Genomic DNA, 57,671 nt, shown 5'->3' on the forward strand with positions numbered 1-57,671 from the left:
CAGTATAGGCAGATTACAAAATTTCGCAAGTTTTTTTAAAGAAAATTTAATAAAAATAATGAAAAGTTCAAATAACAATCTAAAAGTATAGTTATCCGTCAAATTTAACTATTAACATATTGAACTGAGCTAGCATCCATCATAATTCATTTATTTTTACTTTATAGGTATAATACGAATAAATAATTACTCAATTTAAATGAACTAAATATTCCAATAACATCGTTGCTTTCAATCCTAATCGCCTGCTATTACTCAATCAAACGTCTTGTTCTTGAAAATTAATCCTTATTAAAATTTGATCACTAACTTACTCGTATTGGTATAACTACCAGCTCGCCACACGTTAACTCGTATTTAGATTAAGACAATGAGTTTTAGATACAAAAAAGCCAAAAGTTAAACTTCTGGCTTTTCGTTTAAATATACGTCTCGATTAAGCTGTTATGACTTCTAACCCTGGTGCTGGCATAGTAACTGTATCTTCGAAGCTTGCCCATTCCCAAGCGGATTCAGTCGTCATTAGTTTACGAAGTAATTTATTATTAAGATCATGACCTGATTTAAATGCAGTTACTTTACCTAACAGATTATGGCCAGTCATAAATAAATCACCAACACAATCTAAAATTTTATGCTTAACAAATTCATCTTGGTAGCGCAAACCATTTGGATTAAGTACTTTGAATTCATCTAGAACAACCGCATTATCCATACTGCCACCTAAAGCTAAATTATTAGCGTGTAGATATTCAATATCTTTCATAAAACCAAAAGTTCTTGCTCGACTGATTTGCTCAGTAAAGCTTTTCGCCGTGATATCTAAACCAATACGTTGTTCACTATCATTAATAGCCGGATGATCAAAATCAATTTGGAAATCAATATGAAAACCATCATACGGTTCAATTTCCGCCCACTTATCACCATCTTCAATGCGTACTTTTTCAGTAATGCGAATAAAACGTTTTGCAGCTGATAACTCTTCAATCCCGCCTTTTTGTAAAAGGTATATAAATGGTAGCGCACTGCCATCCATAATAGGGACTTCAGGACTATCTAATTCAACAACTAGGTTATCAATACCTAATGATGAAATTGCAGCAACTAAATGCTCAGTTGTTGACAAACGAACTCCGTCTTTATTAATCAAACATGTACATAGCTGAGTATCCCCCACGGCTTCAGGTGCGATTGAAAAATCAACCACAGGCTCAAGGTCTACACGGCGAAATACGATCCCAGTATTTGCACCGGCAGGTCGAAGAGTAATAGAAACCTTTTCGCCCTTATGAAGTCCAACTCCAATGGCGTTAACTACTTGACTAATCGTACGTTGTTTGATCATAGGCAGTTCACTCATCAATGAATTAATAATAATTTGGCTGCAGATTCTATCATAAACAAGCCAAACTTACAACAAACTTGTTGTATTAGCAACCAACTTATATTTTATATTTGACGATTTTGATTAGTCAGCTTGCTTGCGTAAAAAAGCTGGAATATCAAAATAATCACCCTGCTCTGCTTTTACAGCTTCAGGTGTTTCTTTTGCTGAATCGACTTCTACTGGCGCACTCACTGATGATGAAACTTCCTCAGAAGTTTGATTTGCAAAGTTTGGTACAAATACTCCAGGGTTGGTCGCTGAAGTATTAGTTTGAGTAGCTGCGACATCAGAACCTGATGCTTTTTTAAAGCCATTATCGACAATACCAAATTGTGCTTTTCTTTCTCCACCTAAACCAGTAGCAACAACAGTTACTCGTAATTCATCACTCATTTCAGGATCAATTACAGCACCGACTACAACAGTTGCATTTTCTGATGCTAACGCTTTAACATGGTTACCGACGGTTTCAAATTCTTCAATCGCGATATCCATACCAGCAGTGATATTAACTAAAATGCCTTTAGCACCTGTTAGATCAACATCTTCTAATAAAGGACTAGAAATTGCGGCTTCAGCAGCTTCTTGAGCACGATCCGGACCACTTGCAGATGCAGTCCCCATCATTGCTGTTCCCATTGCAGACATTACAGTTCTAACATCCGCGAAATCCACATTGATTAAGCCAGAACGGGTTATTAATTCAGCAATACCTTGTACTGCACCATAAAGTACATCATTTGCTTTTGCGAATGCATCTAGAAGTGTAGTCCCTTTTCCTAAAACTTTAAGTAATTTATTGTTAGGAATTGTAATAAGTGAATCGACTGTCTCGGCTAATTCATTAATACCATGATCTGCTGCAGATGCACGTTTTTTACCTTCAAAATCAAATGGACGAGTGACAACTGCAACCGTTAATATACCCATTTCTTTTGCCATTTTAGCAACAACAGGTGCTGCACCAGTACCTGTACCACCGCCCATACCAGCTGCGATAAATACCATATCAGCACCTTCAAGACCTGCTTTTATTGCATCAATATCTTCTTCCGCAGATTGACGTCCAACTTCTGGATTTGCCCCAGCGCCTAAACCAGAAGTGATCTGTGTGCCCAACTGAATTGTAGTATCAGCTGAAGAACGACGCAGCGCTTGTGCATCTGTATTAGCAGCAATGAAACGTACACCTTCAATTTGCTTTTTAACCATGTGCTCAACAGCATTACCGCCGCCGCCGCCAACACCAATAACTTTTATGACAGCTTCTTCGCTGTGTTGTTCCATATAATCAAACATTGTTACTCTCCGACTTGAGTAAAAAATTTATTAAAATTCGCCCTGAAACCATTTTTTCATTCTCCCCAACCAACTTACATCATTTTTTTCTGATGTTTTTTGGGCATTTGCAGTTTGCATTGTTTGGCTATATTGTAATAAGCCTACAGCTGTTGCAAATGAAGGGTCATCTACATAATCCGTCAATCCAATCATCCCGATAGGACTGCCTATTCTAACTGGCATTTGGAATATATCTTCCGATACTTCCAATGCACCTGTCATTTTTGCGCTACCGCCTGTTAAGACAATACCCGCAGCAATTTGGTCTTCATAACCCGAACGGCGAATTTCCATCAATGCCAGTTCAAATAATTCTTTAAATCTCGGTTCTACAACTTCAGATAAAGTATGGCGAGACATCGTTCTAGATGGACGCCCACCCACACTCGGTACTTCTATTGTATCTTCAGTACTGGCCATCGCACTACTTGCACATGCATATTGTACTTTTAGAGATTCAGCATGTGAAATGGGTGTACGAAAAATCTTAGCGATATCTCCGGTCACTTGATTACCCGCAACAGGTATCACAGCAGAATGACGTAAAGCGCCATTGGTATAGATGGTTAAATCCATAGTACCACCACCAATATCGATAACAGAAATACCTAACTCTCTTTCATCTTCAGTTAAGACTGCATGACTTGATGCTAAAGCGGTGTAAGTTAATTGGTCAACAGTTAAACCACAACGCTCAACACATTTTTCAATATTTTTTGCCATGTCATTTGAACATGTAATAATATGCGCTTGTGTTTCCATACGAACACCACTCATACCAAGAGGGTTTTTAATACCTTCTTGCATATCAACACTGTATTCTTGCGCTATCGCATGCAACATTTTACGTTCAGCGGAAATAGGCACAGATCTGGCCGTATGCATTACATTATCAATATCATCTAAGCTAACTTCGGTATTATTAATAGCAACAACACCATTTTCATTTTGGCATTGAATATGTTTTCCAGATATCCCCAAGTATACTGAACTAATGCGACAATCAGCCATTAATTCGGCTTCATCTATGGCTCTTTGAATTGATTCTGAGACTAGATTGAGGTCGTTTACTCCACCTTTATCCATACCTTGAGATATTTGGCTGCCAACACCAACTATGCTTAATTTGTTATCTGCAGTGATTTCTCCTACAGTCGCAACCACCTTAGATGTACCTACATCTAAGCCGATAACTAGATTTCGTTCTGCTGACTTAGTCATGCCTTACTCTTTTGTTTATAGTTTTTTTGTTGTAAATTTTGTAAGTCTGCAGCCTTCCAACTAACCGCAAGCCCTGTATCATACCTTAAATCAACTGAATCTACCTCAGCATCTTTACGTTTGAGCATATATGGGTACATATAAATAAATTTTTGGACCCGCTTTAGCTTATCTTTTCTACCTAAATTTAGGTTTATGCCATTTGCTAACCAAAACTGCCAAGCGAATCTTTCAGAAAGTGCTAAACTTATTAATTCAAAATTATTAATATAAAGCAACTCTGAAAATTCTAGGAAAGTATTCAAAGCCTCGACCTCACTCCCTTCAGGACCAAATAAACTAGGTAATTTTTTTGTTATAGTGGATTTAGGCACCTGGAATACAATACCATCAGAATTTAGCAGTAAATCATCATTCCATATCGCAACTGGATTATGTTCAACAACAAAGACTTTTAAGGTATTTGGCCATTGTTTACGAACAGACGCAGTTTCTACCCAAGGTAGTGCAATCACAAGATCTTGAACTTGATTAACATCTAAATCAAAAAAGCGAGATAAATCAGCTTTCTTTATCGCTTTTATGATTTGCTGCTCTGATGTATGCACTGGCTCCCCTAATACAGCTACATGCTTTATTTGTGTTTGGTGTTCATTTTGCAAATAGTGACTAATTGAAAAAAATATTTGGCACAAAGTAATAAGCACAACTAAAAAGAACCCCATGCCAAAGAATCGTGACCAATGCACGTTTTTTTGCCATTCTAAAAAAGATTCTATTTTTTGATTCATTTAAATTTATTTACCTAAAGTTTGTTCTAATATATTCACAACCAATCCCTCAAACGACAAACCACTTGCTTTAGCAGACATAGGAACAAGTGACTTCTCAGTCATGCCTGGCACCGTATTAACTTCTAATATATAAAACTGATTATCTGAATTTTGCATTATATCTACACGACCCCAGCCTTTAGCTCCCACTAAATCAAATGCTTGTTTTGATATTTTCTGTAAAAAATCGGTATCTTTTTTGGATAAATTAGCTGGGCAAAAATATTCAGTACTATTTACTTGATATTTAGCTTCATAATCATAAAAACTTCTAGGGGTTACCATTTCAATAACAGGTAGTGCTTCATTTACTAAGATAGTTACTGTAAATTCTCTTCCTGAAATCCATTGCTCTAATAAAACAATGTCATCATATTTAAAGGCATTTTCAAGTGCAGTTGTCAGTTCATCAGATGTGCTTGCTTTTGCCATACCGATACTTGATCCTTCATGAGAAGGTTTGACCATAACGGCACCAAATTCATGAATTATTTGTCCAACATCAAATGAACTCTCTTTTTCTAATGCTATAAAGTTAGCTGTCGGTAAATTACGTGCCCTAAATAACTCTTTACTGCGTACTTTATCCATTGCTAATGCAGAACCCAAAACACCACTACCTGTGTAAGGTAATTCTAAAAACTCAAGTGCGCCTTGAACTGTGCCATCTTCGCCACCGCGTCCATGCAGTGCAATGAACACACGATCAGTATTGCAATATTTTAATTCGAATAGGTTTCGCTCTGCAGGATCAAAAGCATATGCATTTACACCCGCACTTTGTAAAGCGGACAATACCGCTTTTCCAGAATTCAATGAAACGGCTCTTTCCGCAGAGCTTCCTCCCATTAAGACGGCAACTTTACCAAACTGTTGCCCATTCATGAATTCACCTGCTTTAATTGCTCTATATTTAACTTCATTAGAGCTAAAGATTTCACCAATTGACCTATATTTCCCGCGCCTTGAGTTAAAACAATATCGCCATCTTGTAATACACCACTTAAAACAAACGGTAACTCACAAGGCTCATCAATATAAACAGGTTCTTTGCCTCTTTGGCGTAGACTTCTGCATAAACTTTTACTATCTGCTCCCGCTATCGGCGATTCCCCCGCAGAGTAAACTTCAAGTAATAATAAAAGATCAACATTTGTCAGTACCTTAACTGTTTCTTCATATAGATCTCTTGTTCTTGAATATCTATGAGGTTGGTAAGCCATTACCAAACGCCTATCAGGCCATCCGTCTTTAACAGCCTTAATCGTGGCTGAAACTTCTGTTGGATGATGACCATAATCATCAATCAACATCACTTTACCATTACCCGTTTCAAATTCACCATATTGCTGAAAACGTCGACCTATTCCTTCAAATTTGTCTAACGCTCGGATAATAGCTTCATCACTAATTCCTTCATCTTTTGCAACGGCTATCGCAGCTGTCGCATTTAATGCATTGTGTTTACCAGGCATGTTTAGCTTCACAACTAACTCAGCACCTGAATTGTTAATAACCTTAAACTGGCTAGTATTCACTGTTTGAGTAAATTCAGTTAATCTGTAATCCGCTTGTTCTGATTGACCATAAGTAATAAATTTACGACCAAATCTAGGTAGTAAATCAGTAACAACAGGGCAATCTATACAAGCAACTACAACACCGTAAAAAGGCAAGTTATGGATAAACTCAATATAGGTATCTTTCATATTTTCAAAGTTACCTTGGTAAGTATCCATATGATCCGCTTCAATATTTGTAATTACTGAAACCATAGGTTGTAAATGTAAAAATGATGCATCGCTCTCATCAGCTTCAGCAATCAAAAACTGGCTTTTTCCTAAACGCGCATTTGTACCTACACTATTTAATAAACCACCAATAACAAATGTTGGATCTAAATCGGCTTGAGCAAAAATGCTCGCAATCAAACTTGTTGTTGTTGTTTTTCCATGGGTACCTGCTATTGCAATACCGTGTCGAAAACGCATAAGTTCAGATAACATTTCTGCACGACGAACAATCGGAATACGATTTTCTTTTGCTTCAATTATTTCAGGGTTTGTCTCATCAATTGCAGTAGAAACAACTACAACGCTGGCTTTTTTGACATTGTCACTTTTATGACCAATAAAAATAGTCGCTCCGGCAGATTTTAACCTGTCTGTCATCGGGCTTTGAGTTATATCTGAGCCAGTAATACAATATCCTTCGTTCACTAAAACTTCGGCAATACCTCCCATACCTGCACCGCCAATACCAATAAAGTGGATACTGTTTACTTTTCTCATTGCTGTTACTTCACTTACTCTGCTCACTAAAATCTCTTTTTAATTTCTACAGGCATAGTTACTATTACTATGCTGTTTTATATAATTAGCCACTTGTTCTGTTGCATCGGTTTGTGCATATAATTTAGCTTTATCTGCCATATCTTTGATTAATTGCGGTTGTTCTATAAAAGGTTGTAATAACTTTACTAAGCTTTGTAGATTTAAATCTCTTTGTTGTAATAGTAATGCGGCTTTATTTGAAACTAAAAATTCCGCATTTGCAGTTTGATGATCATCAACCGCATGTGGAAATGGTACAAATAAAGCCATCTTTCCTGCCGCTGTAATTTCACTTACCGTTAAAGCGCCTGAACGACATACAACTATGTCAGCCCATGCATAAGCAGCTTCAATATCATTTATAAAATGCTCTACCTTAGTATTTAGTGCTAAGTCTTGATAAGATTCTTTGACAGCACCTAAACTACCTTTACCTGTTTGATGCCAAACCTCTATTGGTTTAATTGTATTTAATTGAGAGAATACAGCCGGTAATTCATCATTTAATACTTTTGCACCTAACGAACCACCTACAACTAAGATACGGCAAGACTCAGGTAAAAATTCATGTTTAATATTCGCGACACTTTCTCTTACTGGGTTACCAACGACTTGATAGTCCATCTTAGGAAATGCCCCAGGAAAAGCAGCTAAGACTTGATTCGAGAACTTTGCTAATAGCTTATTGCTCATACCTGCAATTGCATTTTGTTCATGCACAATTAAAGGAATACCTAATGTTTTTGCAGCAAGACCTGCCGGCCCTGTAACATAACCGCCCATGCCTAATAATACATCTGGGTTTTCTTGTTTCATTATTTTACGAGCTTGTAAAATCGCCTTTAACACCATAAAAGGTGCTTTAATAAGTTTTTTTAGACCCTTACCACGAACACCTTGAACATCAATAAACCTTATATTTAAACCATATTTTGGTACTACTTCCGCTTCCATTCTGTCTGATGTGCCTAACCAAACAACTTGCCAGCCTTGGTTTATCAAATACTCTGCAACTGCAATACCAGGAAAAATATGTCCACCCGTACCACCGGCGACTATCATTAATTTTTGTTGTTTTTTATTCATTGTTTTTTTCGTCCTCCGGATGTTGCCTGTCTGGTTGCCATTTTCACTTCAAAATCTATTCTTAACAAAATCCCTATGGCAATTGTCATCATCAACATACTGGAACCACCATAAGAAATAAAAGGTAAAGTAAGGCCCTTTGTTGGCAATATACCAGCACTAGCGCCAATATTTACCATAGTTTGAAATGCAAACCAGATCCCAATAGCAAGTGCAAAGTAACCTTCATATTCTTTGCCACATTGAAGTGCTTTTTTACCTATAATTAAAGCGCGAAAAACTAAAACACATAAAACAATTAATATACTTAAAACACCAACAAAACCATTTTCTTCAGCTATTACTGAAAAAATAAAATCGGTATGCGCTTCTGGTAAGTACTCTTGTTTTTGAATACTATTACCTAAACCTTGGCCCCACCAACTACCTCTACCATATGCCATTAATGACTGTACTAGTTGGTAACCTTTACCAAAAGGGTCATCCCAAGGATCCCAAAAAGATGTGACCCTTGCCCAACGATAGGGAGAAAAGACAATTAACACACCAATCAACCCCCCACCAGCCATTAACAACATAAAAAACTGCCATAACTGAGCACCAGCTAAAAATAGTAAGCCGACTGTTGTAACAAACATTACGACGACAGTACCTAAATCTGGTTGCATTAAAATAAGACCTGCATAAACTACAAATACAGCTATTGGTTTAATGAAGCCTTTAAAGTTTTCTTTTACTTCAGTGCGTTTACGTACTAAATAACCAGCTAAATAACTAAAGAAATATAATTTAGCTATCTCTGCAACTTGCATATTAAAACGGCCAATGCCAATCCAACGTGTTGAGCCATTAACTTCTCTCCCTATAATGAGAACCAGAACTAATAAAGCGATCCCCACTAACAATAAATAAGGATTGGCTTTTTTCCACCAAGACATAGGCAAACTTACGCTCACGGCCAAGTAAAGAAAGCTCAAACCTAAAAATATGCCATGGCGCACGGTAAAATGAAATGGATTATTATATAAACGTTCTGCAACAGGCATAGATGCACTTGTTACCATCACAAAGCCAACACCTATCAATAAAATAATACAATAAATAATGACAGGATCATAAATTGATGAAGCTCCATTATCATTATTTAAAAGCAATTTGCTTTTTAGGTTAACAAACGAAGTCATGGGTTAACCTTTTTTTGTAATACTAATTGTGAAAAATCATCTCCACGAGCCATAAAGTTGGCATACATATCTAAGCTCGAACAAGCGGGTGCTAATAAAACGATATCACCTGATATGGCTTGATCAAAAGCTAAGTTTACAGCCTCTGCCATCGTTTTAACTTTTAATGCCCCATGACTTAAAGTCGATATTCGTTCAGCATCTTTACCTAAGCAAACTAACTTTTTCACATATTTGTTAAAGTAGGGCTTTAAAGTTGAAAAGTCGGCCCCTTTTCCATCACCACCTGCGATTAAAATGATATTTTGATCACCACTAGTTGTTGCCAAACTTTCTATAGATGCAATACATGCACCCACATTGGTTGCCTTAGAATCATTAAAGTATTTCACATTATTAAATGAAGAAACTAGCTGACATCTATGATCTAATCCTGAAAATTCACTAAAAGTTTCTTTGAAAATAACAGACTCTAAATTCCAAGGAGATAATAATGCCATTACGGCTAATGCATTTAGTTGATTATGCTTTCCTTCAACTTTTAAGCTTTCAGTTTCAAATAGGACGACTCCTGAAGCACTAAAGTAATTTTTACCATGTTGTTCAAGCAAACAAAAGTCAGCACTTTCAGCAGAGAAACTCAGTTTGTTTTTCACATTAGTAGGATAAGTTTTTTTATCGTCCAAACTATAAATCGCATATTCACAGTTTTCATAGATCTTATGTTTAGTCTGGGTATATTCAGTCATATCCGCATATCTATCTAGATGGTCTTCTGAAATATTCAGCACTGTTGCACTAACAGCTTTTAGACTTGATGTTGTTTCTAATTGAAAGCTTGATAACTCCAAAACAAAAACATCAATATTTTGTGTCAACAAATCTAAGATTGGTGTACCTATATTTCCACCTAGTCCTACTTTAAAACCTGCTTTTTCTAATACTTTGGCAGTTAAAGTTACTACGCTTGACTTACCATTAGAGCCAGTCACTGCAATAACGGGTTTTGAGTTAATACGAGCGAATAACTCAATATCACCAATCACTTCAACACCTAATGAAACAGCGAAAAAAACATCTTTTTGTGCCAATGCGATACCTGGACTAATAATGATTAAATCAGCCTGTGACAAGTTAGCTTCCGTTAATTCACCTAAATTTACTTCTACCTCAGGTGCCTTTTCTTGTAACCAATCTAAACCGGGTGCATTTAAACGACTATCAACCACTTTTGGGGTAATGTTATGTTGCAGTAAAAAGCGTACCGTGCTGAGCCCTGAAATTCCCAGACCAAGCACAATAATATTAATTTCTTTTAACTGCTTCAAATATGTCATTTATCTAATCTTCAACGTTGCTAAACCGGCTAAAACTAAAACGACTGAAATAATCCAGAAACGTACAATTACTCTTGGCTCTGGCCAACCTTTTAATTCATAATGATGATGTATTGGTGCCATTCTAAAGATCCTTTGACCTCTTAATTTATATGAACCAACCTGTAAAATGACGGATAAGGCTTCCATAACAAATACCCCTCCCATAATAACTAATATTAATTCTTGTCGAACTAAAATAGCGATAATGCCCAATGCACCACCTAAAGCTAAAGAGCCAACATCTCCCATAAATATCTGAGCCGGATAGGTATTAAACCATAAAAAACCAAGCCCAGCTCCAACTATGGCTGTACAAACAATAACAAGTTCACTAGTCAAAGGTATGTAGGGAATATTAAGATAATTTGAAAAGTTTACATGACCAGTAACATAGGCAATGAAAGCAAATGCAGCGGCAACTAAAATAGTCGGTACTATTGCTAAACCATCTAAACCATCGGTTAAGTTAACTGCGTTAGAGGTACCAACTATCACAAAGTAACTCATAACAATAAAGAAAATACCAAGCTGGGGCATAACCTCTTTAAAAAATGGTATTAAAAGTGCAGTTTCGGCATCTAACTGTTGTGTGAAAAATAAAAAACTAGCTGTTATTAAAGCAATTACTGATTGCCAAAAATACTTCCAACGGGCAATTAAACCATTGCTATCTTTACGAATTACTTTTCGATAGTCATCCACAAAACCAACTGCCCCCAAAGAACCAATAACAAATAACGTTACCCAAACATATTTATTACTTAAGTCAGCCCACAATAAAGTACTGGTAAAGATAGAAGCTAAAATTAATAATCCGCCCATAGTTGGCGTGCCAGATTTAGCAAGGTGAGACTCAGGTCCATCATCACGTACTGTTTGTCCTATCTGCATACGTTGTAATGCTTTAATTAATTTGGGACCAAAAGACAAAGAGATTAATAAAGCAGTAAAAATACCTAAAATAGCTCTAAATGTCAGATAAGAAAATACATTAAAACCAGAATGATATTGCGTTAAATACTCAGCTAACCACATTAACATGAGAAATCTCCTGAGATTTTACTTTGAAGATCACATGATTTTTTCTTATTTATAATATCTTGCACTAATAATTCCATAGCCGCACTGCGCGACCCCTTAATTAATATTGTTATTTTTTCAGTTTTATTATGTTGAGAAAAATCCATTAAAAGCTGATTTAAAAGTGCAGTTCTATCCATAAAATGCTGTGTTTTTTTATATGAAAGATTATGTTCATAAAATGCTTCATGAGCGCCTAGGCTTAAAGTACCCAAAGTATAAAGCTGATCTATTCCTTCTGATTTAGCATAAGCGCCTACTTCTTGATGATAAATTAATGCATTTTCACCTAACTCTCCCATATCACCTAAAGCTAAAATTGTATGACCTTGTATCTGTTTAAGTAGATCTATAGCTGCTTTTACAGATTGCACATTTGCATTATAACTATCATCTATAATGGTTATGTCATTATTGAGTTCAATTAAATTTACTCGACCTTTAACTTGCTTTATTTGAGATAAACCTTGAGAAATTTGTTTGAGAGGAATACCTAGCGATAAGGTGAGTGCTGCAGACGTTAAAGCATTTTTTATATTATGCTCACCAGGTAGTTGAAGCTGAACAAAAGCGGTTTCATTTTCAATGCTCAAATTAAAACTAGCACGCCCTAATTGATCAAACTTGATACTGTCTGCCCAAACATCTTTTTGCTCAGAGCTTGAAAATTGCATTATTTTTTTAGATGTTAAGCTATCAAACCAAAAATCATGATAAGTACTATCGAAATTTAATACAGCTGTACCAGCATCACTTAAACCATTAAAAATTTCACTTTTTGCTTTCGCTACACCATCAATACTGCCAAAACCTTCTAAATGCGCTTCAGCTACATTACAGATGGTTGCAACATCAGGCTTAACTAAATTACTGGTATAGTTAATTTCACCTACATGATTTGCACCTAGTTCTATAACAGCATATTTATCATCTGGCTTTAAGCGTAATAAAGTGAGTGGTACACCGATGTCATTATTGAAATTACCTCTTGTTGCCAATACTTTAGCGTTTAAACTTAGAATTTTAGCTGTCATTTCTTTAACAGTGGTTTTACCAACACTGCCTGTGATTGCAATTGTTTTTGGTGCAACATCGGCTTTAACTGCACTGCCAAGTAAGCCCAGCGCAAGTCGTGTATCTTCGACAATAAATTGCACAATATCTTTTGTATTAAGTTCACTTAATATATCTTTTTCGACAATAACGGCACTTGCACCTTGGTTTATCGCTTGCTGAACAAATTTATGACCATCAAAATTAGCGCCTTTAAGCGCTAAAAACACTTCATTTGAAGTGATTGTGCGTGTATCTGTATTTATATTACTTACAGATTTATTATTCTCATTAATATACTTTAGGTTTTCAGTCACCCTTAAAACTTTTGCTATCCATTTAAAATCCATTGGGATCATTAGTAATCACCTATTAACAGCTGTTCAACCCAAGCTCTATCGCAAAAGTCTATTATTTTATTGCCTATGATTTGATAGGCTTCATGGCCTTTGCCTGCAATCAAAATAACTTCGTTTTCTGATGCTTGTGACACTGCCAAAGTAATTGCTTTACCTCTATCAGTTTCCACATGCACGTTATTCATATTTGAAAATCCAATTAAAACATCATTGATAATATCATCTGGATTTTCAGTTCTTGGATTATCACTGGTAACCACTATTTTATTTGAATATTTTTGTGCCGCCTGAGCCATTAAGGCTCGTTTTCCTTTGTCTCTATCACCACCACAACCAAATATACAAGTAACGCCGCCAGGTACATGGTGCTGTAATGCTTTTAATGCTAATGCTAAAGCTTCAGGTGTATGAGCATAATCAACGATACAAGTTGGTTTATTTAAACCATAAAAAGGCTGCATTCTTCCTGCAATGGTTTTTAAATTATTTGCAGCTCCAAATACTTTTTTTATTGGGTAACCTAAACCTAAAACCACTGCAAATGCAGCAGCTAAGTTATAAAGGTTAAACTCACCAAATAAAGGACACGTTATTTCATTATTAACGTCAGGATCATCCCAACTAGTAATAAATTGGGCTTCTATGCCATTAGATGTGTATTTCACTTCATTAAATAAAACATATAAATGGTCTGACAAAGGTTCTTCACCTTTACCAAATAACACTGTATTTTTAAATTTATACGATTTAAGCCAATCAGTTGTTACTGCGTCGTCTAAATTAAATGCATTTAAATTTGCCTCATATCGAGTAAACAACTGTAATTTAGCTTCTGCATAACTTGCCATATCACCATGATAATCCAAGTGATCTCGAGATAAGTTACTGAAAACACTAGCACTAAATTGACACTCATCAACACGCCCTTGATTCAAACCATGAGATGAAACCTCCATAGCAACTAAATCTATATTTTTTTGTTTTAAAGTTGATAACATGTGCTGTAGTGCAATAGAAGAAGGTGTCGTATTATTCAAGGGTGCTAAGTCGTCTAAGCTACCCCAACCTAAAGTACCTATTACAGCTGACTTTTTCTCGCATGCTGCAACCAAATTAGCAATCATACTACTAATAGTTGATTTACCATTGGTACCAGTCACGCCTATTAGTTGTAACTTATGACTCGGGTTTTTATAAAAATGTGCACTTAACTTTGCTAACTTTCTATTTAACTGGCTGACTTTAATTACTTTAGATAATTCAATTGCGCTATCAATCTGACACTTACTATCAGCGATTACTAATTTTGCACCTTTATTAAATGCAGATGATATAAATTTAGCACCATCTAATTCATAGCCTTTAATAGCAATAAAAGCATCACCCGGTTTTACTTCTCGACTATCTAATACAAGGTTACTAATTAAGGTTGAAGGTGAATTCACACCTATTAGAGCTAAACTTTCTTTAATATCAATCACGATTAGCTCCTACTTTAGTTGCTGCAATAGTATTGAGATCAGGTGCAACATTTAATATGCGTAAAGCGCCAGACATAATTTCAGTAAACGCTGGGCCTGTTGTAGTGGCTCCATAATATTCATCACCACCTGGTTCATTAACCATTACCACAACCGATAACCTAGGATCTGACACTGGACCAACACCGGCAAAATAATTCACATATTCATCACCGTAACCGCCTGCTACCGCTTTTTTAGAAGTACCCGTTTTTGCAGCAACACGGTAACCATCAAGTTTAACATTCGGTGCTGTGCCACCTCTTTCAAAAACACTTTCCATCATTTTAAGTACAGCATTGATATTTTTCTGTTCTAATATTCGCTCACCATACATAGGCGTATCTTGCTTTAAAATTGTCAGAGGACGGGAAATACCACCTGAGCCTAAGGTGGCATAAAAACGAGATAATTGTGCAGTACTAATAGCCAATGTATAACCAAAAGATAAAGAAGCAATTTCATGATCAGACCAACGGCGTCTGGGTGTAAACAAACCGCTACTTTCACCTATCATGTTTGTGCCTGTATCTTCATTAAAACCTACTTTTTCATATAGACCTACTACAAAATTTTTTGGCAGCTCTTTTGTTACTTTAGCAACACCCATATTGCTAGATTTTTTAATAATTTGCCTTAAAGTCATCTTGCCATAATTACGAGTATCTTTAACAATACTACCACCGACTCTCATATAACCCGGATAAGTATTAATTATCGTATCTTCTGCAATGGTGCCATATTCAAGACCTGCTAAAATAGCCAAAGGCTTTACAGTTGAACCTGGCTCAAATAAATCAGTAATAGCACGGTTTCTTCGTTTATGAGGTAATGCATTTTTTAGATTGTTAGGGTTATAAGAAGGGCTGTTGACCATAGCCAATATTTCTCCAGTTTTTACATCTACAACCATTGCTGAACCTGACGTTGCCTTAAAAGATAATACTGCGGACTTTAGTGCTTTATATGCAATAGCTTGAATACGTTGGTCAATACTCAAATGAATAGATTCAGGCTCCACCCGCTCTCTTTCATCTAAAATTTCAATTTCACGACCTTGAGCATCTTTACGATAAGTTCTTCGCCCATCAGTACCCGTTAAAGCATTATCATAAAGCTTTTCCATACCTTCAATGCCTTTACCATCAATATTGGTAAAACCAAGCACATGAGCTGTTACTTCTCCTGCCGGATAGTATCTTTTAGATTCATCAATTAAATGAATGCCAGGTAATTTTAATCGTTTGATATACTCAGCGACAGCTGGTGTAATTTGACGTTGTAAATAAATGAAGCGTTTTGTTGGATCGCCCACCAAACGATAATCAATTTTATTTTGTTTTACTCTTAAAACATCAGCAAGCTCTTTCCAGCGAATATCTTGCTTATAATGCTCTTTTACACGTTTTGATAATAAAGCATCATTTTCAGCTAATAATTTAATATTCTCACCTTGTTTTTTAGCTTGTTTTAATACTTTTTTTACCAACCCTTCATTTAATCTTTTAGGGTCAACATAAACACTGACAACAGGAACACTTACAGCGAGTTCTTTGCCCATTCGGTCAAATATCATGCCTCTTTGAACATGCAGTTTTTTAACACGTAAAGTTCTTTTATTACTTTCATTTACAGCCATATCTGGTTTAATAATTTGAATATAAGCAGCACGAGCGGCCAAACCAACAAAAACAATAGATATACAAAAGCAGACGATGATAAATCGACCATGATGAAAGTTTGATTTTACTTTTTTTCTTTGCACATTTCTCATGGCAAGATCACTACCTGTTCATCTTTACTTTGTGGTCTTTTCATACCTAATTTAGATTTTGCAATTTCCTCAATACGCACATGCTGAGCATAAAACTCTTGTTCAACTAGTAAGTAACGCCATTGCAAATCTAAATCATCCCGTTGTTGCAATAATTTATCTTGTGAAATCAATTCTTGCCTAGAGGCATAAGTTACCTGCACGACCGATAGTGCAGAAATAAAAATGAGAAAAAGTAATAAACATACTATTTTCTCTTTAAAAAAACCTTTCAATATTTCACTGAAGAGGTTAGGCTGCCTAGTGCTATTTTTTATAGCACTACTTTTTGTATTCATTCCAATCTCTGAGCCACTCTCAGTACTGAACTCCTAGCCCTATAATTAAATTCAAGCTCTTCTTTACTTGGCTTAATCGCTTTTCCAATTGATTTTAACGTCAAATCTAGCTTTAATTGCTTATCTGTTAAAGGCAAACCTCTTGGTACTGGTTTACCTTTACTTTGACGCTTAATAAATTGCTTAACAATGCGGTCTTCTAACGAGTGAAATGAAATAACCACTAAACGACCACCCGGTTTTAATACATCTAACGACCCATTAAGAGCTGTTTCGATCTCTTCTAACTCACTATTAATGTAGATTCGAATAGCTTGAAAGGTACGGGTCGCAGGGTGCTTATGTTTATCTTTTACAGGCACAGCTTCGTCAATTAATTTAGCTAATTGCGCAGTACTTGTTATAGGCGTTTCATCTCGCGTTTCTAAAATCTTATGAGCTATACGGCGACCAAACTTCTCTTCACCATATTTTTTAATCACAAAAACAATATCTTCTAACTCAGCTTCAGCCAACCATTGTGCTGCACTTCGACCTTTAGTTGGATCCATCCGCATATCTAATGGACCGTCTTTCATAAAACTAAAACCACGTTCAGCATCATCTAACTGGGGTGAAGACACGCCTATATCTAATAAAATTCCGTCAACTTTACCTAAAATCCCCGCATTTTCCGCAACCAATTTAATTTCAGAAAAAATATTGTGCGCAATTGAAAAGCGTGCATCATCTTTATACTGCAAAGCAGATACAATTGCTTGAGGATCTCTATCAATGGCTTGTAATGTGCCATTTTCACTTAGCTTTTTAAGTATTTGGCCTGAGTGACCACCACGTCCAAAAGTACCATCAATATAAATACCATTGGGTTTAATCGCCAGCGCTTCAATTGTTTCTTCAAGTAATACCGATATATGCTCTTGTGTTGCTGTCGATTTTTCCACTTTTGTTCGTATTCCTATATACAGATACAATAAATTTATTTTTTAGCTAAAAAGAAAAGTCTTTCAAACCGTCTGAGAGTTCAAATTCACCCGCTTGTTCTTGTTTTATATCTAATTTCATTTGTTCATGCCATATATGCTCGTCCCACAACTCAAATTTATTGAGTTGTCCCACAAGCATAATTTTTTTACTTAAGCCTGCATGCTCTCTTAAAGGTGATGAAAGCAAAATACGTCCATTTTTATCTATCTGACAATCCATTGCATTACCAAGTAAAACTCTTTGAACTCTGCGCTCACTAGGGTTCATATTAGATAACTTGAGTAATCGTGCTTCTATCACTTGCCATTCAGGCAAAGAATAAAGTAATAAGCATCTTTGCTGTAAGTCAACTGTACACACCATGTGGCCATCATTATCAGCATGCAGCATTTCGCGATACTTGGTTGGAATTGCCAAGCGTCCCTTGCTATCTAAGCTGACTGAATGTGCTCCACGGAACATAAAATAAACCTTTTTATTGTTTTTTAGCCTTTAAAAACCACTTTTACCCACCATTTACCACGAATATCAATTTTAGGACTTGACAAGCATATTTGTCAAGCAAACTTAGAAGTTAAATCTTAGCGTTAGACCATAAAAAATAAGGGTTAAAACAAAGCGATTGAATTTAATGGTGAAATAATTAAAAAATTAAAAAACGACCTGATAAATAATAAAAATACCTTCCAATGCTCATATTATATACTTTTAACTATCAATTTAATTTATATAGAGTATTTTCACTAAGCTAAAATCAACTATACTAAAAAACAGAATTTATTAATCACTAACTATAGGTATGTCATGCTTAAACATTCTCTTTCAGGATTAGCGCTTTGCTTATTCAGTACAGCTACTTTTGCTCATTGGAATTTAGATAACGAACTATCACGCGTTAACTTTGTTTCTGTCAAAAACAACACCATAGGTGAAAGTCATTATTTTAAAAAATTAAGCGCTTCTATCAATGATGGCGGTCTGTTTAAATTAGAGATTAACTTGGTAAGTGTTGAAACTTTAATTCCCATTCGTAATGAAAGAATGCAAAAATTTTTATTTAATACAGAAGTATTTCCTAAACTGAATTTAACATCGGATCTGTCAAGTCAACTTAAGAACCTTAAAAAAGGACAAAGTAGTATTTTAAAAACAAAAGCGGATTTAGCATTAAATGGCATCAACAAACTAATCACTATTGAAGTATTAGCAACGCAACTCGCTAATGGCGATATTGTTGTTACATCATTTATGCCTGTGATCATAAACCCATCAGACTATAATTTAACTTCTGGTATCGATAAGTTACAGGAACTTGCAAAACTACCTGCTATTACTCATTCCATACCAGTATCTTTTGTATTAACACTCAAAAAAGCTAATTAATGAACTTAAGTGAATTATTAGAGGTAGGTACACCACCTCTAGACACTTGGGATCCTGATTATTGTGGTGAAATGCCAATTGAAATAAAAAAAAATGGGTCGTGGCATTATATGAATAGTCCTATAGATAGAAAATCTATGGTAAAATTATTTTCCACTGTATTAATACAAGAGTCTAATGAATATTTTCTCAAAACTCCTGTTGAAAAAATAAAAATTCAAGTTGAAGATGCCCCTTTTTTAATTACCGACTGGAATTGGCAAAAAAGCGAACAAGGTGATGTTTTATGCTGTATAGATAATTTAGGGCGAAAATATCTTTTATGTAAAAATCACCCCTTAACTTTAAAAGAGAATAATTCAGAAGGTAAAAAAGGTACGCTATTGCCTTATTTAATCTTAAATCATGGCTTAACTGCTAAAGTCAGCAGAAACGTATATTATCAATGGGCCCAATTAGCAAAAAAAATTAATAATAAATTTTATATAAAATCTGCTAATGAGCTGTTTTTATTAGGTTAAATGATAGGTTTATATATAATTTATTCAAAAAGGCTATAGCTTACTCATTTAGTCTTTTTTATCTTGACCTAGCTTCATAAAAATGAAATTATACTGAACAAATATTAACCACAACAATTATAACAATGGTTCGGGTCAGTGGAAGATTCAACAATCGCGTTAAATAAGGTTATTAAATATAACCAACGCCTTAAAAAATTACTTAAAAAATATAAGCATTTTCATAATATGCAAGATGCACTTATTCAGCTTTCCGAACAAGCAAGCACAGTGTCTGAACTGACACTTTTATACCCAGCTATACATCAAATTTTAGCCTCATATTTACCCAGCAAAAATTTCTATGTTGTGTTAATAAATGAAGAAACTCAAAAATTAGAGTTAAATTACTTTATAGATGAAAAAGATAGTATCAAAGTTCTGTTAACTGAAGATAACCATTTTGCTCATAGTTTAACTGGTTACGTATATAAAACTGGAAAAACCCAATATTACACCAAAAATTCAATTCTCAAAAACACTGAACTTAATAAATTTAAGCTACAAGACTCACCTTGTGAACACTGGTTGGGCGTTCCTATATACAAAGATGAGATTATCCTTGGTGTTATGGTGACTCAATCTTATTATCCAGAACAGTCATACTCTAACTCTCAGATAGAATTAGTTGAAATTATCTCTCTTTACCTTTCAACAGCTATCGAGCGTGTAAAACAAAGAGAATCTTTAAAAAGCGAAGTAAAATACAGAACATCTGAACTAACAAATACAAACAATGCACTTCAAATAGAAATCGAACATAGAAAAAAAACATTAAAACAGCAACAAATTTTATTTAAAATTTCAGAACTAGCGACACAAAGTAAAGACTTAGACGATTTTTATTTTCAAATACATCAGATTATGAAATCAATAACTTATGCTGAAAATCTTTACATATGTTTATATGATAAAAAAGATAATAAACTCACATTTCCTTACTGGGTTGATAGCATAACGGGCAACTATCATGAAAGAGTTTTTTCCCAAGGATACTCAGAGTATGTGATCAACCAAGGAAGTACACAGCTTTTGAACCGTGCTAAAGCAAATAAATTAATTGATCTCGGCACAATCAAACGCACCTCAAAAAATACGCAAGCAACTTCATGGTTAGGTGCCCCGCTCATTTCAGAAAATGGTGTTATTGGTATTATAGCTTGTCAATCTTATGCTAATACATATTCCTATACAGGCGGAGATGTAGATTTAATTAACTTCGTTTCACAACAAATTGCAAATGTACTACAAAAGCATTTAACCATGGCTGAATTAGAACAAAGCCATGATCAACTTGAACTTCGCGTAACTAAAAAAACACAGGAGTTACAACGCAGTAATCACTTCTTGCAACTGCAAATAGAAGAACGAAAAAAAATAGAGTTACAGTTATATCATGATGCGCATCATGACCCTTTAACTGGATTAGCTAATCGCAGTTTATTTATGTCAAGACTTGAACAAACGCTCAATCAACATTTAAGACACCCACAGCCTGGTTTTGCCGTTTTATTTATAGACTTAGATAATTTCAAAGAAATAAACGATAAGTTAGGACATCAGGTAGGTGATTCATTTTTAATCCACATAGCAAATACTTTAGGTCTATGCATTAGAGAGCATGATTTATTAGCTCGCTTAGGCGGTGATGAATTTGTAATTTTGCTCACTCATATATATCACCGCCATGAAGCCCTCGAAGTCGCGGAACGTATCATTGATTCATTATCTCGCCCGTTCCAACAAAATAATAATGTAATAAATTCAGGCGCGAGTATTGGAATAACCAGCAGTGATTATGGCTATAAACATACAGATCAGATAATGAAACATGCTGATTCTGCGATGTATCAGTCAAAAAATAGTGGCCGTGGCCAATATGCACTTTATCAAAACGACAACTGTAAAAATAACTTTCAAGAACTCGCTCTGCTAAACTCGTTTGACGTTAATGAAGTTTATTTTAAAGCGAACGCTATTATAGATCTTAACACTGAAAACCATATAGCTTGCATGATAGATAGATTTTGGTTTCATCCAACACTTGGCAAAATAAAGTTTAATCAAATCAAGCAATACATTCCTGAAGAGATTGACTTTCATAAGACTGAAATATCATTATTACCAAAGATAGGGGATTTTATTCGATGCAAACATGCAATTTTAGTCAGTTGTAGTATTGAACTTTTAAAAAACAAACTGTTCCATGAATTATTTACTCAACTTAAAAATTTAAACATTTTGAGTAGATTATGCTTACTATTTAATGAAAATGATTTACGTCATATCAGTAATGACCAGAAAAGTAATATTACTCAATTAAAAAATCTTGGAATCAAAATTGGCTTAGATGACTATGGACATACACGTTGTGATTTAAGTATTTTAACGCAATACCAGTTTGATTTTATTTTACTTAGTTCATTAATGTGTAAAAGAATAATAAAAAACAAAGCGCATCAGCTTCAATTGCAAGGTGTTTTAGCTGTTGTAAATCTAACTCAAGCCTCTGTTATTGCCAAAGGCCCAAGTATTTTAAATTATCAAAAATCATTAAAAAAATATGGTATTACTCTATACTCAAGCCAATATGAATATATTCACCATAAAGCTAATGACAAAGAAAACCTATATTCATAAGTTATTTTTTAAGCATAGCTCTCAGTCCTGCAACCTTAGATTGACCTTTTTCCATTCTTTCAGCCTGGCTAGTCGGTTGTTGTCTCGATTCATATGCTAAATCAGCTTGCGGTAACTCTTGTACAAATCGACTCAGTTCAGTCGTTGAGGTTTCGCCATATTGACGACGTATTTTAGCATAAGTAAAGATCAATTCTCGTTGCGCTCTCGTGATCCCCACATAGGCTAAACGCCTTTCTTCTTCAATATTGTCTTCATCTATACTCACTTGGTGAGGCAACAAACCTTCTTCCATGCCAACCATAAATACATATGGATATTCCAAGCCTTTTGAAGCATGTAAAGTTAGCAATTGCACTGCATCGCTTTCTTCTTCATCTTCATTTCGTTCCATCATATCCCTTAAGGTTAACTTAGTAACCACTTCAGCTAAGGTCATAGGTAGATTTTCATCGTTACCCACTAACATATCTGTGATCCACTTATATAACTCAGAAACGTTTTTCATTCTCATTTCAGCGGCTTTACCACTCGGTGATGATTCATATAAATAATCTTCATAATCAATTTGATGGATCATGGTTTTTACCGCTTCTAAGGTATCTCCTCTTACTGCATTATCAGATAGCTCTACTACCCAACGACCAAAACCTTGCAGGGCATTAAAACCACGCCCCGATAAACGATTTGTTAATTCGTTATCAAAACATGCTTCAAATAAACTGATATGTTTTTCATTTGCTAATGTACCTAGCTTCTCAAGAGTCACAGTACCTATTTCACGCCTTGGTGTATTAACAATACGTAAAAATGCATTATCATCATCTTGATTAACCAATAATCTTAAATAAGCCATAATGTCTTTAATTTCTGTTCTAGCAAAAAATGACATCCCACCACTAATTTTATATGGTATGCGGTTAGCCATCAGAGCTTTTTCAAAAATTCGTGCTTGGTGGTTACCGCGATATAAAATGGCGTAATCTTTATAGTTGGTACGCTGCATAAATTTATGTGAGATTATTTCAGCTACAACACGTTCTGCTTCATGCTCTTCATCGCGTGTGCCTATAACTTTAATTTGCTCACCATAAGGTAATTCACTAAATAGCTTTTTATCAAAAACATGCGGGTTATTATCAATTAGAATATTGGCAGACTTTAATATGCGTTGAAAACTACGATAATTCTGTTCAAGTTTGATTAATCTTAGTGATGGAAAGTCTTTACTCAATAATACTAAATTTTGTGGTTTAGCACCACGCCAAGAATAAATAGATTGATCGTCATCTCCTACCACTGTAAAACGCGAACGCTCACCTACTAAATATTTTACTAACTGGTATTGACTGGTATTAGTATCTTGATATTCATCCACTAATAAATAACGAAATCTATTTTGCCAACGTAAAGTCACTTCTGGAAACTTAGCAAGTAATAAAGTTGGGATCATAATCAAATCGTCGAAATCCAGCGCATTATAGGCACGTAATTGAATTTGATAGCGCTCATAAAGTTGTGCAAATAATACCTTTTGCGGCTCTCTCGATTCTGCAATTGCTTGCTTTGGAATTATAAGTTCATTCTTCCAATTGGATATTTGCATTTTTAAAGAGTTTAGTAGGTCCCTATCTTTTTTAAGCTCTTTTTCTGTTAAATCGTTTAACAATTGTGTGGTATCTTGATCATCTAATAAGGAAAATCCCGGTTTATATCCCAAAGTTTTTATTTCTTTTTTTATGATCTCCAAACCTAATGTATGAAAGGTTGAAATCCAAATTCCTTTTGATTCTTGTTTTCCCAAAGCTTGCTTTAATCTTTCTTTCATTTCTTTAGCGGCTTTATTAGTAAAAGTCACCGCCGCAATATTACGTGCTTTGTAGTCACATTTTTGAATCAAATATGCAATTTTATTAATAATTACACGAGTTTTACCTGAGCCAGCGCCGGCTAAAACTAAGCATGGTCCACTAATATATTTTACAGCTTCATCTTGCTTTGGGTTCATTTGCATCGTGAACAAAATTCCTGAACTATTATCTAAAAAGAAATGAAAAAATAAGAAGCGAGATTTTATCAAATTAACTATTAAAATACTGCTCTCATGGGTACCATATAACAAAATATACCCATGATACCTAAAAATTCGCGATTTCAGCGAAAATTAAACAGGATTTAAGTAAGGCACTAATTGAAGATAATGGTTGTTCCCTTATCAAAATTAATAACGCAACATAAACCCTGTTTAAACTCGCCGAGACGGAGCTTATGAGCAAACCCACTTCATCGTTGCGTTGGTTCCAAAGGTGCCTAAATTCCTGCATCAACACGCCTTGAATTGGGCTCACTCAGATAGCTCTGTAACCTGCATGTTGAAGTAACATGGGTATTCGCTAACTAAAATAATTGAAGGTTAAAACAAATGATAAACCCTAAAAAAATAGAAGAAATTGCTAAACAAATTACTGAAAATATGCCTCAAGGCGTTAAAAAAATTGCTGAAACAGTAGAAAGTAAAACAAAGCAAGTTTTACAAAATAAGTTATCACAAATGGACTTTGTTTCTCGCGAAGAGTTTGAAGTGCAAACACAAGTTTTGATCCGAACACGTGAAAAGTTATCTAGGCTAGAAGAGAAAGTGGCGCAACTTGAAGTTTTATTAGCTGAAAAAGAATAAGTTTTAACTATCTTCTGTTAAGAGTGCAGTTGGAAACTTTTTATTAAAAGGGTTAGTTTATTTTAGGGCTAAATAAAATGATTTAGCCCTAAAATAAAAATTAACGTTCAAATACTTCTTTAGTTGCTTGCTGGTAGATACCTAACAGCTCTTTGCTATTAGTTGTGCAAGAATTAAGATCTCTTAAATGACCATCTTTTAGGCCATAAACCCAACCGTGAACTGTTAGTTCTTGCCCTCTATCCCAAGCATCTTGAACAATTGATGTTTGGCTAACATTCTTTACTTGTTCAATTACGTTTAATTCACATAAAGTATCTACTCGTTTTTCATAATCTTCAATTAAGTTTAATTTATCTATATGCTTTTCTTTAACATCAACAACATGCCTTAACCAATTATCAATTAAGCCAAGTTTTTCACCATCTAAAGCAGCCTTCACACCACCACAGGCATAATGGCCAACTACCATAATATGTTTAACTTTTAAAACTTCAACAGCATACTGCATTACTGACAAACAGTTATGATCTGTATGAACGACAACATTAGCTACATTTCTATGTACAAATAACTCACCAGGTAATAAACCTACGATTTCGTTTGCTGGTACACGAGAGTCTGAACAACCAATCCATAAATAATCTGGATTTTGTTGCATTGAAAGTACTTTAAAAAACTCAGGATTATCTTGAGTCGTTTGACATGCCCAGTGTCGGTTATTATCAAATAAATTTTTTAAATGTTTCATTTTATCCCCTGTAATACAAAAATAGTTAAATTTTATACGCTTGAATTAATATATTTCTTGGTGTCACTTGCTTATCACAAAATTGATTTACATAAACATGGTAACCATGGTTTTGTAAATACAAAGCGCGATCTAAAATTAGCCAAATTTCAATTGGTCTTCGAAACAAATGACGTACTAATTCGATTTTTTCAGTTATTTTCTTTCTTGCTTTCCCTTTTTGATAATAACTTTCAAAATCAATATTATTAGGTAAGTCTAAAGATTTTTTGTCTGCCGCCCACATACAAAATGCTTCAAAGTTAGTTGAAAACATACTTTTGCTAACCGATGGCACACTAATATATGTATCTGTACCCGTGACATCTCGCATTAACTGATCAAAACCTAAACGCCACTCTACCTCAATAGTGCGCTTTTGCGTGATCCGATCAGCTGCCGTAACCGTTTCTTGCAATGCTAATTTCAAGTCATAATTTGATAAGTTTAATTCACTCTGTAAGCCTTCATAACTCATCGCTTGATAATGTTCTGAGTCTTGCATTAAATGATAACAACAGGGTGAAAAAGAGAGTTTTTTTGTTTTAGATAAAACTGCTTGCCTCATTAAAGTTTGATGTAATTGGCCACAAGCATGTAATGCCACTGCATGCTGGTTTTGTTTAATTTGTTGTGATAAATCATCTTGTAAAACATCGGCCTGAGTATAGTCGATATTCATATGAAAATTTTTTGCCAAGGCAGTACCTTGATCACATAAGTGAGGCTGTATTTCAACACTATGTACTTTTTTAGTGCCTTTAAAGGCGAGCATGCGACCTAAATGACCTTTGCCTGCACACCATTCAAGTACCGGTAATTCTGTTTCATCAACAGCTGCAACAAATGATTTTAACTGAGCAAGTTTGCGACCTTTAATACCTGCCTCTAACCAAAATGGAAATTCCACTTCTTTTTTTACCATAGAAAAGATGTCAGTGAGTTTTTTAAGTTCAGGTAATAGCGGGATCACATCAGAAAAGTATACATAAGATAAATCTGGATTTTTTTCTAATTCTAGTAACTTTTCTGAGCTTAAATCATTAAGCTTATCGAATAACTGAGGCCATGGCAGTGTATTTTGAGAAAAAGCCAGTAACTGCCAATATTGACGAGTCGCAATTAAAATTTGATCTAACTGTTGAAAATGAGCGAGGTAATTCATAAAACGACATAACAAAAAACGATGGCTAATTATAGCAGCGATAGCAAGCATATGATCATTTATCTAGTGGAAAAAGTGACTTGATGGTAATTTATGAGTATTCGAGTAAAATTTAACTGTAAGTATGTATTGATCCTTTATAGACATTTTTGATTTATTTTTTAGGTTTGCCATTATTGGGCAATTTTTTTAGTGTCTGTGATTTATTTAACCAAAAACATCACCTTTAAATCACAATTAGTGATCACTTTAATTATTTGCGCTAGTGCATATTTATTATTAACACCGCAAATACCTAATCATCATTACGGTTACTTTAGAGGTGTATTGTTATTTTTTACTGATTTTATGCCTTATGTTTTATGGTTTTATGCTTGTTCCTTATTAAATGATGATTTCCACCCTAGAAATTGGTCTTTAGCTATTCTAACCTGCTTAATCGGTGCGCTTTTATGGATGCTATACTTTTTCATTTTCTTACAAGGGAATGGCGCATTTCACCAAATAAACCATGCCATTGAAGCTGTTGTTTTAGTCCACATTCTTTATCTTGTATTAAAAGACATTAACGATGATCTCATAGATAACGCCGGAAGATTCGCATGTTTATTGTGTTATTGACTACTTTTTATGGCTCAATTTTAGTGCTGTTTGAGCTAACAAAAAGTACTTTTGTACACACCTCTATTTTTAGTTTAGCTAATTCTGCTTTAATATTTATTGCTACCAATATTTTTTATTTAGTTTTATTAAAACAATATAAATCACAGCAAGAAATACATAAAACGAATGAAGTACAACCAAAAGAAATTAAAAATACTCAGCTAAAGACAATCAACCTTTTTCAAGCTGAGTTAGATAAACTAAATTTATTTATTGAAGAAAAAAAATTTACTGAAACAAATTTAACAATCAAAAAATTAGCCATTAATTTATCAATTCCGGAACATCAGTTAAGGGAGTTAATAAATCAACAATTAGGGTTTAAAAATTTTTCATCTTTTTTAAATAGCCATAGAGTTCCTGCAGCTTGCTCACAGTTTCAGGATATCAACAATATTAGAAAGCCTATTTTAAGTATTGCCTTAGATCTTGGTTATGGCTCTATTGGCCCATTTAACCGTGCTTTTAAAGATATTGCCGGTAAAACACCAACGGAGTATAGAAAGCAATACATAAAGCCTTAATATATCTAGAGCCCAATGAAATAGATTAATCAAAACTAAAATACTCATCTCCATTTTGAAAATGACGAGTATTTTTCAAAATCGGCAAGACCTTTTAATGCCAGTAGTGACATGCTCCAACTCAGATGAATACATCATCGTTATAGAATATATAAAGGAGCATCACTTGAAGCATTTACTTAATTTTTTACTTTTGATCATATTACCTTTCGCTTTTATTCCTCAAACGAAAGCAAACAATACGCTTAATAAGCCATTAAAAATCATTGTCGGATCGGGTCATTTTTTAATGAAAGGTGGTTATGGTCATGAAAACGATATACTTAATATTTTTTACTATAAGCCAAAAGCGTTTAACGCCGATTCACAAGTTTTGATTGTTATTCCTGGCGCTGCTCGCAATGGAGATGATTATCGTGATTCTTGGATTGAAGCTTCCAATAAATACAACGTATTAATCCTTTCACCTTCTTATAGTGAAAAGAATTATGATTTTTCAAATTATCATATGGCAGGTTTAATTAATAACTTTAAATTTAATAAAAAGCCTAAAAAAGTAAAATACAATAAACGTTATGTCTTAAAAATAAATGATGAAGATATTAGCTTCAAACCATATAAAGATTCAAAAAACTTAATTTTTAGTGATTTTGATAGAGTCTTTGATATTGCAATAAGCACCTTAGCCACAAAACAAACGCAATATGACATTTTCGGTCATTCTGCAGGGGGGCAAATTGCACATAGACTCGCTTTATTTAAACCAAATACTAAAGTTAACCGTATTTTAGCATCTAATTCAGGATTATATACCCAAGCCACTTCAAGATGTGAGGTTCAGGACTGCTGAGCAATTCATGATCTAGGCGCATCTTTGCATTAATGGTTACTCCCTTAAAAAAAGATGGACCGGCAATATGCTCCTGCATTGCTCTAGTACCTACATCCATGCAGGCAACAACGAGCATGATTTGCTCAGAAGTCCCTGTAAGGTTGGTTTATAAATACTTTATGCAGCGTTATTGATTTTGAAAAGGGAATAACCATGTTCTTCAATCAATGCCTTGCCTAAAGTATTTCTAATTCCAACTGAATCCTGCATCTTGAAGTGGTTTGGGTATATACGGCACCTGTGTTTGAAACTAAACTGCCTTTTGGCATTCAGGACGCGCTATTGTCTGAACAAGATTTAAAGGAAGCCTTTCAAGAAAAGTTAACTTTATTTATTGGTGAATTGGACAATGGGAATGGCACTGGAGGCACTTTATTACATTCTCCAACATTAAATAAACAAGGACTCCACCACTATGCACGTGCGCAATATTTTTATAAAACAGCAAAAAAAGCAGCCAAAGATTTAAAGACACCAATTAAGTGGCAATTAAAAATCATTCCTAATATTGGTCATAACTATAGATTAATGGGAAAAGCTGCTGCAGAGCATTTATATGCAAACTTATAAACTATAAATTATAATTATTAGGTTATTCATGTTAAAAAAATCAATTATAATCTTTAGCATCATATTCAGTGGGGTTAACATTGCCAATACCCCTTCTAAAAAACAACTATTAGAGCAAGTATTAAGTACTATCTGTGATTCTCATAATATCCCTGCACTTTCAGTTGCGATAATAGATAAAGGAAAACCAATGTATAGTGCCGGATTTGGCTATTTATATTGTTCATCACAGCCTGTTACTGAACATACTTTATTTAGAATCGCCTCCATTACCAAACTATTTACTGCCCAAGAAATAATGCAGCTTGTAGAGCAAAATAAAGTTAAATTAGATGATGATATCGCTCAATACATTAATTTATTTTCAGGAAAAAATATAAAAATAGTAGATCTACTCACCCATACATCTGGATTAACTGATGTGATAAAGCCTGTCTCTTTTGTAAATAAGCACAACTTTGATACATACCTTAAACAAAGTTTGGCACTCAATAATACAGCCAAAAATAAAAGCTTTAATTACGCAGATCTAAATTTTAATATTCTAGGTAAAATCATTGAGATAGTTTCAGGAAAAACTTATAACAATTACATCCATCATCATATTTTCAGAAAAATAGGATTAACACATTCAGGCTTTAGATTAGCCACAAACAACTTAAAACCAGATGTTCACCCAAGTTATAATTATGGTTTTATTTTTAATGCACCAATAAGACCTTACGATATGAATTACTTACCAAGTGAAGGACTTATTTCATCTGTTGATGAATTATCAAAATGACCATTAAGCACTTTAAATCATGATGAACAACTATTAGCAAACACCTCATTTCAAGAGATACTCACACCCATAAGAAAAACATCATGGGGAAAAATAGAAATGGGATTAGGTTGGCAAATATATACAAAGAACGACAAATTAATTGCTCAACACCTAGGTTCCATTACTGGGTTTAAATCTTTACTAATTACTTACCCAGAAACCAAACGCGCCATTATCATACTTGCTAACGCTAAAAATGTCCCTAGATGGCAAATAGCTGAAGTAATCAATGCGATTATTGATAATGAGGAATATGCATTACCAAGCTCTGAACAAGGGAAATATAAGGCATATATTTTACTTTCGTGTGCCGCTTTATTATTCATTTTAGTCTGGTTAATACCAAAGATTACACGTAGAAAAAACCCATAAACGGATAATTATGACTTTAATATCTAAACAGACTATCTAAAATAGCCCATTAAAAATGGGCTACTGGAAAAATTTCTATTTAGTCTTTCAATAATGTAGTCAGATCCTCTAGCATTCTTTCGTCTCCCATTGTATTTTCAAGAATCAATTTTACTTTTGGATCTTCGGTATTTTCATATAGAAACAATAAATTTTTAGCTATTTTCTTTTGTTTATTAGGGCTAGAACCAGATTGGAAGTATTGAGACATTAACCCCTCAGCTGCAAGGCTTTTTACGTAATCACTTGGCTCTTGCTCAAGCATTTTAGTAAATGATTGTGATAACCTTTCATCTACTAAAGGTGTTCTTGAAACTAGTTCTAGCGCTTGCAAACGAAGGCTTTCATCTTCCATATTGTTTGTCATATCTAAAATGGCTTCAACAGCTTGGTAATCATACTGTTTCAAGCTTTTTTTGTTAAGTATGTACATATTCATCTGTAACTGGCTAATTGCAGCCAAACGTTCCGCAGCCGATAAACTATCATTCAATATTTTTTGCTTTAATTCATTACTCACTTGATGTGCAAAATCAGAATCTGTTTTGATTCGTAAATCATAATCTTCCGGTAATTCTTCTAAAAATCCATAAACAGGGTTCTCGGCTTTCATCTCATCAATTTTTTTTTGTTCATGCTTTTCAATCAGTAAAAAAACCACAGACTCAAGCGCTTGTGGATCTTGTTCTGAAACTTGAGCTAGATCTTGTAAAGTAAAAGAGCTAATACGCGCTTCTAACGTAGTTATACGCGCTAGCAAGTTGGTCATTTCTTCATCATTATTAAGTGCTGTATCTTCAGAATCACTCATAACCTGTAATTGCTTATTAGTGTTATCAATGTGATTACTTTGTGCATGTGTAAATATTTTAGTCGCATCATTTGTAACGAGATTAGTTTGAATCAAATTCAATCCAGAGAATAGTATTGCGAGTATTGAACAAAAAAGAGAGAGATTGAGTTTAAATGAGGACATAGCTGACTTTGACCATTTATAAAAATGCTAATTTTACAGCCTAGTAAATATATTGCTGTAAAAAATTGTTTATTTTTCAAAAGAACACAAAGGGGCTAAAAAATCACGCTATAAAATATAGCGTGATTTTTAAGTAAAAGAAAAGTTTAAACTGTATTATTGGCGGCTAAAAACCTGTGATAACAAGGGTTATCTGTTTCTTCCTGATAAACATAAGCCAGTTTATCTAAATGTTGCTTAAATTCATCCATATCTTGCTCTGCAATTTCAAAAGCAGCCAATACATTGCCTATGGCAGAACCATGATTTCGGTAATGAAATAAACTGATATTCCAATTAGCACCTAATGTATCTAAAAAGCGTTCTAATGCACCTGGGTGCTCAGGAAACTCAAACCTAAATAACTTTTCAATCAATGGGCTACAAGGCTTACCACCAACCATATAGCGAATATGAAGCTTAGCAAGTTCATTATCAGATAAATCAATAAAGTTATATTCTTGAGAAGTTAACTGTGATTTCAACTCATCAAGTTCTTGCTGGCCATTTCTTAACCCTATACCCACATAAATTTCAGCTACATTACTATTATCATAACGATAATTAAATTCAGTAATGGTGCGGCCATCGAGTGCTTGGCAGAATTTCTTAAAGCTGCCTTTTTCTTCATCGATTGTGACTGCTAAAAGTGCTTCATTCTTTTCTCCAAGCGCAGTGCGTTCAGCAACATAACGCAAACGATCAAAATTAAGATTTGCACCCGACAGCACTGCAGCTAAGTTTTGACCTTTTACCCCTGTATCTAAACACCATTTTTTAAGACCAGCTAATGCTAATCCACCAGATGGCTCTGCAACTGCCCGCGTAGATACAAAAATATCTTGCATTGCCGCACATATTTCATCACTTGATACTGTAATCACCTTATCGCAAAATTGTTGCGCTAATCTAAAGGTTTCAGTGCCAATAATTTTAACAGCTACACCGTCAGCAAAACTGCCAACACGGTCTAACTCTACAGGTTTTCCAGCTTTAAATGCCGCTTGTAAACACGCACTTTCTTGAAATTCAACAGCTATCACCTGAATTTCAGGGTTAAGTGATTTAATATAAACTGCCATACCAGCCAGTAAACCACCACCACCAACAGGAATAAATACCGCATCCAAATTTGGTAGTTGCTGCATTAATTCACGTGCAATGGTTCCTTGACCAACAATGACATCAGGATCATCAAATGGCGGTATAAAAATAGCCCCTTCCTTTTCAGCTAACTCTTTTGCGTAAGCATTGGCTGCATCAAAGTGATGACCATGTAAAATGACTTCACCACCTAAACTTTTTACTGCATTTACTTTAATTTCAGGCGTGGTATCTGGCATAACAATTGCCGCAGTATGGCCTAAGTGACTTGCACTTAATGCAACGCCTTGTGCATGGTTGCCAGCTGAGGCTGTCACTACTTTTGAATTAGCTGGTAGCTTTTTCAGTTTATGAAAAGCACCACGCAGTTTAAATGAATACACGGGTTGCTGATCTTCACGTTTAAGCCAAATTTTATTTTCTAGCTTTTTGTCAAGACTAGTAACTGGGCTGACATCAGTTAGCTTAGCTAAAGGCGCCATATTAGCTTGGATGATAGCTCTGAAATAATCTAATTCTTTACTGACCATTTTACATTCCTAAATAAAATTCCCCCTGAATCACTTCCGCTTCGCGGAAACAGGGATTTTTATGGGTATAGCTGCGCTATAAAAAGCATCACCAATCAAATAGAGAGTAAGTACATTTTCAGCCTTCCAGACATGACATTTCAGTTACTCTGCTGCTTAGCTCTAAACATGTAAAGATCGACTTATAAACGTACTCATAACCTTTATTTTGATAAGCTTTCAATAAATAATAAAGCTCACCACCCAGTGGTATTAAGAAAGATGCGTAGCAGATTTATTCACTAAATAAGCTCATCTAATTTAACGATATCTCTTACTGCGCCTTTATCTGCACTTGTTACTAATAATGCATATGCTTTTAACGCAGGGCTTACAACGCGATTTCTATCTAATGGTTTGTAGGCCTTTTTGCCTCTGGCATCTTGTTTTTCACGACGTGCCGCTAACTCAGTATCAGAAATTTCTAACTTTACACCTCTATTAGGGATATCGATTACAATAGGATCACCATTTTCAACTAATGCAATCACACCACCCGCAGCAGCTTCAGGAGAGGCATGTCCAATAGATAAACCTGATGTACCGCCAGAAAAACGACCATCAGTGATCAAGGCGCACTTCTCAGCTAAGCCCATAGATTTTAAATAGCTTGTTGGGTAAAGCATCTCTTGCATACCTGGTCCACCTTTTGGACCTTCATAGCGAATAACAACAACGTCACCCGCTTTAACTTCTTCATTTAAAATGCCATCAACAGCATCATCTTGTGATTCATAAACTTTGGCAGGGCCTGTAAATGTCAACATGTCATCAACGACACCCGCACTTTTAACAATACAACCATCAACAGCAATATTTCCGTACAACGCACATAAACCGCCATCTTGTCTAAAGGCATGTTCCACACTGCGAACACAGCCATTTTCACGGTCAATATCAAGCTCTGACCAGCGACATTCTTGACTCATACCTTTAGTTGTACGAATACCTGCAGGGCCTGCTTTATAAAACTTCTGTGCTTTAACATTATCAGGCTTTGTTGCATCCCATTTATTAATTAAATCACCAATGCTACCACCAGCAACATGCTCACAAGATAAATCAAGTAAACCCGCTTTACCTAACTCATTTAAAATTCCCATAATACCACCAGCACGATGCACATCTTCAATATGGTATTCAGGTGTTGCAGGTGCTACTTTACATAAATAAGGCGTTTTAAGAGAAAGTTCATTGATATGCGTCATATCAAAATCAACACCCGCTTCTTGGGCTGCAGCTAATAAATGTAATACCGTATTTGATGAACCACCCATAGCAATATCAAGTGTCATTGCATTTTCAAATGCTGCACGACTGGCTATATTTCGTGGTAATACCGCTTCATTATCTTTTTGATAATACTCACGACATAAATCTACAATACGTGCCGACGCATCTAGGTATAACTGCTTACGATCTTTATGAGTAGCTAAAGTAGTACCATTACCTGGTAATGCTAAACCTAAGCCTTCTAATAAACAGTTCATTGAATTTGCAGTAAACATACCAGAGCAAGAACCACATGTAGGACAAGCAGAGCGTTCAACTTGTTCGGATTGTTCATCACTTACTGTTGGATCAGCCGCTTGTACCATGGCATCCACTAAATCTAATTTCACATCGATTGACGCTAGCTTAGTTTTACCGGCTTCCATAGGGCCACCAGATACAAAAATCACTGGAATATTTAATCTAAATGCAGCAAGCATCATACCTGGGGTGATTTTGTCACAGTTTGAAATACATACCATGGCATCGGCACAATGGGCATTTACCATGTATTCAACTGAATCAGCGATTAAATCTCTTGAAGGTAAGGAATACAGCATGCCACTGTGACCCATTGCAATACCATCATCTATTGCAATGGTATTGAATTCTTTTGGTACACCACCCGCTTCAGTGATAGCATCGGCAACCAGTTCACTTAATTGATTTAAATGTACATGACCAGGAACAAATTGAGTAAATGAATTTACAACCGCAATAATTGGTTTACCAAAATCATTATCTGTCATACCTGTCGCACGCCATAATGCTCTTGCACCTGCTCGCTTACGACCTTCTGTTGTAGTTGCACTTCTTAATTTAGTCATCATTTACCTCAATTCATTTCTGTAGCTTTTGCCACATTTCCTCATACCCAACTTCTTTCTTTATTTACCACGCAGTGGTTTTTATAAAGATGCGTAGCAGATTTATTTGTTTATATATTCTAACCAACCATACTTATCTTCAGATTGACCTTTTACTAAGTCAAAATAAGCTTGTTGTAATTCTTTTGTGATAGGTCCACGCTTACCCTTACCTACTTCAATACGATCCACACTTCTTACCGGAACTACTTCTGCAGCTGTTCCTGTCATGAAAAATTCATCGGCTAAGTATAATGCTTCGCGAGCAATAGACTCTTCACGTACTTCATAACCACGCTCTCGTGCTAATGTCATTAAAGTATCACGTGTAAGGCCAGGTAAAATACATGCCGTGGTAGGTGGCGTATAAAGAATGCCTTTTTTGATTACAAAAAGATTTTCACCGGCACCTTCACTTAAATTACCATTTGTATCTAATGCGATACCTTCTACATAACCATTACGTTTTGCTTCACCTGATATCAACTGTGACGACAAATAATTACCACCCGCTTTTGCCGCTGTTGGCATAGTATTAGGTGCTAAGCGATTCCAAGATGAAATACATACATCTACGCCCGATTCTAAGCTTTCATCACCTAAGTATGCGCCCCACTCCATTGCTGCAACTGATACTTCAGCAAGGTGAGATTTAGGATTTAAACCTAAACCAACATTGCCTAAATAAGCAAAAGGACGTAAATAGGCATTTGTTAAACCATTTTCTCTTACTGCGTTTTTACACGCTTGAGTAATTTCTTCTAATGTATAAGGAATTTCCATGCGATAGATTTTAGCTGAGTCATATAAGCGTTGAATATGATCAGTTAAACGAAAAATAGCCGGGCCATTAGGAGTATCATATGCTCTGACACCTTCAAATACTGAACTACCGTAATGCAAAGCATGGCTAAGCACACTTGTTGTCGCTTGTTCAGCTGGAACCATTTTACCGTTAAACCAAATTAGATTTGACATGACAAATACCCTTTATATTTTAATTTATTAAATTGCTTGTTGGTGATGCTGTTCAGCTAATTCCACCTGGTGAACATCAATTAATTTTGCTAATTGCAATGTAAGTAAATGAATAGGACGGTCACTATCAACTGTCATATTTACAAAATACTTATCATCAACGACCTCTAACTGTAGTTGCAATAAAGAAAAGCCTCGGTGACGTACAACACGTAAAAAACGCTCTACAGCTACACTTTGATTTTTTACTTCAACTTTTAATTGATGTTTCATTATTTAACCTCAGTAACCATTTGATCATTTGCTGCGCCTGGGGGGACAAGCGGCCAAACATTCTCTTGCTCATCAATGCAAGCGTGTAATATATAAGGACCTTTTGAATCAACTAATGCTTGAATTGCATCATCCACTTCACTTGCTTTAGTAATCGTTTGACCTTTAATGCCAAACACAGCCGCTAAAGCAACAAAATCAGGATTATCAGAAAGAATAGTCTCACTGTAGCGTTCTTCAAAAAACATTTGTTGCCACTGCCTAACCATGCCTAATCTTTGATTATCTATTACTAATATTTTTACTGGTAAATTATTACGACGTATCGTTGCTAGCTCTTGTATATTCATCATAATAGAACCATCACCTGACACTGTGATGACAAAATCATCAGGACGTGCAACTTGCACACCGATTGCTGCCGGTAAACCAAAGCCCATAGTACCTGCGCCACCACTACTTAAATGGTTTCTAGGACTATTAAATTTCATGTGCTGCGCGACCCACATTTGATGCTGACCCACATCACAACACACCACTCCATTACTAGGCATTGTTTGACTTAATTTATTTAATAAGTAAGGGGCAAATACCTTTTCACCAGGGTAGTCATAACGCCAAGCATGTTTCACCATCATTGATTTCATATGCGTTAACCAAGATCCATCAGTTTGCGGATGCGCTAATAAAGGCAATGAATCATGTAAATCTGCAATTAAAGATGCCTCTGCGGGTTTACGTTTACCCACTTCAGCAGCATCGATATCTAAATGGATGATTTTTGCATTTGATGCAAACTTACTTAAATTACCGGTAACACGATCATCAAAACGCGCACCTATACACACTAATAAATCGCATTTTTGCACTGCCAAATTTGCAGCTTGTCCACCGTGCATACCTAACATACCTAAGTCATATTCGTAGTCAGGTAATACTGAGCCTAACGCTTTTAAGGTAGATACAGCTGGCATACTAGTTTCATTTAAAAATGCCATTAATTTTTTTTGGGCGTCAGCAGCATGAACACCACCCCCTACATAGGCAACAGGCATTTTAGCTTCTTTTAGTAACTCGTTAGCTTTAGCAACTTCATTTAAGTTAACTTCAGGTTGATAATCGTCCGCAGCTAACCAAGGTTTAAAACTCACTTGTGCTAACTGTATATCTTTTGGAATATCAACCAATACAGGGCCAGGACGACCAGACGTTGCAACGTGAATTGCTTCCTGTAAAATTTCAGCTAAGTCTTCAGCACGTTCAACTAAATAACTATGTTTTGTTATTGCTAAAGAAATACCTAATACATCAACTTCCTGAAAAGCATCTGAACCAATAGCAGCTGTAGGTACCTGTCCAGTGATCGCTAGTAATGGAATTGAATCCATCATAGCATCTGCAATTGCTGTAACTAAGTTAGTTGCACCTGGACCGGAAGTCGCAAAACAAACACCTAACTTACCAGTGCTTCGGGTATAACCGATTGCAGAAAAACCAGCGGCTTGCTCATGACGTGTTAAGTAATGCTTAACTGGCGCACCATAAAGCGCATCGTAAATAGGCATAATAGCGCCACCTGGATAACCAAATACATCTTTAACGCCATGTTTAGCTAATAACTCAATTAATAACTCTGCGCCTGTCATTCTCAATCCCAACCCTGTACTAAAAAAAATGCTAACTAAAAATTTACAACCTAAAAACAAAAAACCCCTCGAACCGGTAGGTGCGAGGGGTTTTAGTTATTCTTGCTTAAATTACAGCACTAACCCGCCCCCGCGGTGATAATAATCACCACGATAATAATAATTTTGACGAGAGAGTTTGCTGTATTAAACATTAATAAATAATCACTTTTTTATAAAATTTATTTTTAAAATTTATTTTTAAAATTCGGTTAAAAAATAAAGGATCTTAATCTCAACTTTATTTACTGGCTAATTTTTAACTTTTTCAGGCTACTATGTCAAGATATAAATAATTTTAAATTCCACACCAATGAGCATAAAACCTCCCCCAAGAAACTAATTAAAGCTAAAAAATGAATTATATATTCAATACATACAAAGATATTAAAATCAAACAACCAAATTATTATCAAAACAATGCATATTCAGTTCTATTAAAATCACTTATAACTAAATCGTATATATTTAAATAATTTCACTTTACAATTTTAAAATTAGACAAGTGGTGCTATTTACTTAAAAATAACATTTTTGATTTATATAATAACAAAAAGGACTTCTAATGAAATCCATATTAAAACTCACTCAACTAAGCACACTATTCATTCTAATATGTTTTAGTGTTTCTACTTTTGCATCGCCTTCACTGTGGCTAGTAGAAAAGCAAGATTCACCTTTGACTAAATCATATATATTTGGCACAGTTCATGTTGGTGATAGCAGTATGGCAAAGCTACCCAATAAAGTGATAACAGCCATAAAAGAGACTGACGAAGTAATAGTTGAAGTGGATATTTCAAAGTTCACACCTTTTGAAATTAAATCGAAAACGATGCCTTTTATGATGCTACCAACAGGTAAAACACTAAAGACTGAACTTAAAACAAAAAACTATAAAACCATCGATAACTACTTTAAGAAAAAATCTATTGATATAAATCTGTTTAGTACCATGCAACCTTGGGCTGTTATGCTAATCATTACCCAAATGGAATATCAAAACGCAGGTTATAACGAAAACAATGGTATAGATAAACAAGTCATCGCATTTGCTAATAAAAATAAAATTAAAGTGGGACAACTTGAGACTTTAGAGCAACAACTATCTATCTTTAGTCAATTATCACCTTATAACGATGTTATGGTTTCAGATACATTTTCACAATTAAAGGACATGGGCGCTCATTTTGATCGCTTGATGAACAGTTGGAAAAACGGGTCATTAAAGGATTTAAATACTTACTACAAAGAAATTTTCACCAAAGATGAGTTTGGTAAATTAGGCGAAAAAGTCATGTTAATTGATAGAAACCAAAACTGGTTAACTCAACTAACGCCACGATTTAAAAATGAATCATTATTTATCGCTGTGGGTGCATTACATTTAGCCTCCGAACAAGGGTTGATTCAACAATTAAGAAACCAAGGTTATAAAATCACTAAAAAATAATTTAACTTTATTTAAACCCTTTTTAAAAAACCTGCGTCTAACTTATTAAGCGGCTAGAAAGCCCAAAAATAAGTTAGAAAAAAGGAATAATAAAATGAAAAAATCACTTATCGCTTCAGGTATAATCGCAACTATCTTAAGCTCGTCAGTTATTGCTGATTCACAAAAACGTATTGTAGAAAATCTAACATTAACAGCAGGTCAAAGCTTAGATATTAAATTCCCAGTAGGTAGTGTTGATATTGAAGTTGTTGATGGCGATCAACTTGAAATAGAAATTGAGTTAAAACCACAAAACTCTAATTGGAATAGTTGGTTTTCTTCAAAAAAAGATTTGAGCAACATTAAGCTTGATAAAAATATTAATAGTTCACATGTCACATTAGAAATTGATGAAGATGACTTAAATCAAGAGTGGCACATTAAAATACCTCGTTCAGCAGAGATAGATATTGATTTAGGTGTTGGTAGTGTTGATATAGATAACCTATCAAATTCAGCGGAAGTAGATGTAGGCGTAGGCTCTGTTGTAATTGATACAGATACTAATGACTTTAAACGTATTGATTTAGAATCAGGTGTAGGCGATACACGCATTTCAGGTTTTTCAGGCGACTCAAGTCAAAAACGTCAAATGGTAAGCTCTTCTAGTGCATACACAGGCTCAGGGTTATACCGTATTGAAGTAGAAGTTGGCGTTGGTGACGTAAAAGTAAGTAACTAATACCATTTCCGATAATTAAGTAACCATAGAATATAGTTATCCAAAGCTCCTAACCAAAAAAACCAGCATTAGCTGGTTTTTTATTGCCTGCAAATCAAGTTATAAATTATCTTTGTATTTTCGTAATAAGGGTAATGAGTCAATTAACATTTCAGCTAATGTAGTGAGCTCACTTTTAGATAAAACCTCTTCATACATCTGTTGCTCATATTTTTGACATAAACTATGTAACTCTATTAACCCCACACCGTGTGCTGCACCTTTAAATTTATGTAATAAATCTTTTTGTTCTATTGAAGTCCTTTGGCTCAGTTCAGCTATAAAAGCTTGTGCCTGCTGCTCAAATAAACTGACCAAATGTTTAATTTTATCAATGCCCAAATAAGGTAAATCATCATTTAAAATCGTTTCATCAAACAAACCTTGTTTATCCCTTATCACCATCTCAACAGCTTGCTCTTCAGAATTAGTCATGACCTTTTGAATTGCAGGTATTAAACGTTTCATTTGCATTGGTTTAGCAATAAAATTATCAAACTCCTGAGCTATAAACTTTTCGATATCTTCTTTAAATACATGCGCAGAAACAGCAATGGTTTTCAACTGATAATCTTGTTGTATAGCCAGTGATTTAAGCGCTTTAGATAGTGTAACGCCATCGGTATCTGGTAAATTTATATCTAACAAAGCTAAATCAAAGTCTTGCTTATGGATTTCATCTATTGCACTTTTACCATCAGATACAGCTATGACGTCATGACCTAATTTTTCAGTTAACCCAACCGCTACTTCTAAGTTCACTTTATTATCTTCAACAATCAAAATATTTAACTTGCGCATTATATTTATTTTGGCCGGTAGTAACTCTTGTTGTTTAGCTATTAACGTTTCAGGCGCATCTGGTAATGCAATTCCAAATGAAAAACAACTACCTTGATGTTCCTCACTTTCAATCATGAGTTCACCATCCATAGCCAATACTAAACGCTGACAAATCGCCAAACCTAATCCAGTGCCTGTTGTGGTGCTGATATTATCAACTTGGCTAAATGCCTTAAAGATCTGTTGCTGTTTATCTTTTGGGATCCCTACGCCTGTATCTGTTATTGAAAAACTTATATGGGATAAGCTTTCAGCCATAGAGATAGCTAAAGTGACATTGCCTGAAATAGTAAACTTTATCGCGTTATTGATTAGGTTAATAATTACCTGTCTAAGCTTGCCTAAATCAGCCATAACCCACAGTGGTACATCAGGGTTTAGTTCATACTGTAAATTAAGCCCTTTGGTTTGTGCGCGCGGCATCATTAGACCTATGATATCGTGAGCTAATTTTTCTAAATTTATCGCTCTTATTGATAATGAAATATGGCCAGCTTCAATTTTTGAGTAATCTAAAATATCATTTAATATATCTAATAAATTCTCGCCAGAACTTAAAATGGTATTTGCATAACCGAGTTGCTGTGCTGAGAGCTTAGTATCTAACAGCAGCTCTAAAGTACCTATCATGCCACCCATAGGCGTACGAATTTCATGACTCATATTAGCTAAAAATACCGATTTAGCGCGATTAGCTTCGCCATGTGCTACAGCTTCTCGATTTAATTTAGTATTGCTCTCATTTAATGCTTTTGTGCGTTCTATTATTAAATTTTCTAAATTTTCTTTATGCTGCCTTAACTCTTTTTCCGTGACAATTTGTTGCTGCTCTAATTCCTGCTTTGCAAGGGCATTTGCTCTAAATACCTCTATTGCTTGAGCCATTTTACCTAGCTCATCCACTGAGTCGGAGTCAGGTTTTACAGTCAAATCTCCAGATGCAATATCTTCAATAATACGAGTATGACGTATTAGCTGATATACTATGCCTTGATATACCACTTTCCACATCACGCCTATCACAACTACAAGCGACAAAATAATTGAGCTGAAAAATATGTATTGCGACCATAATACTAGCTGGCTATGTTTCTCACTGGTGCTTTGAGCAGATGCAGTTGTTTCTTTTATTAAAAAGCTTATTCGTTGATTAAGTCTAGCTAGCAGTACTGAAATTTGTTCGTTTAAAACATAACTTTGTTCATCCAACTGCAATATTTGTTTTTTGAGTTTAAATAACTCATCCAATGAACTTAAATGTTCTAGGGCTGAACTTATTTGAATTAATCTATTTGGATCTGCGATTGATCCCGTTAATTTTTTTATAATATGAACATAATAAAACTGCTGTTTATTCAATTTTTCAATTTGAGATGTCCTTTGTGCATCTCTCGCTAAGTCAATTACTTGCTTCAACTTCGAACTATACTGCTGTAATGCAAAAACCTTATCTAATTGATTTAAATCTTGCTCAATCACCTTATCTAAAGATTGGTAAAGTATTTCTTTATCAACCGATAGTGCAATCAAATCATACAACCCCGCTAACCTCACTTCAGTGAAAGTATTTGCATTCGCTATTTGCGATTGAGATGCCTTAGAAATAACCTTAATTGCTTTATTGGCTCGCTTGAATTGCTTTGCTATCTGTTGTTTTTTATCAATTGCTTGTTGCGCGTAGCTATCAAGCAAATCAATATCAGTAATGAGTTCAACCTTCCTTTCTCGTAAATATAATAAACCTTTATCAGAATATTCAAGTACGTCTAAGGACTGCATTTTTTGTTCTATTTGCTGATTAAGTTCTGCTAAATATTTACTTTGCTTTTGTCGCACACTTTGACTTTCTGCATTTTTTAATAACGCTGTGGCATGGGTTATTTTTAAACTGACATTAGCCAGTTCTCGCGCACTTGTTAGACTAGGAATGGTTTGTTGACTTATATACTCCCCAGTATTAGCAATCAAATTTAGGCTATACCAAGAGATCAAACTCACAAATAACAATAAGCCTGTAATAAAACTAAACGCGAATAAAAGCTTGCTACCTATACTTTGATGAAACTGCAATGTAAGCTCCTAGTGTATCCTTTTGTTAATCATATCAGTGGCTTTAAATATGTTTAAACACATTTGTATTTTTATTCTTTTAATTATCTCTTTACCTATAATGGCACAGGAAAAAACATCTAAATTGCGTGTTTGTGCTGTTTATCCTCACTTAAAAGATTCATATTGGCTGAGCATTAACTTTGGCATGACCAATCAAGCCAAATTAAAAGCAATTAACTTAAAGGTATTAGAAAGTGGCGGTTACAATAATCATGATGAACAATGGCAACAAATTGAAAAGTGCCTAACCTTTAAAGCCGACGCCATTTTGATTGGCGCGATTTACTTTGAATCTGTCAGTGAACAATTAGAATTAATCAATCTAGATACTCCTATTTTTGGTTTAGTAAATGAGCTTTCAGCCACCAAGTTAGTAGCAAGTACAGGTGTATCTTGGTCACAAATGGGCTTTAAATTAGGTGAATATCTAGCAAAAAAACACCCAAAAGGCTCAAAACCAGTAACACTCGCTTGGCTTCCGGGTCCTAAAAGTGGCGGCGGTACACCACAAGCAAGCCAAGGGTTAATAACTGCGCTTAAAAATAGCTCAGTAGAATTAGTCACAACCCAATATGGATTAAACGAAAAAATTTCACAGTTTGCTTTAATTAATCAAACCTTAAAAAACTATCCAAATATTGATTATCTGGCTGGCAATGCAGTAATGGCTGAAATGGCGATCAGTGAAGTTGCTAATTTAACAACTCCTAAGAAACCTCAAATTTTGAGTCATTATTTTAGCCATGGCGTATATCGCGGTATTCGTCGAGGAAAGATATTAATGGCCAATTCTGATCAAATGGTTAATCAAGGTAAAATGGCTATCAATCAGGTTGTTGATTTTTTACAAGGAAGAGATGTTAAATATAACCAAGGGCCTGAAATACTGAGCTTAGATCAAAACAACATCAATAACTTTGACGTTGCTTCTTCTTTATCACCTAGCGATTTCAAGCCTTTATATTCTGTTGGAGATACTCACTAATTGTAAATTAAGTGAGATCTGCAGCAAACATATAACCTTCACCATGAACTGTAACTAAAAATTGCGGATATTTTGGCTGCGCTTCAATTTTATTACGTAACCGACGAACCAGTACATCTATAGTACGATCATTAGGATCATCAACTCTGTGGTCTATTAAATTTAATAAACGATCACGGCTTAATACGCGCCCAGGATGTGCAATAAAAGCGACTAATATTTCATATTCTGCTTTGGTTAATTTAACTGGCTCGCCATCATTAGTGAGCTTACGTTTTGGAATATCAAAGCGCCAATCTCCAAAGTGAAATGCATCATTTTCTACTGCTTCAACAGTTGGTTCTGGTAGTATTTGCGCTAATGATACTCGCCAAAGTAAGTTTTTAACCCTTACTAATAACTCTCTTAACTCAAAGGGTTTAGTGACATAATCATCAGCACCCATTTCTAGGCCTACAATTTTATCAATAGAATCTGTACGTCCAGTCACTAAAATAATACCCACATTAGATTCAGCTCTTAATTTTCGAGTTATGGTTAAACCATCTTCGCCAGGTAAGTTTATATCTAACATCACTAAATCTATGATGTGATTTGCCATGATATCATCTAACTCATCTTTATTTTGTGCTTCACTAACTTGATAACCTTCATGTTGAAAGTAACCAACTAATTTAGCTCGTGTAATAGCTTCATCTTCTACTACTAAGATGTGTTTATTTTTCAACTTAAACCCTCTAATTTTTCTATTTCGTAAAAATGACGCATTTGTGACATAAATTTACATATTCTATTCATCTTTAGCGGCAATGCTATTCACATCTTCTTTTTATAATAGCCCCATTGAAACAGCATATATACCCAAGTCACTTAAAGATCCACATTCAAGTCGATTGGATCAATACAACAGCAGTATTTTGGAGCCTTATATAATGAAAATAACAATCAGCATACTTACATCAGCACTTGTATTATCAACTTCAATATCAGCTCAAGAACCAAAGGAAGTATTTTTAGGCGGTACCTTTAGCGGCTCAGCAGGGATAGCAACTGATTCAGTATTTCGAGGTGAATCAACCGTAGTTGATGGTGATATACCAGCTATTTCAGCTGGATTCAGCTGGACGCACAATGATGGGTTTTATGTCGGCGTATCGGGTGCTACAAGTCAATATACATCCACTCCAGATATAAGATCAACGGTTTCACCTTACATTGGGAAATTTGGCACATTAGCTGATACAGGTATTAACTACAATACTGTTTTATATCATTACATCTATCCAGGGGCTGAAAACTCAAACTATACAGAGCTTTGGATAGAAGCTGATAAAGATTTTGGTCCAGTAAACCTTAAAGTTGAAGTAACACCCACCTTAGACGACTGGTTTGGTGTTGATGGCTGGAGCGGCGTGAACTATGCCATTCACCCAAGTACCACTTTTGATAATGGCATAACACTCTCAGCGGCAATCGGCTATCAAGATTTATCTGGCGAAGACGCTGAAGGTTGGACTCATTGGAATATGGGAGTAAGTAAAACAGTATTTGGTCTGACTCTAGATTTACGTTACCACGATAGTGATATGGATAGCAGCCATAAAGTATATAGTTCACCTGAAGGTATAGATATATTTGAACAACGCATAATACTAGGAGTAAGTAAAAGTTATTAAAATATGTAAATAGTAATTAAAGGTACCAGCTTTAGTTTTTTATCATCCTGACTAGTTAGCAAAGGTTATCTTCCTACAGATAGCCTTTTTTCTTTGCTCAATCCTAAACTCCTTTTTGTCATATCTTTACACAAGTTGTTAAATTCTGTTCACAGCCAGCTTAATGTCATTCATATCGTTTCTATATAGTTAGCCTATCAACAAAGAATTCAAACATTTGATGTCATACATCCCAGGAGTTAAATGTGATAGCCAAACCAGAAAAAAACAAAGTAGATAAAAAAGTGAGAGGCAATGAACTCAAAGCACTGGGTTTCATCATTATTGTTTTATTTCCCATGCTTAGCATTTTTAGTGTGGGCGCCTACGGTTTCATCATTTGGATGATGCAAGCTTTCGGTCCAATGACAGGCCACTAGGCTATTTAACTTATTTTAAGATTACAATAAGGTGCATTTTATGAAATGGCTAATCAACCTTTGGCAAACACTAACCAAACCCGTAAAATATTTAACTTTAGGTACTGTGAGCATTAGTGCTTTTATTATGGGTATTATTTTTTGGGGTGGTTTTAATACCGCATTAGAAGCAACTAATACCGAACAGTTTTGTATCAGCTGTCACAGTATGGAAAGTAAACCTTATCAAGAATTGCAAAAAACAGTGCATTGGAAAAATCACTCAGGTGTAAGAGCAACCTGTCCTGATTGTCATGTTCCACACAATTGGAGTCGTAAAATAGCACGTAAGATTGAAGCTTCAAGTGATGTTTGGGGTTGGTTTTTTGAAACAGTAAATACTTCAGAGAAATTTGAAAATAAACGATTAGAAATGGCAACAAGAGAATGGACACGTTTTGAAAGAGATGATTCTCTCGCTTGTAAAGGCTGTCATGATTATAAATCTATGGACTGGGAAAACATGTCTAAGCTTGCGCAAAAACAAATGAAACGTGCAGCTGATACAGACCAAAGCTGTGTAGATTGTCATAAAGGTATCGCGCATACACTACCAGATATGGGCACAGCTCGCGCACCTGAACTGATTGCTGAAGTCGGCACGGGCCCAAGCTCATTTAACAATAAACAAACTTATTATAGCGCTTTAACTAAACCTATTTTCTTAAATGAAAAAACAGATGTTGAAGCAGGCACATTAAATGTTGCAACTAAAGTTGAAGTATTAGAAACCAAAGGTTCACGCATTAAAGTGGCACTTAAGGGCTGGCGTAAACAAATAGGTGCAGGACGTGTTATTTATTACGATTTTGGTATCAATATGCTATCTGCGCAACTTGAAAAGTACGCTGCTGAAGAAGAAGGTGTGATCATCGGCTTTGAAGAAAAAGAAGATGATATGACAGGCCTAAAATGGCAGCGTGTTGAAGTAACCGTATGGACAGAAGCTGCTTACATGATAGATAAGCCACAACCACTATGGGATTACGCTCGCGATACATTCCGTACAAGCTGTAGCGTATGTCACTCTCAACCAGATGAGGCACATTTTGATGCTAATACCTGGCCAGGCATGTTCCAAGGCATGATCGCTTTTGTAAACATGGACCAAGATACACAAGCTTTAGTGCAAAAGTACTTACAACAACATTCATCAACTTTTGTTAAAGAAGAACATTAATTAGGAGCGTTATCATGAATAGAAGAACTTTCTTAAAAGGCCTACTATCAACATCTTACTTTGTAGTAAGCGGCGCTTCTGTACTAGCACCTCTTAATGCACTTGCAAAAGCTGGGGCACGTAAAAATGATGATTGGTTAACAACTGGTTCGCACTTTGGTGCATTTAAAATAAAACGTAAAAATGGTGTGATTGACCAAGTAAAACCTTTTGATTCTGATAAATATCCAAGTGATATGATCAATGGCATAAAAGGTTTGGTTTATAACCCATCTCGTGTACGCTACCCTATGGTAAGACTCGACTTTTTATTAAAAGGTCACAAAAGCGATACCACACAAAGAGGTGATTTTAGATTTGTACGTGTGACTTGGGATCGAGCTTTAAATTTATTTAAAGACTCATTAGATGAAATTCAAACTAACTATGGTCCATCGGCACTACATGCAGGTCAAACGGGTTGGCGTGCAACAGGACAGTTGCATTCAAGTACCAGCCATATGCAACGTGCTGTGAATATGCATGGTAATTACGTTAAAAAAATTGGTGATTACTCAACAGGTGCGGGTCAAACAATTTTGCCTTATATACTGGGTTCAACCGAAGTATATGCACAAGGCACATCATGGCCATTAATTTTAGATAATTCAGATAACATTATTTTATGGGCAAATGATCCGTATAAAAATCTACAAGTAGGTTGGAATGCAGAAACTCATGACGCTTATGAATATTTAGAACAACTGAAAGAAAAAGTAAAAGCAGGCAAAATCAAAGTTATCAGCATAGATCCTGTAACAACTAAAACTCAAAATTATTTAGGCTGTGAAAACATTTATGTAAATCCACAAACTGATGTGCCGCTGATGTTAGGTATCGCACACGAAATTTACACAAATGACTGGCATGATAAAGATTTTATTAAAGGTTATAGCCTAGGTTTTGATAAATTTGTGCCTTATTTAATGGGTGAAACCGATGGCATAGAAAAGACCACAGTTTGGGCTTCAGGCATAACAGGTGTTGATGAAAAAGTTATCAAGCTATTAGCAAAAACCTTAGTGTCTGGTCGTACTCAAATGCTAATGGGCTGGTGTATTCAACGCCAACAACATGGTGAGCAGCCTTATTGGATGGCTGCAGTACTGGCAACTATGATAGGCCAAATTGGCTTACCTGGTGGCGGTATTAGTTATGGCCATCATTATTCAAGCATAGGCGTACCTTCTTCTGGTGCCGCTGCGCCTGGTGGTTTCCCTAGAAATTTAGATGAAGGTCAAAAACCATTATTTGATAACGATGACTTTAAAGGTGCAAGCAAAACCATACCCGTTGCACGTTGGGTTGATGCCATATTAGAACCGGGTAAAACCATAGATGCAAACGGTTCAAAAGTAACTTACCCAGATATTAAAATGATGGTAATTTCAGGTAATAATCCTTGGAATCATCATCAAGACCGTAACCGCATGAAACAAGCATTTCATAAATTAGAATGTGTGGTTACGGTAGATATGAACTGGACAGCAAGCTGTCGTTTTTCAGATATTGTTTTACCAGCTTGTACCACATTAGAGCGCAACGATATTGATATTTATGGTAGTTATGCAAATCGCGGGTTAATAGCAATGCAAAAAATGGTTGAGCCATTATTTGATAGCCTATCAGATTTTGAAATCTTCACTCGATTTGCAAAAATATTAGGTCGTGAAAAAGAATATACCCGTGATATGAGTGAATTTGAGTGGCTAAAAAAACTCTATGACGATTGTAAATCTGCAAATGATGGCAAGTTTAAAATGCCTGAGTTTGAACAGTTCTAGCAAGATGGTTATGTGCATTTTGGTGAAGGAAAACCTTGGACTCGCCACGCTAAATTCAGAGAAGATCCTGAAATAAATCCACTAGGTACGCCATCAGGGTTAATTGAAATATTTAGCCGTAAAATAGATAGGTTCAATTACGATGATTGTAAAGGTCACCCAATTTGGATGGAAAAAACAGAGCGTAGTCACGGTGGTCCGGGATCAGATAAGTATCCTGTATGGATGCAGTCTTGTCATCCAGATAAACGTTTACATTCTCAAATGTGTGAATCAAAAGAATTCCGCGAAACATATACGGTAAAAGGTCGTGAGCCTGTTTATTTAAATCCTGAAGATGCAAAAGAGCGTGGCATTAAAGACGGTGATATCGTTCGCGTATTTAACGATAGAGGCCAGTTATTAGCTGGCGCAGTAATATCAAAGAACTTTTCTCGTGGCGTTATTCGTATTGAAGAAGGTGCTTGGTATGGCCCTGTAGGCGATGATGGCTCAGTTGAAGGCGGTGCAAAAGTCGGTGCAATTTGTAGTTATGGCGATCCAAATACCTTAACGCAAGATATTGGCACATCTAAATTAGCGCAAGCATGTTCAGCTTATACTTGTTTAGTTAATTATGAAAAGTTCACAGGAAAAGTACCACTAATAAGCTCTTTCAATGGCCCGATAGAAGTGCAAATTTAATTAAATTAAGCCTCTGTTAATTGTATGGGGAATATACTTTCTTCATATTCTTTTTAAATTTTTAGATTAGACTCAAAATTATTGAAGTGCAGTGAGACAGTAAATAAATGTTACCAACAAAGCTGCAGTTTCAAGGATAATGAGTATATAGGTGAAAATATGACAAACAATGAAATGGATCTAGCTCGCGGTCGTGTATATCAATTACTTTCATCTTTATTTGCTCAAGAAATTGACCAAAGTTTTATTACTGAGTTTAACTCACTGCCAGCGCAAGATTTTTGGCAACAAATGGCAACACAAGATGACTTTTCAGCTCCCGTTAAAGTAATCACGCAAACACTCTCAAAACTAAAGTCTAAAACTGATATTTTAGAATTAGCGGCTGATTATTGTGGTTTATTTTTAGTGGGCACAAAACATTCAGCATCTCCTTATGCAAGCCTCTATTTAAACGAAAAAGATGCCACTTTGTTTGGCGAACAGCATCAAGCAATGGCGGCCTTTTTACAACAAAGCCAATTACAACTTAAACCTGAATTTAAAGAGCCTGCAGATCATATTGCAGTGATATTAGCTTATACAAAACATTTAGTAATAAATGAAAATGAAGCTTCACAGTTAACCTTTTTACAAACCAGCTTAAATAACTGGATAGATAAATTTATTGTACAAGTAAATAAAACCGATCAAGGTCAATTTTATAGCGCTGTAGCCCAACTCACACAAGCTTGGATGAATAGTGAAGTGCAGTGGCTCGAATCAGAAAAATAAACTATCTTTATTTATATCACCTTTAAGATATTTTCACCAAAAACGCCCAACTTATTTCAGTTCGGCGTTTTTTTATACCTAAAACCTTACTTCTCCCTCCTTATTTACCACAGATTTAAAAATTGGTTATAACAAATAACAAAAAACCTCATTGACATGTAGATGTCTAAAATGTTTAAATTCTCTTAATTACTGATTATTTAATTAGTCATTAATTCCCCTATTCATAAATTTATTGTTATGTGAATTTTCACATGACGATAAGTGATAGGGCTAGAAGAGGTGCGTTATTCAGGTAACAAGTTTTAGGAGAGCAAACTCCAGTGAGAACTTGTGATGGGAATTAACGCCGAGAGATTTTTATTATTTGCTTTAATAAAGTTTCGGGCGATTGGGTTGAATCCCAATTGACTGTCACCTAATGGTGGAGAGCTTCTGGTCTTAAAGAATTAAGGCTTTAAGCCTTTTCTTCTTAAGCCCATTGCTCTTCGAATTTAATATGTTCGATTGGTAATAACGGGCTAGCCCCCAAAACTGCCTCTCGAATATGATATGAGTTCGGTAGAGATGAACCAAAAATATAACTTAAATGACTATCCTTTATGGACTGCGTTAATCACGCCTTTTAATGCTCAAAATAATATTGATTTTGAAACTTTAGCGCGTTTAGTAGCCGATCAAGTTGCTGCAAATAACGGTATTTTATTATTAGGCAGTACTGGTGAAGGCTTAGCCCTTACTTTAGATGAACATAAATCTATCGTTAAATATGTATGTCAATTAAAGCCCAGCGTACCTTTAATGGTTGCAGTCGGTGGCAGCAATTTAAAACAACAACAAGAGTGGGTATCATACTGTAATCAATTGCCAATAGATTCATATTTACTTGGCTCTCCACTTTACGCTAAACCAGGCATTGTAGGTCAAACTCAATGGTTTGATACACTTTTATCGACAGCCAATTTCCCTTGTATGATTTACAACGTACCAGGACGCAGTGCTGTAGAAATAGAACCTGAAGTTATTAAAAACCTTGCCCATCACAAAAACCTATGGGCAATGAAAGAAGCCAGCGGTGACATTAGCAAATTTGAAAGCTTTAGAACTGCCGCACCCGAGATCGCTATTTTTAGTGGTGATGACGCCCTACTTCCTTACTTTTCCCAAGCGGGTGCAAAAGGCTTAGTTTCTGTTGCTGCCAATGCTTGGCCTGAACAAACTGCTGAATTTGTACGTCGATCATTATTAGGTACTTGCCCTAACCTTTTTCAAACTTGGACTAAATCCGTCAACAGTTTATTTGCTGTGGCCAACCCAATTCCCGTAAAAGCATTAATGCAACAGCAAGGTCGCTTACCTTTAGCTGATTTAAGGCCACCATTAACCCACCTAGAATTAACCGACTTTTCGGCACTAGAACACGCAAACGCCACGATTTTATCTTGGCAGTAACAAAATTTTTCGATTTAAAGAATAGGTATATTAAAAATGAACTGGTTAGCACTTTTAAATAATTTAGAAAACGGTACTGTACGCGCAGCAACTCAAGACGAAAATGGTCAATGGCATGCCAATATTGAAGTTAAAAAAGGTATTTTAGAAGCATTCAAAAATGGCTCTAACACTGAATTTCCTGGCGGCTTTGTAGATAAAGACAATTTAGCACCTCGTGGTTTTTCTGCCCAAGATAATGTACGTATAGTTCCTGGCGGTTCAAGTGTTCGTCGTGGAGCTCATGTTGCATCAGGCACAATTATCATGCCGCCAGCATATGTAAATATAGGTGCTTATGTTGGTGCTGGTACTATGGTCGACAGTAATGTACTCGTTGGTTCATGTGCACAAATTGGTAAAAACGTACATCTAAGTGCTGCAGTACAAATTGGTGGGGTATTAGAACCTATTGGTGCAAGCCCAGTTGTTGTTGAAGATGACGCTTTTATTGGCGCAGGTTGTGTATTAGTTGAAGGTGCTGTTGTTAAAAAAGGTGCCGTTTTAGCGCCAGGTGTACGCCTTTCAGCCACGATTCCGGTTTATGACTGTGTAAACGAGCGTGTATTAGATAAAGGAGAGGCAATTCCTGAAAACGCGATTGTGATCCCTGGTTCTCGTCCATCTTCTAGTGAGTGGGGCAAAGCCCAAGGGTTAAGTATGTCTTGTGCATTAATCGTGAAATACCGCGATGAACAAAGCGACGCATCTTTAGAGCTTGAAGACATTTTAAGATAAGTAAAGTTAGGATCATTATGAGTTTTTTGAGCCCCTCTATTCGCCAACATATCGATAGCATAAGTCAAAATGAAGCTTACCCATTCTTTACTTATGATTTAGATGGTTTAGCTGAACATTTACAAAACTTAACGTCATCAGTAAGTGATGCAGGTATTAAGCTATGGTACGCAGTAAAGGCTAATCCGCTTTCCTCTATTATAAAAACCATAGATAAATCAGGTTTTAACTTTGATGTTGCAAGTAGTGGTGAATTAAAGCAAGTACTCAAACAAGGCATAGATCCTAATCGCGTACTCAATACTGGTCCTGCAAAAAGTAAGCGCCAAATTAATGAATTTATTAACTTAGGCGTGCGTACTTTTGTTGCTGAAAGTATTAACCAAATAAAATGGTTAAACGAAGAAGCCGCAGCACAAGAAATTAAACTCAATATATTACTCAGAGTACAACTACGTTGGCCTGAAGGGGAAAAAAACCCTTTAGGCGGTGATAGCCTTACCCCTTTTGGTTTAAGCTGTGAGCAATGGCAAGCGCTTAATATTGCAGATTACGTACAACTGAACTTTACTGGCTTACATATTTTTCAATGGGGCAATATACTGAGCACTGAAAAACTAGCAGGTTTATGGTCAAAAATGGTGGCGCCTTTACAGCAACTTGCCACAGATTTAGGATTTGTATTAAAAACACTTGATTTAGGTGGGGGTTTAGGTATTCCCTATACAGAGGAAGATAAAAAACTACATTGGCCTGAATTAATCGAAGCACTTATCCTTATCAAAAAAAATGCGGGTGTTGAGCAACTGTGGATGGAACTTGGCCGTTACGCCGTGGGTGAATACGGTTATTACGCAAATCCTGTGGTTGAACAAAAGCAAAACTATGGGATTGATCAACTCATTATGGCAGGCGGTATCAATCATATTTTACGTCCAGCGGTTACCTCTCAAGATTTCCCTGCTTTATTACTTAGAAATTCGAATGCACCAAGTAAAGCATTCAATATACATGGCCCATTGTGTACCGCATTAGATAACCTAGGTGAACATAGTTTAGCGATTGATATAAATGAAAATGACTGGTTGATATTCAACCAGTGTGGTGCTTATGGTTTTACTGAGAGTATGCCTTATTTTTTATGCCATGAGTTAGCTGCAGAGTATGTGATTGTAAATAATCAAACTCACTGTATTCGCCCAGCACAACTTGCTCAAAGCTATTTGTATTAAGGTAATAAGTTATGACAACTCAAATAACAAACCAAATCACCCAAGAAGATATTCAAGTTGGTGAAATTGCAAATGGTTTACCATTAACCATTCCTGTATACCGTATTAAAGGCAATGCTACTGGGCCGAAAGTTTATATTCAAGCCAATATGCATGGAGCAGAAGTCCAAGGTAATGCAGTCATTTATCAATTACTAGAACAGCTAAAGCATATGCATTTAACAGCTGATATCACTTTGGTTCCTTATGCAAATCCAATTGGCTGTAATCAAAAGTCAGGAGAATTTACTTTAGGTCGCTTTGATCCTATCACTGGCACTAACTGGAATCGCATGTACCAAGATAATACCTTCTTGGTTAAAGAGTTTGTACAAAAGCATCTAAATAGTGATTTTGAAACAATTAGAAAAGAATTTAGGCAAGCGCTTATATCTGAAGTAGATAAAGTATTAGATGGGCCAGCTTATGCTATCACAACAGGTAAGCGCATCGCGTTAAACTTACAAAAACTAGCTCATAAAGCAGATATTGTACTCGACTTACATACAGGCCCAATTTCAAGTAAACATTTATATTGCCCTAAATATGCAAAAACGAGTGCTAGTTACTTTGATATTCCACATGTACTTATGATCCCAAATGATTTTGATGGTGCGATGGATGAAGCTAATTTTTGTCCTTGGTGGAGTTTAACTGAAGCATTTTCTGCTTTAGATAAAGAGTTTCCTGTCGCCGTTGAAGCCTTTACCGTTGAGTTAGGCTCTCAAGAGCTAATCGATCTGAAAGAAGCTAAAAACGATGCCGATAGTATTTTAAGTTATTTAACTTATAAAGAAGCATTTACAGATTCAAAACATCAACCAAAAACTATGTTACGTTATGTATGTGAGTTAAAAGATTACATCGCATTTTATGCGCCAATGGGAGGCATGGTTGAATACTTAGCACCACTTGGCAGCCACATAAAGGCAGGTGAACCCATAGCTAATATATTACGTATGGAAAGATATTTATCCGAGCAGCCTTTACAGTCAATTTGTTTAGACCAAGATGCTATAACAATTTTACATTTTGCATCAGCCAGCGTTAACCAAGGTACTGAACTTTATAAATTTATGACTAATTACAAACAACTCACCTAGCCAAATAAACTCGGTGCGACAGTATTGCGTGAGAGTCATCGACTTTAGTTTATGACTAAGCAAGGCAAACGGTGAAAATCGTTTGCCTTTTTCTTTTTAGATATATCTAAATTCAGTATACTGTGTATGACTTTACCTCTTTAAACACGATAGAAATGAATTTATTTATCAAATTTTTTAGCTTAACCCTACTTAATTTTAGTTTGTCTAGTTTCGCAGAACAACAAACTGAGCAGCAAAGAAAATCCCCCCATCAGGTAAAACAATGTGTTTTAAACGAGCTATTCTCTGGTGATGCTTCGCAAACAGTTGCTGATTTAAAAAATAAATGTAAAGAGTTCGCCGAAGAAAAGCAACTTACAGCAATTAATAAACGTGTTTCAAGGGAGTTAATTTCTCAAAGCAATCCTAATGTTATCACACCACATAAACGTAACTATATACTACCATTCACTTATATGAGTAGCCCTAATAATATTCCTATTATTAACTCTCAAGGATTAGAAGAAGGAGAAGAAATACTAGATAATTTTGAAGCTAAATTTCAATTATCATTAAAAGTATCATTATTCGATAACTTTTCAGATAAAGATCAAGCCGTCTATTTTGCTTTTACAATGCAATCATATTGGCAAGTTTATAATTCAGATATTTCTGCACCATTTAGAGAAACTAACTATCAGCCAGAAATATACTGGGCAAATATACTTGATAAAGAGAATACGCTTTGGGGTGATGAAATGATAGTGGTTGTAGGTGCTGAGCATCAATCTAACGGTAAAAGCACTGCTTTATCCCGCTCTTGGAATCGAATTTATGCTAACATAATTTGGGAGCAAAACGGTTTTGTATTCAGTTTTAAACCTTGGTACCGATTACCTGAAGATAAAAAAGAAGAACCCAATCAACCTGAAGGGGATGATAATCCTAATATTTACAAATATATGGGATATTACGAATTGTCTGGTGCTTATCGTTACAAAGCGCATGAATTTGGTTTTATGAGCCGTAATAATTTAAGCAAAAATAACCGTGGTGCTTTGCAGCTTGATTGGTCTTTTCCACTTTGGGGCCGATTACGCGGATATGTACAATATTTTAATGGCTATAGCGAAAGCTTAATTGACTATAACGCATCTGTAGAGCGCTTTGGTGTCGGGATACTGCTTAGCGACTTACTATAAATTTTGTCACTTGAACAACACGCTGGTTAAGCTAACCACCGTGCTGTAATTTATGGTTGTTGATATAACTCAATTAACAACTCTTTTAATTTTGCAAATTGGCCTTTACTTTTAGCTATTCTAATTAAATGCTCTAAATCTGTCGCTATTGTTTTCGAAAATCTTTTTTGCTTATAAGCAACATATAACCACTTACTTAAAAATCTATTTTCATGTATTGCATTAAAGCCACAATCACCATTTTGCTGTGCGATCGCCAGAGATACTAAACCACACCAAGACATATCCGTAATTGATTGTTTATAGTCGTTCAAACCAAACCCCACATAAGTTAAAGTACCCATAATAATACACAAAACAAATAAATATAAAATATCACTTAGCTAATTTTT

Annotated in this window: 51 protein-coding genes, 1 pseudogene and 1 riboswitch; of the genes and pseudogenes, 23 read left to right on the forward strand and 29 right to left on the reverse strand. The window is 35.4% G+C overall.

What is annotated here, in order from left to right:
- Positions 1-436: 436 nt before the first annotated feature.
- The 16 genes from lpxC to mraZ form a co-directional block, all read right to left on the reverse strand.
- On the reverse strand, positions 437-1,348 hold the full coding sequence (gene lpxC / locus CJF42_RS08255; RefSeq protein ID WP_095366290.1) for a UDP-3-O-acyl-N-acetylglucosamine deacetylase: 912 nt from the start codon (positions 1,346-1,348) through the stop codon (positions 437-439).
- Between the two features lie 123 nt (positions 1,349-1,471).
- Complete coding sequence (gene ftsZ / locus CJF42_RS08260) at positions 1,472-2,689, reverse strand: cell division protein FtsZ (RefSeq protein ID WP_095366226.1); 1,218 nt, start codon at positions 2,687-2,689, stop codon at positions 1,472-1,474.
- A 30-nt stretch (positions 2,690-2,719) separates the two neighbouring features.
- Positions 2,720-3,952, reverse strand: a complete 1,233-nt coding sequence (gene ftsA, locus CJF42_RS08265) for a cell division protein FtsA (RefSeq protein ID WP_095366227.1) — start codon at positions 3,950-3,952, stop codon at positions 2,720-2,722.
- Positions 3,949-4,743 carry a cell division protein FtsQ/DivIB gene (locus tag CJF42_RS08270; RefSeq protein WP_095366228.1) on the reverse strand — a complete coding sequence of 265 codons (795 nt, stop codon included), beginning with the start codon at positions 4,741-4,743 and terminating at the stop codon, positions 3,949-3,951. Before CJF42_RS08270 ends, ftsA begins: the two co-directional genes overlap by 4 nt.
- 6 nt (positions 4,744-4,749) lie before the next feature.
- Positions 4,750-5,670 (reverse strand): D-alanine--D-alanine ligase, encoded by a 921-nt coding sequence (locus tag CJF42_RS08275; RefSeq protein WP_095366229.1) that lies wholly within the window; start codon positions 5,668-5,670, stop codon positions 4,750-4,752.
- Complete coding sequence (murC, locus tag CJF42_RS08280) at positions 5,667-7,076, reverse strand: UDP-N-acetylmuramate--L-alanine ligase (RefSeq protein ID WP_095366291.1); 1,410 nt, start codon at positions 7,074-7,076, stop codon at positions 5,667-5,669. The genes CJF42_RS08275 and murC overlap by 4 nt, the downstream gene beginning before the upstream one ends.
- A 39-nt stretch (positions 7,077-7,115) precedes the next feature.
- Entirely contained in the window at positions 7,116-8,204 is a 1,089-nt protein-coding gene (gene murG, locus CJF42_RS08285; protein ID WP_095366230.1) for an undecaprenyldiphospho-muramoylpentapeptide beta-N-acetylglucosaminyltransferase, read from the reverse strand.
- Entirely contained in the window at positions 8,201-9,388 is a 1,188-nt protein-coding gene (gene ftsW / locus CJF42_RS08290) for a cell division protein FtsW (protein WP_095366231.1), read from the reverse strand. The genes murG and ftsW overlap by 4 nt, the downstream gene beginning before the upstream one ends.
- A complete protein-coding gene (gene murD / locus CJF42_RS08295) occupies positions 9,385-10,725 on the reverse strand; it encodes a UDP-N-acetylmuramoyl-L-alanine--D-glutamate ligase (RefSeq protein WP_095366232.1) in 1,341 nt (446 codons plus the stop codon). Before murD ends, ftsW begins: the two co-directional genes overlap by 4 nt.
- Positions 10,726-11,808: a phospho-N-acetylmuramoyl-pentapeptide-transferase gene (mraY, locus tag CJF42_RS08300; RefSeq protein ID WP_095366233.1), complete on the reverse strand. Its 1,083-nt coding sequence runs from the start codon at positions 11,806-11,808 to the stop codon at positions 10,726-10,728. It lies immediately after the preceding gene.
- The gene (locus CJF42_RS08305) at positions 11,802-13,259 is read right to left on the reverse strand and encodes a UDP-N-acetylmuramoyl-tripeptide--D-alanyl-D-alanine ligase (protein WP_095366234.1); all 1,458 of its coding nucleotides are present in this window, start codon (positions 13,257-13,259) and stop codon (positions 11,802-11,804) included. The genes mraY and CJF42_RS08305 overlap by 7 nt, the downstream gene beginning before the upstream one ends.
- Complete coding sequence (locus tag CJF42_RS08310; protein ID WP_095366235.1) at positions 13,259-14,740, reverse strand: UDP-N-acetylmuramoyl-L-alanyl-D-glutamate--2,6-diaminopimelate ligase; 1,482 nt, start codon at positions 14,738-14,740, stop codon at positions 13,259-13,261. The genes CJF42_RS08305 and CJF42_RS08310 overlap by 1 nt, the downstream gene beginning before the upstream one ends.
- The gene (locus tag CJF42_RS08315; protein ID WP_095366236.1) at positions 14,733-16,553 is read right to left on the reverse strand and encodes a penicillin-binding transpeptidase domain-containing protein; all 1,821 of its coding nucleotides are present in this window, start codon (positions 16,551-16,553) and stop codon (positions 14,733-14,735) included. Before CJF42_RS08315 ends, CJF42_RS08310 begins: the two co-directional genes overlap by 8 nt.
- Positions 16,550-16,891, reverse strand: coding sequence for a cell division protein FtsL (ftsL, locus tag CJF42_RS08320; protein WP_095366237.1), 342 nt, complete (start codon positions 16,889-16,891; stop codon positions 16,550-16,552). The genes CJF42_RS08315 and ftsL overlap by 4 nt, the downstream gene beginning before the upstream one ends.
- Positions 16,888-17,835, reverse strand: coding sequence for a 16S rRNA (cytosine(1402)-N(4))-methyltransferase RsmH (gene rsmH, locus CJF42_RS08325; RefSeq protein WP_095366238.1), 948 nt, complete (start codon positions 17,833-17,835; stop codon positions 16,888-16,890). Before rsmH ends, ftsL begins: the two co-directional genes overlap by 4 nt.
- Positions 17,836-17,881: 46 nt before the next feature.
- On the reverse strand, positions 17,882-18,340 hold the full coding sequence (mraZ, locus tag CJF42_RS08330; protein WP_095366239.1) for a division/cell wall cluster transcriptional repressor MraZ: 459 nt from the start codon (positions 18,338-18,340) through the stop codon (positions 17,882-17,884).
- Between the two features lie 342 nt (positions 18,341-18,682).
- Between mraZ and CJF42_RS08335 the strand changes: the two genes are divergently transcribed.
- From CJF42_RS08335 to CJF42_RS08345, 3 genes are all read left to right on the forward strand, one after another.
- Positions 18,683-19,261: a YceI family protein gene (locus CJF42_RS08335; RefSeq protein ID WP_095366240.1), complete on the forward strand. Its 579-nt coding sequence runs from the start codon at positions 18,683-18,685 to the stop codon at positions 19,259-19,261.
- Positions 19,261-19,782: a DUF1285 domain-containing protein gene (locus tag CJF42_RS08340; RefSeq protein ID WP_095366241.1), complete on the forward strand. Its 522-nt coding sequence runs from the start codon at positions 19,261-19,263 to the stop codon at positions 19,780-19,782. The genes CJF42_RS08335 and CJF42_RS08340 overlap by 1 nt, the downstream gene beginning before the upstream one ends.
- Before the next feature lie 138 nt (positions 19,783-19,920).
- Positions 19,921-22,461 (forward strand): sensor domain-containing diguanylate cyclase, encoded by a 2,541-nt coding sequence (locus tag CJF42_RS08345; protein ID WP_095366242.1) that lies wholly within the window; start codon positions 19,921-19,923, stop codon positions 22,459-22,461.
- Position 22,462: 1 nt separating this feature from the next.
- Here CJF42_RS08345 and rep read toward each other — a convergent pair whose 3' ends face one another.
- Positions 22,463-24,475 (reverse strand): DNA helicase Rep, encoded by a 2,013-nt coding sequence (gene rep / locus CJF42_RS08350; protein WP_095366243.1) that lies wholly within the window; start codon positions 24,473-24,475, stop codon positions 22,463-22,465.
- A 408-nt stretch (positions 24,476-24,883) separates the two neighbouring features.
- Between rep and ubiK the strand changes: the two genes are divergently transcribed.
- Complete coding sequence (ubiK, locus tag CJF42_RS08355) at positions 24,884-25,138, forward strand: ubiquinone biosynthesis accessory factor UbiK (protein WP_095366244.1); 255 nt, start codon at positions 24,884-24,886, stop codon at positions 25,136-25,138.
- Between the two features lie 100 nt (positions 25,139-25,238).
- Here ubiK and can read toward each other — a convergent pair whose 3' ends face one another.
- Positions 25,239-25,889: a carbonate dehydratase gene (gene can, locus CJF42_RS08360; protein WP_095366245.1), complete on the reverse strand. Its 651-nt coding sequence runs from the start codon at positions 25,887-25,889 to the stop codon at positions 25,239-25,241.
- A gap of 25 nt (positions 25,890-25,914) precedes the next feature.
- Positions 25,915-27,093 carry a methyltransferase gene (locus CJF42_RS08365; protein ID WP_095366292.1) on the reverse strand — a complete coding sequence of 393 codons (1,179 nt, stop codon included), beginning with the start codon at positions 27,091-27,093 and terminating at the stop codon, positions 25,915-25,917.
- A 192-nt stretch (positions 27,094-27,285) separates the two neighbouring features.
- Between CJF42_RS08365 and CJF42_RS08370 the strand changes: the two genes are divergently transcribed.
- The 3 genes from CJF42_RS08370 (at position 27,286) to CJF42_RS08380 (ending at position 29,130) form a co-directional block, all read left to right on the forward strand.
- A complete protein-coding gene (locus CJF42_RS08370; protein ID WP_095366246.1) occupies positions 27,286-27,714 on the forward strand; it encodes a hypothetical protein in 429 nt (142 codons plus the stop codon).
- Positions 27,696-28,280 carry a helix-turn-helix domain-containing protein gene (locus CJF42_RS08375; RefSeq protein WP_095366247.1) on the forward strand — a complete coding sequence of 195 codons (585 nt, stop codon included), beginning with the start codon at positions 27,696-27,698 and terminating at the stop codon, positions 28,278-28,280. The genes CJF42_RS08370 and CJF42_RS08375 overlap by 19 nt, the downstream gene beginning before the upstream one ends.
- 166 nt (positions 28,281-28,446) lie before the next feature.
- Positions 28,447-29,130, forward strand: a complete 684-nt coding sequence (locus tag CJF42_RS08380) for a hypothetical protein (RefSeq protein ID WP_095366248.1) — start codon at positions 28,447-28,449, stop codon at positions 29,128-29,130.
- Here CJF42_RS08380 and CJF42_RS27345 read toward each other — a convergent pair.
- Positions 29,075-29,248: a hypothetical protein gene (locus tag CJF42_RS27345; RefSeq protein WP_170940533.1), complete on the reverse strand. Its 174-nt coding sequence runs from the start codon at positions 29,246-29,248 to the stop codon at positions 29,075-29,077. The two genes, CJF42_RS08380 and CJF42_RS27345, sit on opposite strands and share 56 nt — an antisense overlap.
- Positions 29,249-29,454: 206 nt before the next feature.
- Here CJF42_RS27345 and CJF42_RS08390 point away from each other — a divergent pair, with 206 nt between their 5' ends.
- From CJF42_RS08390 to CJF42_RS08400, 3 genes are all read left to right on the forward strand, one after another.
- Positions 29,455-29,742 carry a hypothetical protein gene (locus CJF42_RS08390; protein ID WP_095366249.1) on the forward strand — a complete coding sequence of 96 codons (288 nt, stop codon included), beginning with the start codon at positions 29,455-29,457 and terminating at the stop codon, positions 29,740-29,742.
- A gap of 28 nt (positions 29,743-29,770) precedes the next feature.
- Positions 29,771-30,526 carry a serine hydrolase domain-containing protein gene (locus CJF42_RS08395; protein WP_095366250.1) on the forward strand — a complete coding sequence of 252 codons (756 nt, stop codon included), beginning with the start codon at positions 29,771-29,773 and terminating at the stop codon, positions 30,524-30,526.
- A gap of 99 nt (positions 30,527-30,625) precedes the next feature.
- Positions 30,626-30,940 (forward strand): hypothetical protein, encoded by a 315-nt coding sequence (locus CJF42_RS08400; protein WP_095366251.1) that lies wholly within the window; start codon positions 30,626-30,628, stop codon positions 30,938-30,940.
- Positions 30,941-31,019: 79 nt separating this feature from the next.
- Here CJF42_RS08400 and CJF42_RS08405 read toward each other — a convergent pair whose 3' ends face one another.
- From CJF42_RS08405 to ilvG, 6 genes are all read right to left on the reverse strand, one after another.
- On the reverse strand, positions 31,020-31,886 hold the full coding sequence (locus tag CJF42_RS08405) for a hypothetical protein (RefSeq protein WP_252097563.1): 867 nt from the start codon (positions 31,884-31,886) through the stop codon (positions 31,020-31,022).
- A 215-nt stretch (positions 31,887-32,101) separates the two neighbouring features.
- Positions 32,102-33,628, reverse strand: a complete 1,527-nt coding sequence (gene ilvA, locus CJF42_RS08410) for a threonine ammonia-lyase, biosynthetic (RefSeq protein ID WP_095366253.1) — start codon at positions 33,626-33,628, stop codon at positions 32,102-32,104.
- 281 nt (positions 33,629-33,909) lie between these two features.
- Positions 33,910-35,766 carry a dihydroxy-acid dehydratase gene (gene ilvD / locus CJF42_RS08415; RefSeq protein WP_095366254.1) on the reverse strand — a complete coding sequence of 619 codons (1,857 nt, stop codon included), beginning with the start codon at positions 35,764-35,766 and terminating at the stop codon, positions 33,910-33,912.
- 102 nt (positions 35,767-35,868) lie between these two features.
- Positions 35,869-36,783 (reverse strand): branched-chain amino acid transaminase, encoded by a 915-nt coding sequence (locus CJF42_RS08420; RefSeq protein ID WP_095366255.1) that lies wholly within the window; start codon positions 36,781-36,783, stop codon positions 35,869-35,871.
- Between the two features lie 27 nt (positions 36,784-36,810).
- Positions 36,811-37,056, reverse strand: a complete 246-nt coding sequence (gene ilvM, locus CJF42_RS08425; protein WP_095366256.1) for an acetolactate synthase 2 small subunit — start codon at positions 37,054-37,056, stop codon at positions 36,811-36,813.
- Positions 37,056-38,702 carry an acetolactate synthase 2 catalytic subunit gene (gene ilvG, locus CJF42_RS08430; RefSeq protein ID WP_095366257.1) on the reverse strand — a complete coding sequence of 549 codons (1,647 nt, stop codon included), beginning with the start codon at positions 38,700-38,702 and terminating at the stop codon, positions 37,056-37,058. Before ilvG ends, ilvM begins: the two co-directional genes overlap by 1 nt.
- Positions 38,703-39,306: 604 nt before the next feature.
- Between ilvG and CJF42_RS08435 the strand changes: the two genes are divergently transcribed.
- On the forward strand, positions 39,307-40,194 hold the full coding sequence (locus CJF42_RS08435) for a TraB/GumN family protein (protein ID WP_095366258.1): 888 nt from the start codon (positions 39,307-39,309) through the stop codon (positions 40,192-40,194).
- Between the two features lie 94 nt (positions 40,195-40,288).
- Positions 40,289-40,918 carry a toast rack family protein gene (locus tag CJF42_RS08440; RefSeq protein ID WP_095366259.1) on the forward strand — a complete coding sequence of 210 codons (630 nt, stop codon included), beginning with the start codon at positions 40,289-40,291 and terminating at the stop codon, positions 40,916-40,918.
- 99 nt (positions 40,919-41,017) lie between these two features.
- On the opposite strand, the gene torS is transcribed toward CJF42_RS08440, so the two are convergent.
- Entirely contained in the window at positions 41,018-43,870 is a 2,853-nt protein-coding gene (gene torS / locus CJF42_RS08445) for a TMAO reductase system sensor histidine kinase/response regulator TorS (RefSeq protein ID WP_095366260.1), read from the reverse strand.
- A 49-nt stretch (positions 43,871-43,919) separates the two neighbouring features.
- Between torS and torT the strand changes: the two genes are divergently transcribed.
- On the forward strand, positions 43,920-44,897 hold the full coding sequence (gene torT, locus CJF42_RS08450; RefSeq protein WP_095366261.1) for a TMAO reductase system periplasmic protein TorT: 978 nt from the start codon (positions 43,920-43,922) through the stop codon (positions 44,895-44,897).
- Positions 44,898-44,904: 7 nt separating this feature from the next.
- Here torT and torR read toward each other — a convergent pair whose 3' ends face one another.
- Positions 44,905-45,624, reverse strand: a complete 720-nt coding sequence (gene torR / locus CJF42_RS08455) for a two-component system response regulator TorR (protein ID WP_095366262.1) — start codon at positions 45,622-45,624, stop codon at positions 44,905-44,907.
- Between the two features lie 205 nt (positions 45,625-45,829).
- On the opposite strand from torR, the gene CJF42_RS08460 reads away from it, so the two are divergent.
- From CJF42_RS08460 to CJF42_RS08505, 10 genes and pseudogenes are all read left to right on the forward strand, one after another.
- Positions 45,830-46,573 (forward strand): TorF family putative porin, encoded by a 744-nt coding sequence (locus CJF42_RS08460; protein WP_095366263.1) that lies wholly within the window; start codon positions 45,830-45,832, stop codon positions 46,571-46,573.
- Between the two features lie 248 nt (positions 46,574-46,821).
- Positions 46,822-46,992 (forward strand): trimethylamine N-oxide reductase system protein TorE, encoded by a 171-nt coding sequence (gene torE / locus CJF42_RS08465; RefSeq protein ID WP_095366293.1) that lies wholly within the window; start codon positions 46,822-46,824, stop codon positions 46,990-46,992.
- 40 nt (positions 46,993-47,032) lie between these two features.
- Entirely contained in the window at positions 47,033-48,211 is a 1,179-nt protein-coding gene (torC, locus tag CJF42_RS08470; RefSeq protein ID WP_095366264.1) for a pentaheme c-type cytochrome TorC, read from the forward strand.
- 14 nt (positions 48,212-48,225) lie between these two features.
- Positions 48,226-50,718: pseudogene (torA, locus tag CJF42_RS08475) on the forward strand (trimethylamine-N-oxide reductase TorA).
- Between the two features lie 159 nt (positions 50,719-50,877).
- On the forward strand, positions 50,878-51,492 hold the full coding sequence (gene torD / locus CJF42_RS08480; RefSeq protein ID WP_095366265.1) for a molecular chaperone TorD: 615 nt from the start codon (positions 50,878-50,880) through the stop codon (positions 51,490-51,492).
- Positions 51,493-51,761: 269 nt separating this feature from the next.
- Positions 51,762-51,935, forward strand: a riboswitch (Lysine riboswitch).
- Between the two features lie 124 nt (positions 51,936-52,059).
- Positions 52,060-52,944: a 4-hydroxy-tetrahydrodipicolinate synthase gene (dapA, locus tag CJF42_RS08485; protein WP_095366266.1), complete on the forward strand. Its 885-nt coding sequence runs from the start codon at positions 52,060-52,062 to the stop codon at positions 52,942-52,944.
- A gap of 36 nt (positions 52,945-52,980) precedes the next feature.
- The gene (locus tag CJF42_RS08490; protein WP_095366267.1) at positions 52,981-53,721 is read left to right on the forward strand and encodes a 2,3,4,5-tetrahydropyridine-2,6-dicarboxylate N-succinyltransferase; all 741 of its coding nucleotides are present in this window, start codon (positions 52,981-52,983) and stop codon (positions 53,719-53,721) included.
- Between the two features lie 17 nt (positions 53,722-53,738).
- Complete coding sequence (locus tag CJF42_RS08495) at positions 53,739-54,953, forward strand: PLP-dependent decarboxylase (protein ID WP_095366268.1); 1,215 nt, start codon at positions 53,739-53,741, stop codon at positions 54,951-54,953.
- Between the two features lie 11 nt (positions 54,954-54,964).
- Positions 54,965-56,095, forward strand: a complete 1,131-nt coding sequence (locus CJF42_RS08500; protein ID WP_095366269.1) for a succinylglutamate desuccinylase/aspartoacylase family protein — start codon at positions 54,965-54,967, stop codon at positions 56,093-56,095.
- A gap of 155 nt (positions 56,096-56,250) precedes the next feature.
- Positions 56,251-57,279, forward strand: coding sequence for a phospholipase A (locus CJF42_RS08505; RefSeq protein ID WP_095366270.1), 1,029 nt, complete (start codon positions 56,251-56,253; stop codon positions 57,277-57,279).
- 50 nt (positions 57,280-57,329) lie between these two features.
- Here the strand turns inward: CJF42_RS08505 and CJF42_RS08510 are convergent, their stop codons facing one another.
- Positions 57,330-57,593 (reverse strand): DUF2913 family protein, encoded by a 264-nt coding sequence (locus CJF42_RS08510; RefSeq protein WP_170940534.1) that lies wholly within the window; start codon positions 57,591-57,593, stop codon positions 57,330-57,332.
- Positions 57,594-57,671 lie beyond the last annotated feature (78 nt).

Origin of the sequence: Pseudoalteromonas sp. NBT06-2, assembly GCF_002276045.1 — a bacterium.
Taxonomy (GTDB): Bacteria; Pseudomonadota; Gammaproteobacteria; order Enterobacterales; family Alteromonadaceae; genus Pseudoalteromonas.

What these genes read in the sequence shown, in the direction of transcription:
- CJF42_RS08420 (WP_095366255.1), bottom strand. Translation starts at nt 36,783, where the DNA reads ATGTCAAATCTAATTTGGTTTAACGGTAAAATGGTTCCAGCTGAACAA.
- murC (WP_095366291.1), bottom strand. Translation starts at nt 7,076, where the DNA reads ATGAGAAAAGTAAACAGTATCCACTTTATTGGTATTGGCGGTGCAGGT.
- ftsW (WP_095366231.1), bottom strand. Translation starts at nt 9,388, where the DNA reads ATGACTTCGTTTGTTAACCTAAAAAGCAAATTGCTTTTAAATAATGAT.
- CJF42_RS08435 (WP_095366258.1), top strand. Translation starts at nt 39,307, where the DNA reads ATGAAATCCATATTAAAACTCACTCAACTAAGCACACTATTCATTCTA.
- CJF42_RS08395 (WP_095366250.1), top strand. Translation starts at nt 29,771, where the DNA reads ATGTTAAAAAAATCAATTATAATCTTTAGCATCATATTCAGTGGGGTT.
- CJF42_RS08335 (WP_095366240.1), top strand. Translation starts at nt 18,683, where the DNA reads ATGCTTAAACATTCTCTTTCAGGATTAGCGCTTTGCTTATTCAGTACA.
- torC (WP_095366264.1), top strand. Translation starts at nt 47,033, where the DNA reads ATGAAATGGCTAATCAACCTTTGGCAAACACTAACCAAACCCGTAAAA.
- CJF42_RS08340 (WP_095366241.1), top strand. Translation starts at nt 19,261, where the DNA reads ATGAACTTAAGTGAATTATTAGAGGTAGGTACACCACCTCTAGACACT.
- CJF42_RS08490 (WP_095366267.1), top strand. Translation starts at nt 52,981, where the DNA reads ATGAACTGGTTAGCACTTTTAAATAATTTAGAAAACGGTACTGTACGC.
- CJF42_RS08365 (WP_095366292.1), bottom strand. Translation starts at nt 27,093, where the DNA reads ATGAATTACCTCGCTCATTTTCAACAGTTAGATCAAATTTTAATTGCG.
- ilvD (WP_095366254.1), bottom strand. Translation starts at nt 35,766, where the DNA reads ATGACTAAATTAAGAAGTGCAACTACAACAGAAGGTCGTAAGCGAGCA.
- CJF42_RS08440 (WP_095366259.1), top strand. Translation starts at nt 40,289, where the DNA reads ATGAAAAAATCACTTATCGCTTCAGGTATAATCGCAACTATCTTAAGC.
- CJF42_RS08315 (WP_095366236.1), bottom strand. Translation starts at nt 16,553, where the DNA reads ATGAGAAATGTGCAAAGAAAAAAAGTAAAATCAAACTTTCATCATGGT.
- dapA (WP_095366266.1), top strand. Translation starts at nt 52,060, where the DNA reads ATGAACCAAAAATATAACTTAAATGACTATCCTTTATGGACTGCGTTA.
- CJF42_RS08495 (WP_095366268.1), top strand. Translation starts at nt 53,739, where the DNA reads ATGAGTTTTTTGAGCCCCTCTATTCGCCAACATATCGATAGCATAAGT.
- CJF42_RS08505 (WP_095366270.1), top strand. Translation starts at nt 56,251, where the DNA reads ATGAATTTATTTATCAAATTTTTTAGCTTAACCCTACTTAATTTTAGT.
- ilvM (WP_095366256.1), bottom strand. Translation starts at nt 37,056, where the DNA reads ATGAAACATCAATTAAAAGTTGAAGTAAAAAATCAAAGTGTAGCTGTA.
- can (WP_095366245.1), bottom strand. Translation starts at nt 25,889, where the DNA reads ATGAAACATTTAAAAAATTTATTTGATAATAACCGACACTGGGCATGT.
- CJF42_RS08305 (WP_095366234.1), bottom strand. Translation starts at nt 13,259, where the DNA reads ATGATCCCAATGGATTTTAAATGGATAGCAAAAGTTTTAAGGGTGACT.
- torD (WP_095366265.1), top strand. Translation starts at nt 50,878, where the DNA reads ATGACAAACAATGAAATGGATCTAGCTCGCGGTCGTGTATATCAATTA.
- ftsZ (WP_095366226.1), bottom strand. Translation starts at nt 2,689, where the DNA reads ATGTTTGATTATATGGAACAACACAGCGAAGAAGCTGTCATAAAAGTT.
- CJF42_RS08375 (WP_095366247.1), top strand. Translation starts at nt 27,696, where the DNA reads ATGTTTATTGTGTTATTGACTACTTTTTATGGCTCAATTTTAGTGCTG.
- CJF42_RS08500 (WP_095366269.1), top strand. Translation starts at nt 54,965, where the DNA reads ATGACAACTCAAATAACAAACCAAATCACCCAAGAAGATATTCAAGTT.
- mraY (WP_095366233.1), bottom strand. Translation starts at nt 11,808, where the DNA reads ATGTTAATGTGGTTAGCTGAGTATTTAACGCAATATCATTCTGGTTTT.
- ftsA (WP_095366227.1), bottom strand. Translation starts at nt 3,952, where the DNA reads ATGACTAAGTCAGCAGAACGAAATCTAGTTATCGGCTTAGATGTAGGT.
- ilvG (WP_095366257.1), bottom strand. Translation starts at nt 38,702, where the DNA reads ATGACAGGCGCAGAGTTATTAATTGAGTTATTAGCTAAACATGGCGTT.
- CJF42_RS27345 (WP_170940533.1), bottom strand. Translation starts at nt 29,248, where the DNA reads ATGCTCGTTGTTGCCTGCATGGATGTAGGTACTAGAGCAATGCAGGAG.
- murD (WP_095366232.1), bottom strand. Translation starts at nt 10,725, where the DNA reads ATGACATATTTGAAGCAGTTAAAAGAAATTAATATTATTGTGCTTGGT.
- ubiK (WP_095366244.1), top strand. Translation starts at nt 24,884, where the DNA reads ATGATAAACCCTAAAAAAATAGAAGAAATTGCTAAACAAATTACTGAA.
- CJF42_RS08275 (WP_095366229.1), bottom strand. Translation starts at nt 5,670, where the DNA reads ATGAATGGGCAACAGTTTGGTAAAGTTGCCGTCTTAATGGGAGGAAGC.
- mraZ (WP_095366239.1), bottom strand. Translation starts at nt 18,340, where the DNA reads ATGTTCCGTGGAGCACATTCAGTCAGCTTAGATAGCAAGGGACGCTTG.
- ftsL (WP_095366237.1), bottom strand. Translation starts at nt 16,891, where the DNA reads ATGAATACAAAAAGTAGTGCTATAAAAAATAGCACTAGGCAGCCTAAC.
- CJF42_RS08270 (WP_095366228.1), bottom strand. Translation starts at nt 4,743, where the DNA reads ATGAATCAAAAAATAGAATCTTTTTTAGAATGGCAAAAAAACGTGCAT.
- ilvA (WP_095366253.1), bottom strand. Translation starts at nt 33,628, where the DNA reads ATGGTCAGTAAAGAATTAGATTATTTCAGAGCTATCATCCAAGCTAAT.
- CJF42_RS08460 (WP_095366263.1), top strand. Translation starts at nt 45,830, where the DNA reads ATGAAAATAACAATCAGCATACTTACATCAGCACTTGTATTATCAACT.
- torT (WP_095366261.1), top strand. Translation starts at nt 43,920, where the DNA reads ATGTTTAAACACATTTGTATTTTTATTCTTTTAATTATCTCTTTACCT.
- lpxC (WP_095366290.1), bottom strand. Translation starts at nt 1,348, where the DNA reads ATGATCAAACAACGTACGATTAGTCAAGTAGTTAACGCCATTGGAGTT.
- CJF42_RS08400 (WP_095366251.1), top strand. Translation starts at nt 30,626, where the DNA reads ATGGGATTAGGTTGGCAAATATATACAAAGAACGACAAATTAATTGCT.
- murG (WP_095366230.1), bottom strand. Translation starts at nt 8,204, where the DNA reads ATGAATAAAAAACAACAAAAATTAATGATAGTCGCCGGTGGTACGGGT.
- rep (WP_095366243.1), bottom strand. Translation starts at nt 24,475, where the DNA reads ATGCAAATGAACCCAAAGCAAGATGAAGCTGTAAAATATATTAGTGGA.